We start from the raw sequence: 57,671 nt of genomic DNA, 5'->3' as shown, positions 1-57,671 counted from the left end.
GCTTTGGAGGGGTAGGCATTCTCCTCGGGACAGCGCAATAGGTTTTGTTCTGTGAGGACAGAAGGGGGAGCGTATCGGGCTCTCCCTTCTTCTACGTTCAGGGGCTATGGGTCAGTGATCAGGCACCGGGGGTATTTACAATCAAATAATTTTGATTATAGTAAGGGAACAAGGAGGAATGCGCATGAGGATTCTACAAACGATGTCTCTCAAGAAAAAATTAGTGCTGCTTATGGCATTTCTGTATATCCCCTTGCCTGTGATCGGGTGGATCTGGTACGAGAAAACCAATCATGCCATAGAGGCCAATGCCATCGATTCCAGCATTCAGGCGATGAATCAGGTCAATGCCCATCTGGACACGTATTTCTCGGAAGTTCAGCGAATGATGCTGCCGCTGCTGGCGAGCGACCTGACGGCGTTATTTTTGAATAGGGAAGATGATGACGCTTCCAGCCGCTATGAGCTGTCCCGTCGGATTGAGAAGGAGTTATTCTCCAGTATGCTGGTCAACCGCAAGGACATCTATGGTATTTCCCTGGTCTCCGAGAGTGTGCAGGCGATCTCCAGCTCCAGCTTCACGCTGGCCGAGCAGCGATACCCCGCTTACTTGAACCGGATTAAGTCTTCCGGCCGCTTTACCATCATGGGTGTCGAGAATATGCCCGACTCCCAAGTGGTGGGGATGGCCCTGACCTTCGTGTCACCGCAGAACGGACTGAAGCGGGGGATGCTGATTGTGGATCAAAAGAGGGACGAAATCGTCCGCATCATGCAAACGGTGCAGCTGGGGAAAAGCGGTTTCGTGTGGATGGCAGATTCCGCCAATCAGGTGATCTATCATCCATCCATGAAAAGCGCGAATGCTACGGTTCCCGAAGCTTACTTGAATGAAATGGGAGCGCATTCAAGCGGTACCTTTACAGTGAATACCGACCAAGGGAAGAAGCTGGTCGTATATATCCGCTCGGACCGGACCGACTTGACTTTATTTTCGGAGGTGCTGCTGTCCGAACTCAATCAGTCGATTACGGCGATAAGCCGTATTTCCATGGTGATCCTGGCGGTGCTATTCTTTCTGTCCATGCTGTCGGCCAGCTGGATTGTCTACTCTCTGACTCATCCGCTGCTCACTCTGCAAAGACTCATGAAACATGCGGAGATGGGGGATATTAGGGTGCGAGCTCCCTTTCACCGCGGTCAAGAAATCGGAAGTCTATTCCGTGGCTTCAACAAAATGCTGGAGGAGATCGAACGGCTGATCGAAATCGTCCATGTCTCGGATCTCCGTAAGAAGGAGCTGGAGGTCAAGCAGAAGGATTCGCTGCTGCACGCCATGCAAGCCCAGATCAATCCGCATTTCTTGTACAACACGCTGGAGTTTATTAATTCCAATGCGATTATTGAAGGGAATGAAAGAATCAGCAATATGATCGGATATCTCGGCGATATGTTCCGCTACAATGTCCAAAATCCGAACTCCCGCGTGTTCTTGATCGATGAGATCCGGCATATCGAAGCTTATCTGGCGATTCAATCTGAGCGGTATCCTACGTTATCCTATCGGATCGAAGTGGACAGGGCGGTGATTGCCTCGATTCCGGCGGTCCGGTCTACTTTGCAGCCTATCGTGGAGAATAGCTTCAAGCACGGCTATGACCGGCATAAGCTGCGCCCCGGTTGCATCTCTATCCGAGGGGAGCTCCAGCAGGACCGGGTCTATGTCCTGGACGTCTCGGACTCCGGCAGAGGCATGCCGCCGGACACGATGGAACGGTACAACACTGCCTTCGGGCAACCGGAGAATGACTTCAGCGACCCGCAATCGGAAGCGGGGCATCACAGTATAGGTCTGATTAATGTCCACGCCCGCTTGAGGTTGCTTTTCGGAGAGCCCTACGGCTTGTTCATCGTTTCTTCCGATGAGACCGGTACAACGATCAGATTGACATTCCCCGTTCATCCGGGGCACGAGGAGGATTACGATGGCCTATAAGATATTGCTTGTGGACGATGAGCAGATGATCAAGCTCAGCCTGAGACAAATATTGACCCAGATGCACCCGGATTTTGTCATCGTCGGAGAAGCGCAGGACGGCCAGGAGGCGCTGGCGATCATAGAGGCGGAGCAGCCTCACGTGATTATCACGGATATCAGCATGCCGGTGATGGACGGACTCGAGCTGATTCATACGATCCATGAACGCGGCTGGAAGCCGACGATGATTATTTTGAGCGGCTATGGAGAGTTCGAATACGCGCGTGAGGCGATGCGTTACGGAGTAGCCGATTATATCTTGAAGCCGATGAGGCCCGCTGCTGTTAGAGAGCTGATGCTCGGACTTTACGGAAAGCACATGGCGCAGCAGGAAGACGCCCTGAGAAAAAGTGAAGTCATCAGCCAGTGCATCCCCTATGCCGATGAGTTGTTTGAGCATATCTGGATGATCCATGAGGCTGGAGTCAAGGAGACGACGGAATCCGTGCTGCATCTGATAAACATCTGCGCTCTACCGGATGAGCTGAAGAAAGGCGTGCTGCTGGACTTCGCAGCCGTGATCCGCCATAAGGCGGAGAATCGGGGAAGCAGGCTGTCCATCGAGCTGTCCTGGAAGCCTCAGCTGGACGACATGACCGAACAGTTTCGCAGAATCTTTCTTGACACGATGGAACAAGTCAAAGCCAGCCGGAATTGGGGCAAGCAATCGGTCACGCAGAAGGCTATCGAGGTGATTCATACCCGGTTCGCCGACCCGGAATTTAAGCTGGAGGAGCTGCTCGCGCAGCTGAATTTGTCCGTGACCCACTTCTACAACTTGTTCAAACAGGAGACGGGCAAAACATTCATGACGTATCTCATCGATTGCCGGATGACGGAAGCCAAGAAGCTTCTAGGCGATCCGACCTTAAAGACATACGAAGTGGGGGAAAGAGTGGGCTACCCGGATTATCCTCATTTCACCAAGCTGTTCAAAAAGGTTATCGGCCTGTCACCCGGTGAGTATCGGAAGAACATGGGGATTCATTAAACCGGTTTATGAGAACGCTAACATTAGTGATGAAAATGACAACCGTGTAATGAAATTTACATTTAGAAGGATAGCGCTTTCCCCTACAATGAGACATGTAAGCAAGGGCAAGCTAAACAACAAAGGGGGATGAAATAGCATGAAGCAAGTCAAACGCGTGTCCATGGTTCTGACATCACTACTCCTGAGCACTGGCGTTTTGTCCGCCTGCTCCAAGCCGGGCAACGAAACGACGAGTGGAAACCCAGGACCCAGCCACGAGCAGGCCGGTAAAGCGAACGAGTTCGGATGGGTGATCCCCGAGAAGACGATATCCATCGATTATTATCAGGCGGAGAAAGGAAACCCCGATAAAGTTAACAAGAAGCAGCAGGCGATCCATCAATACTTGCTTGACAAGTTCAATGTGGATGTCAAGAAGACGCAGTATGACGTCGATCCGAAGGAAAAGCTCAACCTGATGCTCGCATCCTCCGACTATCCGGGCGTCATTGCGGCTATGGATAGCGATACCATAGACAAATGGAGAGTGCAGAACAAGCTGATTGACCTCGCTCCGCTGGTGGATAAGTACGGTCCCAACATCAAGAAGGAGCTAGGCGACCGATACAAATCTTATCTCGATAAAGACGGGAAGCTCTGGGGCCTGCCGCGCGGCTGGGGGCTGCTGCCAATCCCGGATTTCAGCGCACATATCCGCTGGGATTGGTATACGGCGATGGGATCTCCGAAGATTGAAACGCCGGATGATTACTACAATGTGCTGAAGAAGATGGTTCAGGACCACCCGACGAATCCCAAGGGAGAGAAGACCTACGCCATCTCCTGGATCGATAATATCAACCTGAACAGTGTGATGGGCATCTGGGGCATTAACGAAGGGTTCAAGGAAGACGCCAATCATAATCTGACTCACTGGCTGAATACGCCGGAAGGTTTGCAAGCGGTGCAGTACTTCAACCGCTTCTACCGGGAGGGGCTTATGGACCCGGATAGCTTCCTTAACAAGTTCGACGATTGGAAGCTGAAGTTTTCCAACGAGCGGGTGATCGGACATATCGGTTCCTGGTGGCAGTCTTGGAACGCCGGACATGAAGTATGGAAAACGACGGTTCCGAACTTCAACGACAATATGCGCTATGTGCAGATCGGTCTTAAAGCTCCAGGCGCTGAAAAGGCTTACTTATCCACGAAGGATACGAGCGGCTGGAACTACACGGTGCTGACCGACAAGGTGAAAAATCCGGAAGACATTATCAAATTCCTCGATTTCGAGATGACGCCGATGGGCACACGCCTGCTGGGCTGGGGAATCCCGAACCTGCCGGATTCTCTGTGGAACTACGAAGGAAACGGCAAATGGACGTTTAACGAAAGCCAGAAGCAGCTGATGCTGTCGGGTAAGTTCGAGTACGATAAGGCCGATGAAGTGACGGGCAATAACCAGATCTGGCTGACTCACCCGCAAGGGCTGCTGAGCGACGATCACAAGAGCACCGCCTGGTTCGATCAGAACTTCAATCAGGAAGACAAATGGAAATCGCTGATGATGTCCAATCTGAAGGATACGATCTTTGACAATACGGCAAGAAAAGTGGTATTCAGCACGACGAATCCGCTGACCATCAAAAATCAGCAAATTGATGAGCTGGTGAAAAAAGGCTTCGCCAAAGCGGTCATGAGCAAGACGGAGGAAGAGGCCGTCAATAACTTTAATGATATGCGGGATAAAGCCAATAAGATTGGACTGAAAGAAATCGAAGCTTTCCGTACGCAGGAATACAAGAAAAATCTTCAAGTTATGAAATAAACCCAAGGGGGGAATGGTCGAGAATCCCATTCCCCTTTGTGTTTCCATCTTAGGTAAGCGGGGAGTGTCAGTTGTATGACGGGTTTATGGAGACGTGTGAGCAGAGAGAGGCAGCTCTGGCTTCTGTCTGTACCTATGATCATCTGGGTGTTGACATTTGCCTATTACCCCATGTACGGGTTAATCATCGCGTTTGAGAATTACGTGCCAGGCCAGCCGATCTTGGGCAATTGGGTAGGGCTGGACAATTTTATCCGCTTCTTCATGGAGCCTGATTTCGGCCTTATTATGCGTAATACACTAGGCATCAGCTTATTGAACTTACTCGTCGGCTTTCCGGCGCCGATCGTGCTCGCTCTGCTGCTGAATGAAGCAAGGAACCGGATGTTCAAGAAGACGATTCAATCCTTATCCTATATTCCATACTTTATATCCTGGGTCGTGGTTGCCAATATTCTGTTCACCTTGCTCGGCAGTGACGGGATTGTGAACGAGCTGCTGCTGAAGCTGGGCCTGATCGACCAGCCCACGCAGTTTCTGGCGGAGGGGAAATATTTCTGGACGATTCTGGTATCCAGCAACGTCTGGAAGGACGTTGGATTCAACTCGATTATTTATTTGTCGGCCATGGCCGGTATCGACAAGGAGCTTTACGAAGCGGGCAAGGTCGATGGGCTGGGACGTTTCGGTCTCATCCGCCACATTACGCTGCCGGGCATCCGCTCGACGGCTGTGCTGTTGTTCATCTTGTCCATCGGCAGTATCCTGAATGCCGGATTTGAGCAGCAATTGCTGATCGGCAGTCCGGTTACGAGGGATTATTACGAGGTCATCGATACGTACGTGTACCGCTTCGGCGTGCAGCTTGGCAACTACTCGTATGGAGCGGCTGTCGGACTTATGAAGAGCCTCATCGGCGTGTGCCTGGTTGTTATCGCCAACCGGCTATCGAAGCGCTATCTAGAATCATCCATTTTCTAAATAGGAGGGATCTCCGTGCAACGTTCTATTCGAACTCCGCTTCCGCAGTTAGCGGTAGATGCCTTCATTGTCATCGTTCTGGTTATTTTCGGATTCGTGGTGATCTATCCATTCATCAATCTATTGGCGCTTTCCTTGAACGATGGAAGCGACGCGGCGCGCGGAGGCATTTATTTCTTCCCGCGAAAGTTCTCGCTTGCCGCTTATGAGATGCTGTTCCAGAACGATAAGCTGTTCAAGGGACTGGCCTGGTCGGCCTTGAGGGTGGCCGTGGGCACGGTAACATGCCTATTCGTGACCGGCTTACTCGCTTATATTATTAGCATCCGCAGCTTTTCGGGGCGTAAGATGATGCGAATTCTTTTCTTCGTGACGATGTACTTCAACGGTGGCTTGATTCCGACATATCTGCTGATGGTCAAGCTGCAATTGGTGAATTCCTTCCATGTGTACTGGATTCCCAGCCTTATTAATGCTTACTTCATGCTGCTGATGGCTTCGTATATCTCCGATCTGCCGGAAGCGCTGTTCGAATCGGCCAGGATCGATGGAGCGAGCGAATTCAAGATTTATCGGAGCATCGTCATCCCGGTGGCAATGCCGGTGTTTGCCGCGGTCTCCATCTATTCCGCCGTGTCGCACTGGAATTCATGGTTCGATGTTATGTTGTATAATTCCAACGGGAAGTTCGATACGCTTCAAGTGTATCTCAGGCGACTTCTGCTGGAGGTGGAGGCGACCGAGCAAATCCGTGACCAGCAGCTGGTGCTTCGCAAGTTCCAGAGCTTGTCGCCTCTGACGCTCCGGGCGGCTACAACCATTGTGGTGACAGCTCCGATTCTGCTGATCTATCCGTTCCTGCAAAAATACTTCATAGGCGGCATTACGCTAGGTTCTGTCAAGGGGTAAGTGAATGTTCCGCTTAGAAAGGGTGTTAACATCTTGTCCATCCCAAGCCAATTTGTCCTTCGCTCGTCTTCACCCGTGCTTCAGGCTGCTGCCGAATGGGCCAAGGAGCAAGCGCTGGCCTATGCTTCCGCCAGTGACCCCGTCGGTCTGTGGTACGAGGCGGCGCTTCCAGGCCGCGAAGCCTTCTGCATGCGCGATGTTGCACATATGAGTACGGGCGCAGCCGCGCTCGGCCTCGGGGCATATACGAAAAACATGTTGTTCCAGTTCGCCAGGTACATCTCGGAATCCAAAGATTGGTGCACGTACTGGGAGATTACCAAGGATGGATTGCCTTGTCCCGATGACTATACGAATGACGATGACTTCTGGTACAATCTGCCCGCTAATTTCGATGTGATCGATTGCTGCTGGAGGCAGTACCTGTGGTCAGGAGATCCTGACTACTTGACGGATGAGCGTTTGTTAAACTTCTATGAGAAAAGCCTGACGGCCTATATCAGCCGTTGGGACCGCGATGGAGATGGCATTCCCGAGCAGCAGCCGGGAGAAGGAAGACGGGGGATTGCTTCATATATGGAAGATTCCCTGGGACCGAAAATCGCAGGCGATCTGGTTGCGGCCCAATACGCGGCTTATACCGGTTACAGCCGGATCGCCGAGCTGCGCGGCTGGACGGCCAAGGCGTCTGAATACCGGACCAAGGCGGAGAACCTGCAGAGTCTCTATGACAGCTCCTGGTGGGATGCGTCCCGTCAGCGCTATTATGGGGCCATGCTGCAGAATGGCAGTTTCCATCCGGACTATTACAACTCCGGCAGCTTTCTTCCGCTGTACTATGGGCTGATCGACTCGGAGGAGAGAAGAGAGCACGCGCTGCGGGATGTCAAGGGAAACCAAGTGGCCAACGTCGAGGAAATGTCCTACCTCCCGGATATTTTGTATGCGATGGGCGAGAAGGAAGCCGCGTATCGGATCATTCTGGAGCTCTGCGATCCGCTCACCCCGCGCAGGGAATATCCGGAAGTCTCGTATACGGCGATTGGCAATCTGGTCACCGGACTGTTAGGCGTGAAGCCGCTGGCCGAGCAGTATCTGATCCAGGTGAATCCTCAGCTTCCCGAAGAGCTTGAGTGGGTAGAGGCACAAGGGATAGCCGTATTCAACCATCTTATCGGTCTGCGCGTAGATAACGAATCGGTGACGATAACCAATGAGCAAGGAGCTGCTGTTCAGGTCAGCTATGCGGGCCAAGTCGCAGAGCTTCAGCCGGGACAACAGTTGAAATTCGTGAGAAACGGCTGATGCCGCACAACCAAAAATCCTTCCGGCAGACAGGCAGACCGGGAGGATTTTTTTCCTTATCCGATGATGCCGCTATATGTCTACTGAGGTGAAGAAGGGATGATTTCTTATAAGCAAAGGAATAGCCGATCGCAAGATAGCGCATACTGAATATCTGCCAAATGTTCTGACCAATGAATGGAAGAACATAGAACGATGCTATAAGCTTGCAGAAGGAGCGGCGCGATGGAACTTTTTTTACTCGTACTCATCATGCTGGGGTTGATCGGCGTATCCAATGTAGTCAACCGCTTTGTGCCCTTTATCCCGATTCCGTTGATCCAGATCGCGCTGGGTGTGATTATCGCGCTGACTCCGGCCGCAGAGCAGGTGGAGCTGAATCCTGAGCTCTTTTTTGTGCTTTTCATAGCGCCGCTGCTGTTCAATGACGGGAAGCGGACACCGCGGGAAGAGCTGTGGAAGCTGCGTGCTCCGATTCTGCTGCTGGCGCTTGGGCTTGTGCTGGCCACGGTCTTTACAGTCGGACCGTTTATCCACTGGCTCATCCCGGATATCCCGCTGGCTGCAGCTTTTGCGCTGGCCGCGATTTTGTCGCCTACGGACGCGGTTGCCGTCGGATCGCTGGCAGGGAGAATTCGCTTGCCGGGCCGTATTATGCGTCTGCTGGAAGGCGAAGCGCTGATGAATGACGCGTCCGGTCTCGTCGCATTTAAATTTGCTATTGGGGCTGCCGTAACGGGCCTGTTTTCTGTGTCTGAGGCGGCTGTCAGCTTTGTCCTAATCGCTGTTGGCGGCTTGTTGATGGGAGCGCTCACCGCATTCCTGCTGATCTGGCTGCGCGTGTACATCCGGCGGCTGGGGATGGAGGATGTCACGGTACATATGCTGGTTCTGATTATGACTCCCTTTATCATTTATCTGATCGCTGAAGAGGTCGGGGTCTCCGGCATCTTGGCTGTTGTAGCCGGAGGTATCGTGAGTGCGATAGAACGCGACCGCAGTGAGTCGGCATCCGCTGAGCTGCGGATCGTGTCTGAGAATACTTGGTCGGTCATCCTGTTTATATTAAACGGCCTTGTTTTTATTATACTGGGTCTGGAAATTCCGAGTGTCGCATCCGTTATCATCCAAGACCAGGCCTACGAGAACGGGCGGGTCGTCGGATATATTTTCCTCATCACAGTCGTCTTGCTGGCACTCCGATTTGTCTGGGTGTATCTGTTCGCCTCGGGCCGCAATCTGCATACTTCGTTATTAACCGCACTCTCCGGAGTTCGCGGAGCGGTTACGCTGGCAGGTGCCTTCTCGATTCCTCTAATCATCACGGGAGGGGGGCCGTTTCCGCAACGTGATCTGATCATTTTTCTGTCTGCCGGGGTTATTCTCCTGACACTCGTAGTGGCGAGCGGTCTGCTGCCGCTGCTGTCCAAGCAGCCCAAGGAGGATTCGGCATCGGGTCAGGCCGCCTCGGAAAGCTCCGTCCAGATCCAGGTGCTGGAGGCTGGCCTTAAAACCTTGCGTGAGCATATCACGGATGACAACAGGCCCGCGGCCTTGTCGATCATTACCCAATATCACCAGCAGCTCCAGTGGCTCCGAAACAAGCAGCATGGAGGGATCTTCGATATTCGAAAGAAGATGGTGGAGCTGCGGCTGCAGGCGCTGCGTACGGAAGAAAAAACAGTCCGCCGCTGGCTGGAGGAAGGCCGGATCTCCGGAGAACTGGCCCAGCCTTTTCAATATGCCTTGAAGCAGACGGAACTGATCCTATCCAATCGTCTCAAATTTCTCGTTGTCATGGTCATACTGAGCATCAGCCGCCTGTTCAAGCGCCAGTCCGCAGCTAGCCGGATAGGCCACTGGTCCGAACAGGATTGGAGACAGGTGAAGGAAATGAAAATCCAGTGCATCAACGAGGCCGTGGATATGGTCAAGTGCGGCATCAATGATAAGAACCGCGATGCTTCGTTGTCTGTTATCGCGCATTACCGGGAATTCGAAGAGATGCTTCGAGCAGGGAAGCGGCTTTCCTCCATGAGCGGGGAGATTAAGAACCAGAAGAAGGATCTCCAGATCAAAGCCTTGCAAACCGAGCGAAATGTCATCCAGAAGTTATATGAGAAAGGTGAAATCGACCATTCCATGGCAAGCAAGCTGCGGTCATTTCTGAATTATCGGGAGGCCAGTGTGTTTGAGCAGGATCATATGTAGAGCTAGAAGGGGTGACGGATAAAGCTTCGTCCAAGCTTATCGTTTCGTGTCAGGTGTCATGATCCGATCCTGCTCTACCTACATCATCCGCTATGGAGGCCCTCTCTCGGATGTCACGATTTCTAGCGTAGGCTTCTAAGCAAATACGGTGCCGTCATTGTCGCTTCATCGACGATGGCGGTTTTTCTTGTGAGGCACCATCGCAATGCTTATTCATTGAAGTACAGAGAACGAGATTGGAACTTAGGCTAAAAATCGGAGGAATCGATGTTGTACACTATATATGGCACAAGCCAACCTTGCCTTGCTATCGCGGACCACAGCAGTAGCAAGCATCCGAAACGATGAGCGGAAACATAATCAAATGTTCCACAGAATTTATCGAGACTTTACGGGGCAGACGCTTGTGACGCCTACAAACGTGGAATTCGTCCGACCCAGGTCGTATATGGATGGAATCCAGAGAGCTATATTTGGAGAACTCGCTGCGGTAGAAAGATATCGTGACATACGTGCGGGCATGCCTACCCGATATTATAGGGATGGATATGGTATTTGAGATATTAACCGATGAGCTGAAGCATGCCAGCAAGTACAACTATTTGTTGCATCAAACACAGCACGAAAGCTGGTGAGTTATAGTACATCATGAAGCTTATATAGAATATGCCGTTCGCCAGGGTATCGACTGCTGCGATCCGGCATATTCTATTGTTTATCTATAAAGCGTGCTGTTGATCTGGGGACTTGGTGCTGCGGGAGATGTGGGATGGATCGGAGGTTCGTTTGACCATCGTGATAACGGCATGCCAGAGGTTCGCGGCAAGGAGTCCCACGAGCAGGAACGATAAGCCTCCAAGTTTAAGATTTATCCAGATGCTTACGCATGCCGCAACCGTCGCAAACAACACTTGTTCCCATGGCTTGCTAGGGGAAGTGGGAGGATCGGTGAGCATAAAGAACGAAAAAAACAGCAATGAATTGATGAAGGGAACGCGAAACATATCGCTGACATCGGCCGCCCCTAGCAAAGCAATCAGCAGATAGGCCGAAAAGCAAAGACCGAGAAAAGTAAAGACCAGCAGAAATTTACGAACCCGGAATATCGTCCAGTAGCCGCCTGCCAGGAGCAGAGGAAGCCACCAGACCGATAGATCGGGAAGTCCCCCCCACCAGTCTTCCCCAGTGGAAAAAAGCCAAAGCACGGCAAGCAGTCCGCAAGCCGCAGGATTGAAGATCGGTCGTTTGCCTAATGTAAGCAGATGCTTGAGTACGATGGCGATTACCGCAGCCAGGCACACAATCATCGAAGAGGCAGAGGGGCTGGCTACCAGTCCAATAATGATACCAGTGAGCAGGGCTCCTGTCGGAACAAGCTGCTTTCTTCGCTGTATACGCAAGACGGCATAATCAAGTAATGCAGCAGCAGCGGCTGCTACACTTATATTGAACAAGCCTTGGTAGGTGGAGGTTACGCAGGAGGCCGTCACCGCCATTACGGCCAGTACAATTGTGAGTACGCCTTTCGGCGTTCTGAGAAACACCGTTTTTTTTCTTCGACGATTCGAATGATCCTTTGGCGGAAGCTGATCTTTTCTATCCATGCTATTCATAGAGAAACCTCCTCATTTGAGTAGTCGTGGCTATGTCCTGCGCTGAGGAAATCACAAGTCCCTCTATGTTCATAGTTTCGAGCAGCTGCAGTCCGCGCTTCTGACCCAATAAAAATACAGCTGTTGAGAGTCCGTCCGCGAGCATGGCATAGGGTGCGACGACCGTACAACTGAGCAGCTCCTGGCTGGAAGCTTCTGTATACGGATCAAGCAGATGGTGGGTTGAATCGTCCGACGGGCTTCTTCGCTCATAAGAACCCGAAGTACACACGGCCATGTCCGAAATCTGCAGGGTACGGATCTGTTGGCCGGGTTGGTGCGGATGGCGTATGCCGATACGCCAGGGATTCCCCAGCTCATTGTAACCGTGGGCCAGTAAGTCTCCTCCGGCATTAATGAGATAACCCTCATGTCCTTCTAACTCTTTGTTGGCCCAATCGACAGCCAGCCCCTTGGCCACCGCACCCAGATCGAGCAGCAGGGGCTTCCACAGAGTAACGGTTCGGTCCTGCTCATCCAGTGTAAAATCTCGGTATGAAACGGGCGTCGATGGAAATGGCAAGGGAGGAGGTGTGCATCCGGTCAAATAATGACGGGCAAAGCCCTTACGCTCAAGCAGCTCGCCCACGGTCGGATCAAAGACCCCTTCCGTCGTCTCGGCCAGCTGTCTGGCAAAACGCAGCGCTTCGAACAGCACCGCACTGACCGGCTGGGCGACTCCTGGCTTTAGGGAAAGCCGTCGAAGCTCACTGTTCTCGTCAAATCGGCTGCAGGCAGTCTCTACCGACCGGAAAGCGGTGAAAGCACGTTCGATGCCCGCAACTATCGTTTCTCTCGAATGAGAAGAGACGCATTGAACGGTAATGACCGTATCCATGCAAATGGAAGAGCGTGTGACGGAGTGCATGGTTGCCATCACGTCTGCTCCGCTTGGCGAAGCGCTGCCAGCACGGCGTTAATGAAGTCCTCCGAGCTGCGCGTTGCTCCGCTTACCGTGTCGATTTGAGCGCTTTGCCGGGCGATAACTTCTCCGGGCAAGGCATCAATGTACCGCTCAGGGTATCGCGTTGCGCTCCGTGTGATTTCTACCGCGGTTATTTTGCCATGCGTAATAGTCACGTCAACATCGACTGTTCCAAAGCGATTGGTGCCGGATCCTGCAAAGGTACCATCCTTGTATTTCGACTTGGCCACGCTTTGCTCGGCTACCTTATCGTTTCCTTGGATGGCTGTTTTTTCTGCGGCGTGGAGGGTTGCCATAGGCTGAGTAACCGAATACCCGGCGGTATAAATGATGCCTATGGCGGTGGAGCACAGTAGAATAAGAGCTTTGCCGTTAGCGGCCATACGATCATCTCCTATGGGATAGCTGATAGGTAATCGGGCGATGCCTTATCATCATAAAATTCGGCGTATGAAAAAATCATGAAATTCCGGATAATAGAAAAAAGAACATCGGATGAGCTTTCATTATTTTTTCATGAAATTTCTCTTACAATATTCCAATCACGAGCAAAGAAGGGTTATACATGCGCATTCTATTGGTAGAAGACGACACCAAGCTTGGCTTCCTAATTCATTACAAACTAGGTTACGAAGGACATCAGGTAGACTGGGCTCAAAATGCGGAGGAAGCAGAAGCGTTTATTGGCGCAGGGGAATATGATGTCTATCTGTTGGATTGGATGCTCCCTGGAAAAAGCGGTCTTGCTCTATGCAAGGAGTGGAGGGAACGGCAGGATAAGACAGCTGTCCTGATGCTGACCGCACGCGATGCGATTCAGGATAGGGTCAATGGCCTCACACAGGGGGCGGATGATTATTTGGTAAAGCCCTTTGCTTTCGAGGAGTTGTTTGCCCGTCTTTTCGCGCTGGACCGGCGCAAACAGACAAGTAGCTATGAAGAAGCTTACTCGCTTAACGGACTGAGCTTGAATCCGGTGACGCAAGAGGTAGCGAGAGATGGAATCCCGGTCTATTTGACGAAGCGGGAGCTGAATCTGCTTGCTTTTATGATGAGACATCCGGGTGAAGTACTCTCCAGAGAGCGGATCTTGAACTATGTATGGGGCAGCGGGAGCGAAGTCACCCTGAATGCGGTTGATGCCACCATCAAGCTACTGCGGAAGAAGATCGACGAGCCTTTCGGGTTTAAGATGGTTCAAAGCGTCCACGGCAGAGGCTACCGTCTGGTCGAAGCCGATCAAGGGCTAGACGCCGATGATTAGACAAACGCGCCGCAGGCTGCTGCTCACCTACAGCAGTATACTTGCTCTAATCCTTGTGGTCATGGCGGTTTCTTTTTATTTGATTCTATCGGGAGTTGTCACTAGGGACGAGCATAGTCGACTGGAGAAGGCTGGAAAGAAAACGGTGCAGGAATGGCTTCATCATACGACTGGCGCCAGTTCGAAAGAGAGCGTAGATCATCCTAGGGCAGAAGGTATGGAATGGAAGTTTTTTCAAAGTGATCAGTTTGCTGTCGTCTACGATGACCAGGGCCGAATCATCTCCACCTCGGGCGACCGTAACCCTCTCATGGCGGCAGACTTGAGCCGGCAGCTCTTGCAAGCCGGAGAGAGTTCTCCTTATCTTCGCATGGAGCATCAAGCCTTGGAAGGCCACAATGTGTATGCGGTCTATCGGGCGGACCCCCATGACGGGAGAGGAAGCGTCATTTTCATCGCCGAGGACGTCACGAGACATGTCAGCCTTCTTCGTGAGATGAAATGGCTGATTTTCGGCCTAACGATCTTACTACTTCTTCTGGCATCCGTCATCGGGCATATATTTGCGGGCCGGGCGATGGTTCCGATCATTCGTTCCCTCCAAAGACAGCAGGAATTTACCGCGGACGCCTCGCATGAGCTGCGAACGCCGCTAAGTGTGCTGCGATCTTCCGTAGAAATTCTGGAGGAGCAGAGAGAGCAGCTTCCGGGTCTACATCAAACCGTTCTGGCTCAGATGAAAGATGAGATTATTCGGATGATTCGTCTAACTGAGCAACTGCTTCTGCTTGCCCGAGGCGATTCGGGTATGCTGCAGCTTAGACAAGAATCCTTCGATTTGCATCAAGCCGTATATGCCGTCACAGAACGGATGAAGACGCTTGCCAGTGAAAAGAAGATAGACGTCCGTCTAGAGGATAGTCTGCCGGAAGGAGAGTTTTTATTCCAGGGCGATCCCGATCAACTCAGTCAGCTGCTTTATATTTTGTTGGACAATGCCATCAAATATTCGTCAGTGGGTGGGGTTGTAACCGTGTTAGCAAGCAAGAACGGAGATTCGGAAGTGGAACTATCTATACAAGACAAGGGGTGCGGGATTCCTACGGAAAATCTGTCCCATCTATTCGAACGTTTCTACCGCATTGACAAAGCAAGGTCGCGTCAGTGGGGAGGCACAGGCTTGGGGCTAGCCATCGCGGCGCAGATTGTCCGTCATCATGGGGGACAAATTCAAGTAACAAGTCAAATCAATCAAGGCTCGACGTTTACGGTTACCTTGCCGCTTTACAAAACCATTCACGGGCAAAGGGGAAATAACCATGCTCTCTGAGATTCTTACCCATTCGCATGCCATTCTAGTCCATTTTCCGATTGCGGTCATCGTTATCGGTCTATGCTATGACGTCTTTCACGGATGGAGGAGCCGGGCTGTGCCGCCGAAGCAGGGGATGTGGCTATGGGTTATCGCAGCGCTGAGTGCCTGGTTGTCGGTCGCCACCGGACCTGAAGAGGAAGCCAGAGGAAACACTGCTTATCTGAGTGCTCACTCAACGCTTGCCAACATCACAGCTTGGGCCGTTACATTGCTCGTCGTATGGCGGATTTGGCGAGCTTGGAGAGGGAATCGCCCCTTCGCGGGATTCTTGCTGGCTGGCTATCTGCTCCTGTCCATCGCCTCATGCGCACTCGTTCTAGGGGCAGGTTACTATGGCGGGAAAATGGTGTATTCCGATGGAATCGGTGTGCAAGTAAATGGAACCGCTATTAATCCACCGAAGGCTAGGCCACATAGGTAAATCGCTAGGTCTTCTGTGGATAAAACTTCAGGGAGAACCACTGACGGTTGCGGAATATTCTATGACGGGGGCTGGCAGCAACCTTAGTTTTTTCATTGAACAAGACTGACTCCAATTATGTTACAATAGTTGGAAGTGGTTAGATTGATATGTTGAGCACCGATCTCCAAGGCACATGTGCTTGTTGTTCAAAAGTGCGAATGTGAAGCTCCCATGAAACCCCCGGGTCCTTCGCACCTCGAAATTTGTCGAATTCATGGTGAAATGATGCGACTCACTAAAAGTCAAGCTGTGATCTATATGTATTTGGCATAAGTAGTTTGAAATCAGCTTCATTTATGATCGAATATGGATGATTAATGTGTATTTTTGCTGTCGCACTCCGTATGGAGTGCATTATATTGCCGGACTTCTTCCAGGAAGAAACCGCTGTATCCTATGAAAAGATCGCCCCTACCGTGACGGTAGCCTGGGCGGCGACCCGGATGTGATCCAGACGCTGCGAACGATGGGCGATATGAATAAAAAGCAGGAAGCGGATCTCTGGATTGCCAAGTTCGAACAAAAGCTTCAACGTGTCCGGGACAAGCTTGCTATTCAGATTAAGCCGGGTACGACAGGGCTCAGTTTTATTATTTACAAGGGGGAGGCCTTAGTAGGAGGCGAGACCGGCACATTGGGCGAGTTGATCTACAAAGATTTCGGATTTCAGATGCCGAAATGGTAAGTCGATGGCCAATGGGGGTGGCGTCGTTTCGCTGGAGAATATGGTCGCCCATCCTGCGGACTATTACTTTAATGACGGAAGAAGAGCTGCCTAAGATGATGGAGCTGTTCCAATCTCCTCTGTACAAGACGATTCCCGCCGTCAAAAATAACCGCATCTACAATGTGTCGAGAGAAAAATGGAACTCGGGTCCGTACCTCGTGGAGGAGGGCGTTGACCAGTTGATGGGTCAATTGAGCAAACAATAAGCAAAAAGAAAGCTCACAACTCGATTTTCCTGGTAGGGATAATCGAGTTGTGAGCTTTCTTCATTTTAGGTAGTCCATATTTAGATCAAGTTACCTCGCTGCCGCTCGCTGCGCGTGGGCTTATTTACCGCTTTCGGTACGAGCCAGCTCTTTGCGCACGATGGGCGCTACCTTGGTGCCGAGCAGCTCGATCGAACGCAGAACATCACGGTGCGGGAGCGACTCGCTGTCAACGTGCAGGAAGAAACGCGTGACGCCCAGATTGCGGCGCAGCAGCACGATTTTCTCCGCGACGTATTCTGGATCACCTACATAAAGGCACCCGCGGAGGCCGCATTCTTCATCGAATGTCGCACGGTTATATTGTCCGGCCCAGCCCCGTTCGCGGCCGATCTTGTTCATGACATGGAGCCTGCCTGGGTAGAACAGATCCATGGCCTTCTGGCTCGTATCGGCGACGATGCCGTGCGAATGCGTGGCAATCTGCAGCTTGCTTGCATCATGCCCCGCTTGTGCGGCAGCTCGCTTGTACAGATCGACGAGCGGCGCGAACCGTTCCGGCATACCGCCGATGATCGCGTAGGCGATCGGCAAGCCGAGCATGCCGGAGCGTATGGATGACTGTGCGTTGCCGCCGGTCGCGATCCACACGGGTAGCGGCTGCTGGACGGCTCGTGGATAAACACCCAGATTGTCGATGGCCGGCCGATGCCGGCTGGCGGGCCAGGATACCTTCTCGGACTCGCGGATAGCGAGCAGCAGCTGGAGCTTCTCGTCGTATAATTCGTCGTAGTCGTCCAGGCTGTATCCGAAGAGCGGGAAGGACTCGATGAATGAACCACGGCCCGCCATAATCTCGGAGCGACCGTTCGAGAGGGCATCCAGTGTCGCGAACTGCTGATAAACGCGAACCGGATCGTCCGAGGACAAAACCGTAACAGCACTGGTCAGCCGGATATGCTTCGTTTGCGTCGCTGCTGCGGCTAGTATAACCGGGGGAGCGGAAGCCGCGAAATCCGTCCGGTGATGCTCGCCGATGCCATAGACGTCAAGGCCGACCTGATCGGCCAGAACAATCTCTTCCACGGCTCGACGCAGACGTTCCGCATGACTGACGCTCTCGCCATTCACCGGCTTCGCCGAAGCCTCCAGAAACGTGCTGATCCCGATCTCCATCTGTATACCCGATTGATCGGACATGAGGTTGTCCTCCTTTCAAATCAAGTTTTATTTAGAATTGTTTGGCCACGGTTCTTGCTCGAGCAATGGCATTTTCTTTAATCGTCTGTGCTTGGTCAGGCTTCGCGGCCATACCCTCGACAAAAATACCTTCCAATGAAGGGATACCGAGGAATTGTGCGATCTTCTGCAAATAACTATGTCCGCTTTCGAAGCTGGCAGCAGGTCCTTCGGAGTAGACTCCGCCACTAGCTTGAATATGGACGGCTTTTTTGTCGGTGAGAAGTCCTACGGGACCATTTTCGGTATATTTAAAGGTTTTGCCCGCAATACATACGGCATCGATGTAGGCTTTCAGAACAGGAGGGAATGAAAAGTTCCACATCGGAGACACAAATACATATTTATCGGCTGCAATAAATTGCTCCACCAGCTCATTCAAACGACCTACCTTGGCCTTCTCGGCTTCTGAAAGCTGGTCGAAAGCGGAACCGGAACGAAGCTTGCCCCAGCCGCTGAAAACATCTGCATCGATATGCGGAATATTCAATTGGTACAAGTCCAAATGAATGACTTCATCGTTTGGATGCGCCTCTCGATAAGCGTCAATAAATTCTTTACCGACTGCAACGCTGTAGGAGGCTTGGTGATCGTTTGGATGTGCTTGGATATACAATACGGTTGTCATAGGTTTGTTCGTCCCTTCATGTTGTCGTCAGATGAGTCTTGCTAATTATTTGGCTGCTCGCTTTCCAATGAAAACGACCACGCTCAGGATAAGAAGAATGAAGGCAGGCAGAGCAGCTCCTATACCTTGACCCGCATTTAAATGTGAGAACACAGCGCCAGCCATCAGTAAGGCGAGACCCCCGGAAGCGAGTAACCCAATTCTGGACTTCCAGAATCCGACTACAAGTCCAATAGCCCCAATTACTTCGCATAAACCTACAAAGTACATCAATTCCAATGAATAACCAAAGCTAGTGAAGGTTTGAACCTGCATGGCATCGCCGGTCAGCTTCATCAGACCAAATGCGATAAAACCAAGCACAAGCAAACCTTGTAGAATACGAATAACCCATTTCATAGCCTGTACAGCTCTCCCTAATTTTATAAATGTTGTGCACCCAGTCCGATTTTCTTCAATAAATCAATTAATTGTTCTTTTTCTTCGTTGCTGATAAAGGATACATTTTGCGAGATTGTTGCCGTGTGCTTTGGGAAAATTTCATTAAACAAAGCCGTTCCTTGATCGGTCAACACAACGATAAAGCCCCTGCGGTCGGTCGGGCTGGCTTCTCTTTTCACTAAGCCCTTCTTCTCCAGCTTATCAACCACGTAGGTGATGCTTCCGCTTGGAATCTTCAACCTTTCGCTGATTTTCTGCACAGGATGGGGGCCTTTGCTATAGAGCAACTCTAAAATCATGAAGTTTTCCGGTGTAAGATTGTGATTGTCAATGTCCTTGCGAATGTTCTCAAATACGGACATGGAGGCATTTCGCCACACGCGAAATAATCTTAAATCCAACTCGTTTTGTTCCTGCTGGTTCATGCCATTCACCTCAACGTTTATATGGCACCGTTATTGCCCTTTTTCGGCTTATCGATACAAGGGATAACTGCTCGGTTTTCATGTTCGCGATGTTTGCTTAGTTTTCACATCCTTTCTTACAAATATAGAAACTAATTATCCTAACAATAGATATCCTAAAGTTAGTATATTTATATCCTACAACTAGGATTTATGGTTGTCAACTGTTTTTATGCTAGAGCAACAAAAGAAAGCGCCCCGAAGGACGCTTCTCATTACAGCAGCTCTACATTCCGGATGAAGACTCCCATTGCGCCTGAGCTTCCATGCGCCACTTGGCCAGCTGTTCTCGAGAGGGCTGCAGCGCGGTCCCTGTGGACGATACCAGGACGAGCCGCGATTCGGAATCCCAGTCGACGCGGCCGTTGAGCGCCTCTATAATGGCACGGGCAGGGATGAAGACGCTGTTATGGATCAATTGAGGAGGTACCTCCAGGTTAGCCGGCCGGCCGTTCCACACAGCCTCGGTACTGTCCAAGGTGAGTTCGATTCGGGAAGTACCCCTGGATGCTACGGTCTTCCTAGTCTCCGGTAGCCACTCCACGGTGGCCCCAAGCGCCTCGAGCAGCGCACGAATCGGGACTAGTGTACTGCCATCCCGGATGACGGGAAGCGGCCCGGTCTTCAGCAGCTGCCCGTCAAGCACGATGGCCGCTTCGTACCGGATGCGCTCTGGAGAGGCCAGCACCTCATCCACCCAGGTAGTCTTCGAGGGAAGAGGCTCACTCAGGGGCTCTCCGATAAAATTCAGCCACTTGCCGGTTCGGGCGTCTAGGACAGGGGGCTGCCCGGTGTAGAACAGCGGTACCTCGGGTCTAACAACCAGCTGGTACTGGAGCTCCGCCTGCGAGGATTTTTTCCATTGATATTGAAGCTCCACATCATACAGCTTAAGCAATGCGTGCTTCGCCTTCTCCTCCGCGGCCAGCGCGTCTTCATTCGCGGGGATATGCTCTTGAGACATATACAGGCCGCTGATCATAGAGATGATCTGACCACTGTCAGCCTGGACCTCTACGGTGACGGTCTCCCGATCCACCATCATCCCGTTAGCGAGCCGGTTGAATGTAAACTGATAGAGCGGGCGATAGCTCTGATTGAACCATACCCCGCTTTCTGCTAGCTGGTGTACCAGGGCGGGCATGGCTTTTTTCAGAAAATCTGTCGCCTTTTCACGTGCTTCCTGCTCAGAAATCAGAGGCCCTGCTGTCTGAAGATCGATACCTTCTTCGTTCCACCTGCCGTACCCGATGATCTGACCGGTGTTGTTCGGGTCGAAATTGACGAGATGCTGCTCGCTTCCGTGATCCTTGGCGCTTGTCGTCAGCCGGTATACCTTCTCCTCCGGAGTCACGACCTCCACGGGCTTAGTGGGACCCAACAGCTTCTCCGCACGCTCCAGCATCTGGGCATAGCTAAGGTCCGCTGCAGTCGTCCAAGGCTCCAATGGAGCTTTCCCGATAGGCTTCAGATCGCGGATTCCGTGATTATAATTTCGATCGGAAGAAAAGTTGCCCGTCATTGCATCCATATTTTTCTGCCATAGCGTATAGACCGGCTCGAGTCGATTGTTCGTATTCAAGTAATACAAGCTTGGCCGGGTCTGATCGAGGAAAATGGCCTTGGCCTCGGCTTCCTTCATAACGGAGGACGGGTCAGGAAACTCCATGGCGCTCCAGTCCAAATCATAGCCCACCGGTTCACCGGCCTGGTTTACCCAGACGGTGCATCGGTTCTGATCGTAGCGGATGCCGTTCACGATCTGATCGAAACGAACCTTGTACAGCGACTTGTCATCGCTGCGCGTGCTGTAGGCGGATTCGGGATAGGGGTTTATTGCCCATTTCGTATCGACGCCCCAAGTCTTCGCTTGTACAAAAGCCTGGGCGATCGCGGCAGCTTGGGTACCATCAATCGTTTTCTCAGCGTTCTTATTCTCCTGCTGGGAATGCTCCCGCGCAGATAGAAGGATAAGGCTCCCATTCTCTGCGGAGATGTCGACGGAATAAGAGCTTTGCCAGTTGCCGTTGGCGTCTTTATCCGGCGTATGAAGCTGTACCATCCAAACCGCACCGTCAAGCAAATTGGCCAGGTGAACCTCTCCGACAGCTGCGTTGCCCGGGATGACCGGGAGGCTGCGAGCGATCGCGACGGCTTGGTCTTCCGTGATCAGGGGCTGCTTAGCTTCCGTTTCGGCGCTATACGCAGTGGGGAGGCTTGCCAAGGTTGGACCGCATACCAGCAAGGCCGTCAACATGAAGGCCGGTATCAGAAAGGACCGCGGACTTTGAACCTTCGGGCTAACCCGGTTACGAGGCTTGAACTTCATCAATGCTTCTCACACTCCATCATCAGAATGGCTCAATGAATTAACGTGTGAAAAAGTGAGAAGTTGCTTATATTTGTAAAAAAACAGAAAAATTACATTCCGCACCTTTATAACTCTGAACATGGCGAATGTTGGTGTATGCTAGAGTCAAGACTCAAGAGTCGGGAAGGGAACGATAGTAAAATCGATGGTATAATAGGTTGCAAAGGTCTACAGGACCGGTGCGCATATTTTGTAGCCATGGAGGGCTTTGGTGATGAACAATTTGGTCTCGGAGTGGGCAGAATCTCACTTTCCGTTATATACAGCCGTCGGCATTCATTCGCTTTATACCACTTCGAATCTGCCCATATTCAAAATCCAAGAGAGTCACACCGTGCTGCTGATCATAGCCGGCGGCAAGGGGATTCTGCGGATCAATGATCAGACCTGGGAGCTCAGCGAGGGAAATGTTGTGCTGCTTCCGGCACATGGCCAAGCGGCATTAATCACAAATCCCCTTCATCCGCTCCACGCCTACAAGCTGACGATCGGCATCCGGGAGCCTATGCAGCCTGCGCAGGCGGGTGTCATCGTGCGTAGCAGTGAGGTGGTCTTCAGTGCAAGCTTCCAGCTATTGGCGAACGAACCTTCGATGGTGTCGCAGGTGGAGGAGTTGTACCTGCATCGGTCACCGGCGGATGAGGCCCGTCATGTGGAGAATCAGATTCTGTTTCACCAAATCCTGCTGCAGCTGCTGAAGAAGCGGGATGCTAAGTATGCGGCCAGTGAGCAGCCCTCCATGGAGCGCAGCATAACTTATCTGGAGAACCACTTTGTTCACAAAATAACGCGTGAGCAGTTAGCCGAGATGGCCGGCATCACTCCGTCGCACTACTCGATCCTATTCAAGCAGCTTAAGGGCTTCTCCCCCAAGGAATATTTATCGCGGCTGCGCGTCCATCGGGCCATAGAGTTGATGATTGGCGGCTCATTGACGCTAAGGGAAATTGCACTTCAGGTAGGGTACAAGGATGAATTTTATCTCAGCCGCCGCTTTAAGCAGCAGACCGGGGCAGCGCCATCCGCGTACAATCGTCTTTCCCCGCAGCGCGTAGCCGTGCTGCTTACTCCCTATGCCAGTCACCTGCTGCTGCTGGGCGTAGAGCCAGCGGTTACGATCTCGGATAACAGTGAGTACGTGAATATCCCCGATATTCAGCTGCCGTCTACGATGAAGTTTGTCAATACGGACAGTTCGGCTCAACAGGTGAAGTCGGTCTTGCTGGAGAATCGGATCGAGCTGATTCTTGCAGCCAAGCAGCATTTGCATCAATATGGGCTGAACCACATGCAGCTCAGAGCAGTCGCCCCTGTGATCGAGATCGAATGGATGGAGATGGGGTGGAAGGAGCATCTGCGGCTGATCGCGCGGGCCGTTCAGCAAAGCGAGAGGGCAGAGCGGTGGCTGGCTGATTTCGAACAGGAGGAGCGGTCCGCACGCTTACAGTTACAGCAAAGCTCTGGCGAAGCCGCTAAGGAGGTTGTGACCATCCTGGTGCTCCGGCCCGAGGAACTGCTCGTATATGGCGCGCGGAACGTCGGGTATGTGATCTATCAGTCGCTGGGTCTGCGGCCACCGCCCAAGATCGAGCGTGAGATGCAGGAGAAGAAGGACCAGTTTCATTCGATTCCGATCGGGCTGCCGGAGCTCGCCGATTATGCAGGAGACCGATTGCTGGTCATTGTGTTTCCCGATGAGAAGGGCTCCACCGCGCATGCGGAATCGATCTTTCAATCCGCTGAATGGAACAAGCTCTCCGCTGTACGAAACAATCGCGTGCACCATCTTGAGGAGGAAGCATGGATCCCGTACAATCCGGTTTCGATTCGTTTGCAGCTGCAGCGTGCGGTAGGGCTATGGACTGACCATCAATAGTCCAAGCTTCTTTCCCAACAAAAAGGCATGGCTAAGCACAAAAACGGCTCCTATAATAAGGTATGTCATTGAGAATCATATTCACGGAATGTCGCAGCAAGGCATTGGATTTGGTCCATATCCTTTCTGCTCATTTTTTTGGCTTTCACTGAAAATGATTATCATTATCTTTAAAAAAGGGAGAGAAATACATTATATGAGAAAGCTTTTCATTCCAGTCGTCGCTTGCATGCTCGTCATTCTAAGCGCTTGCGGCGGCAGTCAGACCCCTCAGGACGTTAAAGGAAACGGCGAGACCTCTGCTGCTGCTCCGGCGTCTAACGACAAGAAATCCGGCACCGTGACTTACCAATCCGAGAGCGGACCGGTTGAGGTTCCCGCTAATCCGCAGCGCGTTGTCGTGCTGACCCGGTTCCTGACGGGTAATGTCATGGCGCTTGGTGTGCCTCTAGTAGGGGTAGATCAAATGTCCAAGACCAACCCTAGATTCGAAGAGAAGCTGAAAAACGTGACCACGGTTTCCGACGAGAGTCTGGAGAAAATTATGGAGCTGCAGCCGGATCTGATTATCGGACTCTCGGGCATTAAGAATATCGATCAATTCAAGAAAATCGCTCCAACGGTCACTTATACCTATGGCAAAGTCGACTACTTGACACAGCAGCTGGAGATCGGCAAGCTGCTGGGCAAAGAGAAGGAAGCGAAGGCGTGGGCGGACGACTTCAAAGCAAGAGCCCAAAAGGCTGGCGAAGCCATCCGGGCCAAGGTCGGGAATAATGCGACGGTATCGGTCATCGAGACATTCAACAAGCAGTTGTACGTATATGGGTACAACTTTGGCCGCGGCACGGAGATTCTCTATGGGGAGTTCAAGCTGGGCATGCCTGAGAAGGTTCAATCCGCGACGAACAAAGAAGGCTTCTTCGCCGTATCGACGGAAGTCTTGAAGGACTACATGGGCGATTATGTCATCTTCAGCAAGAATGCAGATGAGGATAATTCTTTCCAGAGCACGAATGTGTACAAGAGTCTTCCGGCTGTCAAGGACAACCATGTTTTCGAGGCGGATGCGAAGGCGTTCTACTTTAACGACCCGCTGAGCCTGGAGTACCAATTAGAATTTTTCAAGAAAAGCTTTCTTGTCCAATAAAAAGCTTGCTCAACATCCGGCAGATCCCGTGTACAGATGAAAACAGTTAAGCGGCCTTGGTCCTGAATTCCATGGGACTGAGGCCGTTTACTATTACCGTTCATATTTCAAGGTCCCCAGAAAGATTCCCTCATTTTTTCTGTCCTACTTCATGCAGCCGATCCAATCTACGGAATTTCATCCTTTCATTACGTGAGATAGATTCATTGTCCACGATGAGCAGCCCTGTGGGCTCTACTGCGCTTGGTTCACCGGCGGTTCAATCATATCAACCCCTCGCTGTATTCTTGTCTATTTTATCAAAGATAGTGGATACGACTAAGACAATACATCAAGCTAGACATATATTGATATGGAGTATAGCAAAGGAGGGATCAAATGAGGAAGGTTCGAAAAGCCGTAATCCCTGCGGCTGGCTTGGGGACGCGTTTTTTACCGATTACGAAGGCAATTCCCAAAGAACTATTGCCGGTTATTAATAAACCTGCCATTCATTACATCGTCGAAGAAGCTATTGCATCCGGCATCGAGGAGGTCATCATCGTAACCGGTCGTAATAAAAGTGCCATTGAAGACTATTTTGATCATCATCCGGAGATCGAGCAAGTGTTGAAGAAAAAGGGTGACATTCAGGTCCTCCAATGGATGGATGATATCACGAATATGGCCGATTTTCATTACATCAGACAAAAACAACCGCTTGGACTCGGCCATGCTGTTTGGAGCGCCCGCAAAGCGGTAGGCCAAGAGACCTTCGCTGTGATGTTGGGAGACATGATATTTCATAGTCAAACCCCTTGTCTGCAGCAATTGATAGAGAGTTATCACGGGCAGCCTGCGACTGTTATCGGCGTTCAACCGGTAGCTCCCCGGGATATTGAAAAGTTCGGAATTCTGGATGGAGAGAAAGTGAACGACAGGCTGTACCGGATTAAGGGATTGGTAGAAAAACCTAAGGTGAATCCGCCTTCCAATCTGGCGATTATAGGCAGGTATATCCTCGAGCCGCAAATTATCGATGAGCTGGCAGTTTTGCCGCCGGGGGTTGGGGGAGAAATACAGCTAACGGACGCTTTGCGGAACTTATCGGAGAAGACAACATGTTACGCCTTGGAATGTGAGGGCATCACCTATGACATAGGCGATCAATTGGGACTGATCAAGGCCAATGTGGAGTACGCTCTGCGACATGACCTGCTCAAAAAAGATATTCAAAGCTACCTACAAGGAATCCTTAATCCCCTAAAAGAAGGTGACGAAACGTGAGATCCATCCTTATAACCGGGGCAGCTGGATTTTTGGGCAGTCATCTGGCCAAAGACCTGGTCTCGGAAGGACAGCGGGTTATTGGTGTAGACAATCTATCTACAGGCAAAAAGTCCAATATCGAAGACTTGTTGAACCATGACAATTTTGTTTTTATACAGGCAGATGCTTCTTCGCCAGAATGGTTACGTCTGGACTCGCTATCCGATGTGGGGGAGATTTATCACTTGGCTTCGCCTGCCTCACCTAAATTTTATCAAGCCGCTCCTTTGGAGACCATTGCCATCAATACTATAGGTACTAAGCATGTGCTTGAACTGGCGAGACGGACTGGAGCCAAAGTGTTGTATACAAGCACAAGTGAAGCATACGGAGACCCGGACGTGCATCCTCAGCCGGAGCATTATAGGGGGAATGTGAATACCTGGGGGCCACGGGCTTGCTATGATGAGGCCAAGCGTCTCGGCGAAGTGTACTGCTACGAGTACTTCCACAGGTTCCAAGTGGATGTAAAGGTAGCCCGTCTCTTCAACACCTATTCAGCGGGTCTGAGAAGCGACGATGGCAGGGTCATTTCTAACCTTGTTGAGCAGGCAATTACGGGCAAAGATCTAACGGTGTATGGGGATGGCATGCAAACCCGTTCTTTTTGTTATGCAGACGATACTATCAGGGGTTTGAAATTAATGATGGAAAAAGATGCGGCTAGCGGTGAGATTATCAATATAGGTAATCCTTCCGAGTACACGATTTTGGAATTAGCCGAGTGTATCAATCAGATTGTAGGAGGGAACTGCAGGATTACGTTCCATCCCTTGCCGGTCGATGATCCCAAGCAGCGCCGTCCAATTATTGAGAAAGCCAAAAACCTTCTCGGCTGGGAACCGGTTATTGATCTTCAAGAAGGTTTGCGGCGGATGATCCAGGTATATCGTCAATGAACAGGGGGGAGGAACGATCATGAAGGTTGTGTGCGTGGGTTCTGGGTACGTGGGATCTGTAACGGCAGCGGCTTTTGCATTTTTGGGCCATGATACGACAGTAATAGATATAGATCCCAATAAAATCAAGATGATTCAGTCGGGAAAAAGTCCCATCTACGAGCCGGAATTAGATCAGCTTATTTCTTTGACGATTGGAAAAACTCTTCACGCGGAGACCGGATATGACAGTGTGATCCATGCAGATGTCATTTTTATCTGTGTGGGCACACCTTCCAAAGCGGATGGAACCGTGGATTTGACTTATGTGACACAGGTTGCCGAGCAAATTGCCTCTCGTCTGAATCCGGAATCATTTTCGGTTATTGTTAACAAATCGACAGTACCTGTAGGGACGGCCGACAGAGTTGCAGGCATCATAAAGCAGATATCAGGACTGCAGGCGGGAATACATTTCTCCGTTATCAGCAATCCCGAATTTCTGAGAGAAGGATGCGCCTTGGAAGATGTGTTCTTTCCCAATCGTATCATCATCGGCTCGGAGAGCGAAAAAGCAAAAATCATCATGCGGGAGCTATACGACCGTCTTCTGAAACGTCACGAATATGAACAGTGGAGTGAGACTTTTTCGTTCCTTAACCAACAGGGCAAACCGCCGGCGGTGTACTTTGAGACGGATTCGAAGAGCGCAGAGATGATCAAATATGCCTCCAACGCTTTTTTAGCTGTAAAAATCAGTTACATCAACGAAGTTGCCCGGCTTTGCGATGCTTTGGGAGCTCACGTTCAGCAGGTTGCAACAGGCATGGGACTAGATGATCGGATCGGCGACAAATTTCTTCAGGTTTCCAGCGGCTGGGGGGGCAGTTGCTTTCCAAAGGATACCATGGAGCTGCTGTCAACCAGCCAAAAATACGGCCGAGAGCTCACTGTCGTCAAAGCTGCAATCGATTCGAATCTCACTATGCACGAGTATTGCGTAGATAAGATCAGAGATCGTCTTAAATCCCTGAACGGCAAAACGGTAGGGATTCTGGGGCTCACGTTTAAGCCAAACACAGATGATGTCAGAAGAAGCCAGGCTGAGGTCATTATCGCCAAGCTCCTCGAGCTGGGGGCTCATGTAAAGGTCCATGATCCGAAAGGGATGGAGTTGTTCCGGACCATTCATTCACAGTTCCAGATTATGTATTGCGAGAAGCCTGAGGAGACGGCTCAATATGCCGACGCCATGGTTCTCTTGACTCATTGGGATCAGTATCTACAGTTGGACTGGAGGGAATTGTACAGCCGAATGAGCAATCCGTATATACTAGACACTAGGAATGTACTTCCTCACCCTGAATTAATCCAACTTGGATTTCAAGTGGAAGGCCTTGGCACCTCCTGAACGGTATAAAGGAAAACCTCGTGTACGGTTTGATGAGAGGAGGGGCAGGGAACCCTGCCCTTTACTCCCGATGATCCTTATAGTTGAATTTGGGACAGAACCTGATTTAATTGACCTATATCTACAATCAGATCCTCTTCACCTTCCCATCTCATCCCAGGCCAGGTTACGCCCTCACCTACCAGGCTATGATAATCCAAGTTACAATGGCTGCTGATTCTCCAATAGCAATCCTTGATCCAGTTAGGTGTGAAGATTTCCACAATGGATGTCCCTGGTCTACAGAAGGTGATATTCGCCAGTCCCGCGCCGTGGGGCCCAACAATGACTCTGGCATTGTTAAACAGACGGATTTGTTCGTCCATACTCATTTCTTCCAAGGTATAGATTTTGAATCCACGAGCTGTCAACAGATCAATAACATCTTGCTCATTTAAGATTCTGCGTCGGTTCGCTTTCAATCGGCTGATATAAACGTATTCACTTCCTGGACCATTGACGTCCAGACCACGATCAAACAAAAAGACCTTCCTTAAAAAATCTGACGCCCATTTCGGATAGCCGTGCCGCTCGGTGTGTGACATGACAACGACATGACCGGCCTTCAAATGGAAATTCTCATTGGTTTCAATAATCTGGTCCGGCCCAATGCCCAGCATCCGTAAAGACTGTTCCTGAAACGGCCTTGGTCCATCAGGGTCGCCGGAATCCCAGAAAATTCTGCTTCTCCGGTTAATCACGTATTTATCCACTTTAATACCGCTTTGCTGAAGTAAATTCAGCCTGCCCAAAACATCATACAACCAGTGGAAATAATTTTGGCTGTCCGAAAATCCCAGGGAGACAACCGTTTCCGGTGTATAAGACAACGGATGAGGAGCCCACCTGCTGAAAGCCGGGTGAATCCCGAAGTTCATGCCTATGGAGAATTCCAAAGACACATCTTCAAGCAGAACATTGTCAGGCGTAATCACGGATCCGTTGATGCCCCAGATTCTTCCCGATGGAATAGCGGCAACAAAGCAACCCTGTGAGGTCACTTGGGCTGCATGAAATCGGGTATTGCCGTAATTATCTCGGGCCTCGGGATAAAAATCGGTATGGCCGGTATACAGCACTTTGTATACGGGAGCAGTCAGCTTTCCCGCTTGGATGGATTGGGCCGCCCAAGCTGGGGTACTTTCATAGCGAATGGGGGCCATTGTGCCGTCGGCTTCCTCGCCGCCCCAATGAGACAGAGTTAATTGAATATCATCAGGCGCTTTATGATCTGTTCCATGATTAACAGGAGGGGCTGGATGATTCACGCTTTTTTGCCTTACTCTTATTTTCCGTCTGTTTCGCAGTTTTTTCCTTAGTCGCAGCTTTCGTTTCAGTCTAGGCTTTCTCGATAGCAGTCTTCGCTTCAATCGCAGCTTTCGTTTCAGTCTAAGCTTCCTTCGGGACAGAAGTTTCTTTATTGACTTTGGTTTTCGCCTTTTAACGCTTATAGGCCGGGTTCTTTTTTTGGCAATGGCAGCGCTTTTCCGTTTCAATCGGGTCTTCATCGACGTTCCTCCTTAATTGGATACATTCATAGACGAGAAACTCCCGCCAGGTTGAGCAGTTGTTTCAAGCGATCAACAGAGACCAGGATGTTCAGTTCAAATAAATGCTGCTGATTCGGTTCGTGATATCCATTTTCCACCATACTGTAGTAGTCCAGCCGCAGATAATTGCTCATTTCCCAGTAACATACCGGCGTGTAGTCCCGTGCGAAGATTTCTATAATCTTGGTTCCCGGAGAGCAGAAGGCCAGATTGGCCAGCCCTGAACCGTGTGGCGCGACGATCACGGAAGCGGAGGAGAAGGTCTCAATCTGCTGTGCAACCGACAGTTCCTCCAGCGCTACTGTGCTGAATCCGTATTCATCCAGCAGGCTGGTGACTTGATCCTCATTCAAAATTTTCCGTTTGTCGGATTTGAAACGGCTAATATAAATTCTGTCGCAGCCTGTATGCCTGATATTCTGCTTCTCGTACAATTCCTGTCTTATGAATTGAAAGGGCCAACTCGCGTATTCCAGAAAAGAGTGCATGGAAATCGATGCGACAACCAACTGCTGTGCCTTCAGATTCATAGTTGGATGGGTGAACAGAACCTTATCGGATGGAATGCCGAGCATGGCAAGGGTCTCATCCTGAAATTGGGAAGGAATATTTCGATTAATAACATATTTGTCCACTACAATTCCGCTTAAGCGCAACAGATGGATACGGGCAAGGACGTCGTATAGCCAGTGGAAATAGGTTTGACTGCTGAAAAAGCTGAGGACTGCGACCGTCTCGGCGGTTTCAATCAGAGGTCGCGTAGGTGTTGTTGTGAATGCGGGATGCTGGTCTTCAGGAACCATCCTCAAAGAGACATCCCATAAAAGACGATTATCGGGTGTAATGACGGACCCTTCTTCTCCGAGCACCCGTCCTTCTCGGATCACAGCAACAAAGGCTGGCGGCAAAGATTTCACCTGATCCGGGAACAAGGGGGACTCAAGACCGTTCGACTCTGTGAAATGAAAGGTCTCGTTCGTGTGGAATTCCATGAATACAGGATCTTCTCCACGAAGGCGGCTATGCTGGGCCCACTCCGCCGTTGTTCTATATAGCCCTTTCGGTCGGTCATCGTGCAAATGGACGGTCTGTACCTCCATGTGCTTCATGGGAGCAGGGCGGGGCTTTGGGCGCCAAATCTTTTTTTTGCGGATTGCACGTCGAAGGCTTTTGCTTTTCAAACTTCTTTTTTTACGTCGTTGGCGTATCAACTTTCGGTATCTACGAACCGTTCTTTTCTTTCGCGCTTGACGTTTTTTAACTGAAGAAGCTTTACGGTCTAGATGGATTTGCAGGCGTTGTCTCTTCAACTGTACACCTCCCTCTAATTCCATAGCCATCATATGCACAGACAAGGGAGTAGCGTAGACAAACACCTACTCTTTGAAATAATTGGCGTTTGACCATGCCGAATGGCTGGAACAGGACAGGTTCTTCATGTGTATTCTGTGTTCAAACGTGAATAAAGGCAGGGTGTTCCAATGAGTACGCAGTTGGTGATGGAAAGAAACCATCTCTTGAATTTAAGTCATGTTGAGCTCCCCTCAGGTTTTACGCTGCAAAACTATCAACCGGGCTATGAGAAAGATTGGGAGGAAATCATTGAACAGTCGTTTGGACAATTTTTCGATTTTTCCATGATGGAGGAAGATCCTTCCTTTCACCCAAGCCGTATCTTTTTTGTGATCTCGCCTGAGGGGAATCCAGTTTCGACTGCGTCCGCATTCTGGCAGGAGGCTTGGGGGCCTTTCACCGGATATCTTCATATGGTAGCGACTTATCCTGATTATAGGGGAATGGGGCTTGGTTACGCTGTATCACTGGCTGCTATGCAGCAAATGGTTGCAGACAACAGGGCAAGAGCGGTGCTGCAGACGGATGATCATCGCTTATCGGCTATTAAAATGTACTTGAAGCTCGGATATAAGCCCAAAATAACGAAATGGGGGCATGTGTATCGCTGGCATCGCGTGCTGCGTCAGTTGGGCTTCCATGATCGTTGATGCTACAAACGAATAACAGCCTTGGTCCGGTAGGATACCGGAGCAGGGCTGTTATTCGTTATGTTATGCGCGAAGTATTTGGCGTGCCGATTCGATGACACGGTCAATATCCGCATCCGTTAATTTGGGGGACAGTGGGAGGCTAACGGTTTGTTGTCCGATGAGCTCTGCATGCGGGTAATCTTCCGGTCTCCAGCCATAAGCATTTTGATAAAAAGGATGTTCAGGCAAACTGAGGTAATGAACGCCCATGCCGATTCCATGAGCATGCATGTGCTCCAGAAATTCATCCCGCTCAAGACCGCACTGGGTTTTATCGATCAGCACGGTATACAAATGATACGCATGACGGGTATCGGGAGCTGTTGGGGCAGGGAGGATGACTGGAAGGTCACTCAATTCCTGGTTATACCTGTTCCAGATGTGCCGGCGTTTCAGCCAGCTTTCTTCCACTCGAGCCAGTTGATGGATGCCTAAGGCCGCTTGAAGGTCTATCATATTGTATTTATATCCTGGGGCAAGAACGGAGTAATGCTGGAACCCTGAATCCGAGAAGCGTTTCCACGCATCCTTGGATAGACCGTGAAGTCCCAGAATTTGAATATTGCGGATATTTTCTTCGGATTTGGCGAGAACCATACCGCCTTCTCCCGTGGTGATATTTTTGGTGACATAAAAGCTGAAACAGCCGAAGTCGCCAATGGTCCCTGCCTTTTGTCCGTGATATTCGGTCTCTAGCGCGTGTGCACAGTCCTCAATGACCTGTAGGCCATGTTGTCGTGAAATGGCTGTAATTTCATCCATCTCACAAGGTCTTCCAGCAAAATGTACCGGCAAGATTGCTTTGGTACGCTTTGTTATTTTCTCTTTGATCTGCTCCGGATCAATATTCATGGTAACCGGATCGATATCGGCCAGAACGGGGGTAGCTCCGCAATGAATGATCGTGTTAATCGTAGCACAAAAGGTCATGGGTGTTGTTATGACTTCGTCTCCCGGTCCAATCCCCGCTGTGAGAAGGGAAAGGTGGAGCGCTGCCGTACAGGAATTCAAAGCAGCGGCATGCTGCACACCTTTATAGGTTTTAAAATCATCCACAAAAGTGGCCACCCTGCCGCCAGTACCGATCCAGCCAGACTCGAGACACCGCATAACTTCCAGCATTTCCTCTTCCCGAATTTCAGGAGCATTGAACGTGAGAAATGACTTATCCCCCCTAGACATAGGTGTCCCCGCCTCCCCAAAATGATCCGTTTGTGTATAAGATTCTGAAATAGGAAAGGGGGACACCGCTATTTACACCAGAAAAAAAGTCTGTTTTTCAAGCATGAATACGATACCAAGTTAGAGATAGTGAATATTCAGATCAAATTTTCACAGTGCTATTAAGATTAGGTGAAGTGCTTATTTCATTCTGTAGGGGTCATCATATATTACATATAAAAGAAATTATATCCTTCAAAGGAAGGGAGAGAAACTCATGCTTATTACTACCATAGCGACATGGAATGAATTTGGGGAAGCTCTGTTGATGGCGAAGTCGGTTAAAGAGCACCATCCCAATGCTTCAGTGATTGTATGTTTGGCAGAGAATTCTCTACCTGAATCTAAAAACTATCCGTGGGTCCAACGTTTCGTATTGGCAAGAGATTTAGGGATCCCCGATTTTGATGCTTATATGTCTCGCTTTCAGCGCTCTCAGTATGCGTCTGCGCTTAAGGGATATCTATTCGATTTTTTGCAGGCTGCGTATAGGAGAGAACATGAATTTATTTATCTGGATGCGCGGATGCTGGTGGTCAGTCCTTTAATAGAATTCAGGTCGATGATGTCTTCTTCTACGATTGTCCTCACTCCGCACTTGGTGTGGCCCTCTCCCCGAACCGATTGCTCAGGGGAAATTCAGGCGCTGGCGGACGGTACTTTCCATTCGGGTATGATTGGCATGACAAGAACAAAGGAGCTTGATCGGCTGTTAAGCTGGTGGATTCGGGTGATCCGGGAGTTCGGTGGACAAGATGGATGGGGTGGCAGTCAGTACGGTCAGAAGTGTTTGAATCTGGTTCCATCCTTGTTCCAGACTGCCATTCTCAGACATCCTGGCTATAATGTTGGGTTCTGGAACATTCATGAACAGAAGCGATTTATTTCCTTGAAAAAAAGCCGATATACGGCAGGATCAGAGTGGCTTCGCTGCTTCAATTTCAATAACGATAACTTCAGCTTAATGAATAAGATAGGGGCTCTCTTTTCTCGTGAGGCTTCCATCCATCAACTATGGGCAAAGTACTCGAATGCCTTGCAGCAAATAAAGTCCGGTTGATAGCTTGGATTGGGAAGGAAGGAAAGCAGGATGATTATCTCGACAGTAACGGCAGCCAACTATCTCCATGGGGCTAAGGTCATGGCCCGTTCGGTCAAGCGGCATATGCCGGACGCTAAAGTTGTAGTATGTCTATTAGAGAAAAGGATGGTTCAGGAAGCGACGAATGTGCCGTGGTTTGATGAGGTTGTTTTAGCGAAAAATCTAGGCATCCCCAATTTTCCGCAGCTTATGCTCAAATACAATGTACTCGAAGCCATTTGCGCGGTTGTCACTCTTTTTTACTCCTACTTGTTGAATCGCTTTCCTTCGGAAAAATATTTCGTCCATCTGGATTCTGACGTGCAGGTCATGAATCGCTTCGATGACTTGATCCGGGTTTTGGATAAGAAGCCGATTGTACTTACTCCTCATCTTCTAGCGAGTGATGGCTTCAATTTCACCACTACGCCTTACGGTGTATATAACGCCGGATTCTCGGCCATTCGACGTTCGGATGAAGCACTGCGATTTGTTCAGTGGTGGGGGGAACGAAGCTATGATCTGGGTTTTGTAGATCACTTCCATTTTGCCAATCAAAAGTGGTTGGATCTTGCTCCCGGTTTCTTTGAGGTCTGTTCTTTTCGGCATCCTGGTTATAACATGGCCTTTTGGAATGTCCATGAGCGCAACCTTTATCTTCAGGATGGCGTGTACTTTACTAATGGGAAGCCCCTTTGCTTTTTCCATTATTCCAAATCATGGCTTAACGATTATTTCCAGACCAACCCGGACAAGGGATCTCCACTCTATCAAATGGTTTCCGGCTATCTGCACGAATCGGTTGAACTGGGCCAGCATGCGTTAAGCCAAATACCCTGGAGCTACAATTATTTTGATCATGGAGAAGAGGTTGAATCGCTCAGGCGCCAGGTGCGGTCAAACCCAGGGCTTGCCTTCAGACAACCGAATCCTTTCAAGGGATCGGATCACAGCCTGCTTTCGGATGATGTCGTCGCCCTGAAGGCGATGGTCAACCAACGATGGGTCGCCGCGGAGGACCAAGGTAATCTTCCATTATGTGCGAACCGGTATCATGCGGGTCCGTGGGAGAAATTCAGACTCATCCATCTGGATGGGAATAAGGTTGCTTTTCAGTCTCTAGCCAATCATAAATATGTCACTGCAGAACATGGGGGAGAGGGCGAGTTAATCGCGAATCGCAATCACATCGGTCCTTGGGAAACCTTCCAGCTCTTGGATTGTGGTGAAGGCCGCTCTGCCTTTAAATCCATGGCTAATGATAAATTTGTAACGGTTAACCTGGAGGGACCGTGCACACTTCTGCCAAGTGCAGCAGGTGTAGGGTGGAATCAATTATTTGATATCTCCAAATTGTAGGCAAGATATACTTCTGGCCGCAGGCCCCCAAAAAAGACGCCGACTCCAATGGATATCCTTAGGAGTCGGCGTTTCGTTTACTTCAAAATTTCTTCGATACGGGTCAGCACGTCTTCGCTCAGCTCGATGCCCGAGGCTTTGGCATTCTCGGTCACCTGCTCCGGACGGCTGGCGCCGACCAGGGCGCTCGCCACGTTTTTCTTGCTCAGAATCCAAGCCAGAGCCAGATTGCCTACGGAGACGTCCAACTCGGAGGCGATGCCTTCGAGCTGCTTCACCTTGGCGATTTTCTCCTCGGTGATGCCTTTGCGCATCCACTCCAGCTTGGCCGCACGGCTGTCCTGCGGGATGTCGGAGGCCGACGTGTACTTGCCGGTCAGCAAGCCTTGGGCCAGCGGGGAGAAGACGACTTGTCCGATGCCGGAACGTTCGCTGAGCGGGATGATTTCCTTCTCGATATAGCGCTCGAACATATTGTAGATCGGCTGGTTGACGACGATGCGGTCCAGCAGATAACGGTCCGCGACGCCAAGCGCTTCGGCGATTTGAGAAGCCTGCCATTCGCTGACACCGGCATACAGCACCTTGCCTTGGCGGATCAGGTCGTCGATGGCACGCAGCGTTTCATGAAGCGGGGTTTCCGGATCATGACGGTGGCAGTAGAAAATATCCACATAATCATGGCCGAGACGCTTCAAGCTTGCGTTAGCTTGTTCCGTGATGTGCTTGCGAGACAACCCGCGGTCATTCGGTCCTTCGCCCATCGGCCAGAATGCCTTCGTAGCCAGCACGTAGGACTCACGCGGATAGGCCTTCAACGCCTTGCCCACCAGCTCTTCGGCAGCGCCCTTCTCGTATACGTTCGCCGTATCGAAAAAGTTAATACCCAGATCATACGCCGTTTTAATCGAGTTCACCGCATTTTCACGTTCCACATAACCGCCATATGTAAGCCAGCTTCCCAAGCTGATCTCGCTGACTTTAAGTCCGCTTCCGCCTAATCTCCGATATTTCATTCGATAGAACCTCCTCAGGTTTTTTCGTTACGCTTTTTATTCTATAAGAGTTTCTAAACAATTTGAAGAAGTGAAATGTTATTCATTTGGTTACATCCAGGTTAAATACTATACATTTGTATAGTAGGGGCAGGTAGAAAGAGTCACTATTTACTCAGTTCACATCTATTTTTTGTCAGGGCTGTGGTGTAGAATAGGATAAAGTAAGGGGATAGGACATGCGTATGGCGGAACGAAGAATGCGCTTTCACGTGTGCTCGGCACCGTATGGCTTGATGGAGGATCGGCCAGATCAATGAATGAAACGGAGAGCTGAAGAGATGTCAACAACAAAGGGAACCAAGGAAAATCCGTGGAAGTTGAAGACGCCGCCACAAACCTCGGAGTATGAAATGTATAAGGATGAAAAAGACGGCAAAGAGATTCTGGTCTGTACGGTAGGGAAAACTGTCCTGCATTACGACTACCGCTGCGTGGAGGATCTGCATGCAATGCTCCAGCAGCATGGCGACTGGATGGAGCTGGGCAGTGCGGACGAGCAGAAAGAGGCCAAGGAAGGAACCGTTGAAGCCTGGGGCCGGTCTTCCGACAATCCCGTTAACGGCTGGTATGGGTTGAAGAAGGGGCTTCGGGGGCGATTCGGCATGTATATTCCGCCGTTGATGGAGGAGCTGGGCCTGGCCGAAGTTGAGCATAACCCGAGAAATAACCGGATGAGAGCCATTTAACGTCCGGATTTTCGTAAATCTACTCAATCCCGAATAATTTTTGGGAATGTATCCGTTTTTCTTATCCAAAAGCCGAACTATCGCTTGATTTATTTAATATTCTTATGTATGATGAATACTAGATTTTAACTTCGCTTTATCTTACGCCAGAAGGTGATCTCATGCCCCTGACCGACTCCACCGAGAACAGGAAGAAGCTAAGTCACATCTACAACGAGATCGCAAAAGAGTTGTTCGGGTTTGGTACAACGATGCTGAAGGTGTCCATCGATTATCCTATCATTACGGTTCATGCGAAGCACCGCCGGTCGCCGCGTTCCGCCGCGCTGGAGGGTGAGGCTCCTTACTTGAAGCATGAGGTGGATTACTACATGTCCTCCATCTACAAGAAGAAGATTCGCGAGAGGCTGGAGCAGGAACTGGGCTTGTCGATTGAAGCGGTATTAAGGGATTATGACCCTCCCACCCAATGGGCTATCACGAATGTGATTCTTCAAGAAACCGAATAATGAATCGGAGTCTCTCTTTTGATTTATCTTAAGAGGAAGCCGAATACGTGAGGCAGATGTCTCTTTACGTTGTTTACAACGAAAAGTGCTCTTGTTTAGAAGATTTTTTTCTATACAAGCGTACTTTTCTTTTTTTATTGGAATTCCTTGGGCTAAATGTATAGTTTAGGAGCTGGGAAGAATACTACCTGGTAAAAATCGTTAAGGGATTCCGGATTCACCACTACAGAGTATGACCATTAAGGGGAGGGCAACATGATGAAAAAAAGATGGGTACAAGGTTTGGCTGCATTATCAATCGTAGGACTGGTGGCTGCAGGCTGTAGCAGTCAGCCGAAGGAGCAGGCTCCAGCTCCAGGGGCATCCACTCCGGCGCCGGCTGCGAAGGGCGATCCAACGAAGCTTGTAATTTCGACTTGGGGCTTCTCCGCTGACTTCTTCAAGAAGGAATTGTACGAGCCGTTCGAGAAAGAGCACAACGTACAGATCGTTGTCGAAGCAGGCAACAATGCTGAGCGTCTGAACAAAGTAAAGACGGGCGGATCTTCCGTCGACCTGATCTACCTCTCAGACTATTACGCGCAGCAAGGGATTGAGGCTAACTTGTTCGAGAAGATCGACCGCAGCCGCATCCCGAACCTGAAGGACATCTACGATATCGCGAAGGCGCCGCTCGGTGAAGACTATGGTCCTGCCTACACGGTCGGACAGCTGGGCATCGCCTATAACCCTAAGGCTACCGGCGGTAAAGAAATCAAGTCGTGGAGCGACCTGTGGAGCCCAGAGCTGGCCAAGAAGCTGACCATTCCGAACATTACGTCGACAACCGGTCCGATGATTTTGGATGCTGCTTCCCGTGTAGCAGGCAACACAGCCTTCAATGAAGACCAAGCACTGGCGAAGCTGAAGGCGCTGAACCCTGGCGTCGTGAAGTATTACAGCCAAACATCTGAATTCGTCAACATGTTCTCCCAAGGCGAGATCGCCGCTGGACCGATCATGGAGATGTACGTGAAGGATCTGAAGGCAGCTGTGCCGGATACGAAGTTCGTTTCCCCGTCAGAAGGCGGCTATGCGATCATGAATACGGTGAACGTCGTCAAGGGCAGCAAGAACAAGCAACTGGCGGAAGACTTCATCAACTGGCATCTGAGCAAAGAAGTTCAAGAGAAGTCCGCCAAGGCTAAAATCGATTCCCCGGTCAACACGACGCTGAAGCTGTCGACGGAAGAAGCGGCAGGCATCACGTACGGCGCAGACACGATCGCCAAGCTGAACAAGCTGGACATGAAAGTCGTCAACGCCAACCTGAAGAAATGGATCGATCGCTTTAACCGTGAAGTAACGCAATAAGACGGAACGATACGAGAACAAGGGTATATGTTGCGCATGTACCCTTGTTTTTTTCCGGCATAGGGGGATGAAACGGATGAAGAAGGTCATTCTGGATGTAGATACGGGGGTCGATGACGCGCTCGGCATCCTGCTGGCTGTGCGCAGCGGGGAGCTGGACATTCTCGGCATTACGACAGTGAACGGCAACGTTTCTCTGGATCAGGCAACAGTCAATACGTGCAAGATCCTGCAGCTGGCTGGCGCGGAGCAGATCCCTGTCGTCCGGGGAGCGGATAAACCGCTGCTGCGTACCACGTATTTCGAGCATCGGATTCACGGGAAGGACGGACTCGGTGGAGCGCTCAAGGACATGCCGGTTAACAAGCAGGCAGAGGACGGACACGCGGTCGATTTCATCATCGAGCAGGTGCGCCGGCATCCCGGGGAAGTGACGCTGGTCATGACCGCGCCGCTGACGAACCTGGCTCTAGCGATTATGAAGGAACCGGCGCTCGTGCAGCAGGTGAAGGAGGTCGTCGTGATGGGCGGTGTTGTGCAAAGCTTCGGCAACGTGACGCCGAGCGCGGAATACAACATCTATGTCGATCCGGAAGCGGCTAAGCTGGTGTTCAAGGCTGGATTCGCCTCGCTGACGCTCGTCGGCCTGGATGTGACCCGCAAGGCTCTGCTCACCGAGGAGCATATCGCCTCGCTCGGCGATTCTGCGCTGGCCCGTTATGTGAAGGAAAGCACCGCCGAGTACATGCAGCGCTACTACGAGCGCAATGGGGTTAGGGCTTGTGCGATGCATGATCCACTGGCGGTAGGCGTTGCGTTGAACCGCGGCCTGGTCACCACGAAGTCCTATTATGTCGATGTCGAGACGCGAAGCGAGCTTTGCGACGGACAGACCGTGTGTGATTTCCAGAACCGACTATCGCAAGAGGCGAACGTTCAGGTATGTCTGGATGTTAACGCAGATGAATTTCTCCAGTTGTTGACCCGCGCGCTGCGCGATTAGCGAACTCAAGGAACAGGAGAGCAGTGACATGAAGAAAACGTATTTGGCTGTATTGCTTCTGCCGGGACTGCTGTTCCTGGCTGCTTTCATGGTGATTCCGATTCTCCTGACGGTAGGCTCGACCTTTTATCATGAGGGCCGTTTCACAGTGGAAGGGTATTTGTACTTTTTCAAGGACCCGTACTTTCTGAAAATCGTATGGACCACCTTACGCGTCAGCTTGGTTACGACCGTACTGTGTATGGCGCTTGGATTCCCGGTAGCTTACTACATCTCGCGGCAAAATGCGAGGAAGAAGGGGCTACTGCTGGCGCTTGCCATCTTCCCGCTCCTGACCAGCTCGGTCGTACGCTCGTTTAGCTGGACAATTATTCTTGGGAAAAAGGGATTGCTGAATAACACGCTGATGTCCATCGGCCTCATTCAGGAGCCGTTGAACATTCTGTACACGCCGACGGCGATGATGATCGGCCTGATTCATCTGTTCCTGCCGCTCATTATCATTACCTTGGTCGGCGTTATGGAGAATATCGATACCGACCTGGTGAAGGCGGCGGAAAGCCTTGGAGCGAGCCGGTTTGTCGCTTTCTGCAAGGTGATCATTCCGCTTAGCGTACCGGGGCTGATTATTGGGGGTATCCTCGTATTTGTCGGGAGCCTCACGGCTTATACGACACCGGCCTTGCTCGGTGGCAAGCAGAGGGTCATCTCGACGTTCCTGTATCAGAACGCGATTACGCTCAATGATTGGTATCTCGCATCGGTCGTCGCTACGATCATGATGGTGATTACCTTCATCATCATCGCGCTGATGAACAAGCTGGCCAATAAATTAAATCCGAAGGGGTAGAAGGCATGCAGGAGAAGAACCGTGGGCTCGGCCTGTTTACACTTCTTATATATGTGTTTTTGCTTGGACCGCTGGTGATTATCGCCTTCGCCTCGTTTGAGCCGGGAAGTGCATTGAAATTCCCTCCGCAGGGCTTTTCACTCAAGTGGTATCAACATATCTTTGAAGTGTCGATGTTCAAAACATCCTTCGTCACTTCCATTCTCGTATCGCTGGCGGGCAATTTGCTCGCGCTGCTGCTCGGTATGCCGGCTGCTTATGCGTTAAGCCGGTTTCAATTCCGCGGGAAGGATACGCTTAATGCGATCTTCATCTCGCCGGTGTTGATCCCGGGTATCGTGCTCGGGTTTACCATGCTGAAGTATGTCATCATCACTTACCATCTGCCGATTTATACGGCACTGCTGCTCGGGCATACCGTCATCATGCTGCCGTTTATTATCCGGGTCATCGCATCGAGTCTGGCCAACTTCGACTTTGCCGTCGAAGAGGCTTCGCTCAGCCTGGGTGCGGGCAGACTGCACACGTTCTTTACGGTTGTACTGCCGAACATCAAGTCGGGGATTATAGCCGCCGTCCTGATCGCGTTCCTGGAGTCCTTCAACAACGTCGACATCTCGGTGTTCATGACCGGTCCGGGGATCAGCACCTTCCCGATTCAGATGCTGCTTTACGTCGAGAACAACTTCGACCCGACGATCGCCGCGATCTCCGTATTACTGATGCTGTTTACAGCGGTATTGATGTTCATTATTGAGCGTCTGATGGGGTTGTCTTACTTTACCAAACGATAATGGAGGCTTGCATCCATGGCCATGCTCACCTTGGAAAATATAGCTGTCGCCTATGATCAGCAATATATATTGAAGGACTTCAATCTGTCCGTTGAAAAAGGCAGCCTGATCTCGCTGCTCGGCCCGAGCGGCTGCGGCAAGACGACGACGCTGCGCCTGATCGCCGGCTTCCTGGAGGCGAAGGAAGGCCGCTTTGCGCTGAACGGTAAGGATTACACCCGCGTGCCGGTCAATAAGCGCAACTTCGGCTTCGTGTTCCAGAGCTATGCGCTGTTCCCGCACTTGTCGGTCTATGACAACGTGGCGTTCGGCCTGCGCTTGCGCAAGGTGAACGGCTCGGATATTGACCGCCGCGTCCGCCGGATGCTGGATATCGTCAATCTGTCTGGCTTCGAGAAGAGATATCCGAAGGAGCTGTCCGGGGGCCAAAGACAGCGTGTCGCGATCGCGCGTGCGCTGGTTATCGAGCCGGATCTACTGCTGTTCGACGAGCCGCTCAGTAATCTGGACGCCAATCTCCGCGTGAATATGCGGGTGGAAATCCGCCGCATCCAGCAGGAGCTCGGCATTACCACCGTGTACGTATCCCATGACCAGGAGGAGTGCTTCTCGATCTCCGACCAGGTTGCCGTTATGAACAAGGGGATTATCGAGCAGCTCGACCAGCCGTCAACGATCTTCAAGTATCCGAAGACGGAATTCGTAGCCCGGTTCATCGGCTTTAACAACTTCATTTCCTTCGATCAGCGGCAGGAGAACGGGCGTGATATTGAGCTTCAGGCAGGCAGCCATGCCTTCCGTGCGATCCAAGGAGAGGGACGCGGGGCGCAGAAGGGCCTGAAGGGTGCGATCCGTCCCGATGATGTGAAGCTGGGGACTCCCGATGAGCTGGAGGCAGGCTTCAATGTGCTGCCGGGGCGCGTGAAGGTCAGCACCTTCCTCGGTCGGAGCTACCAATATGTCATCGAAACGACGCTTGGAGATTTTACCGTCAATAAAGAAATGGAACAACCTTATGTCAGCGGCCAAGAGGTACGCGTTCTCTTTCCCGTGGAGAAATTGATTTTGGTGGAGTAGCTTACTTGGAGGTGCAGACAGCATGCGCGTGGATCTACTGATCGAGAACGTCCGGATTTATAACAGCTATTTCAAGCGGTTTGAGCAAGGAAATGCGGCTGTGCTGGACGGCAAGTTTTTCTATATCGGCAAGCGGGCGAACGAGAGCTTCGAGGCGGACGAGGTCATGGACGGGCAGGGACGGTACATGATCCCCGGTCTGATCGATATTCATCTGCATATCGAAAGCTCGATGATTACGCCAGAGGCGTTCTCCCATGCGCTAATCCGTAACGGTGTGACCACGATTGTGCCGGAGCCTCATGAGATGGCCAATGTATTCGGACTCGAGGGTGTCAAGGAAATGATCAAGGCGAGCCGGGATTGTGTAGCGGATATGTTCTACGCGATCCCGAGCTCGGTGCCTGCGACGTCCATGGAGACGACGGGAGGATCGATCGAGATCGAGGACATGGATGAGCTGCTGCGGACGGAGCGCATCATCTGTCTCGGGGAGATCATGAACTATGTGGATGTGATCACCGACCCGGACTGCAAGACCAATCAGATATTGAGACATATCCGGGCGAACTATCCGCAGCTTATCATCGAGGGGCATGTTCCTAAGCTGCTGGATCTGGATCTGCACCAGATGATCTTCAGCGGCGTTGACTCCGATCATACGCATCAGACCATCGAAGGGATGGAGGCGCGGATCGGGGCGGGCATGTTCATCGAGCTTCAGGAGAAATCGATGACTCCGGAAGTGATCGACTACCTGATCCGGCATGATGTGTCCGAGCACTTCTGCTTCGTCACCGACGATGTGATGCCGGACTCGTTCCAGCGCCGGGGTCATCTCAACCATATCGTACGGAAAGCGATCCAGATGGGGATGGAGCCGGAGAAGGCGATCTATGCGAGTACGTTCACGCCGGCCCGCAGAATGCGGATGTATGACCGGGGAGCGATCGCTCCAGGCAAGATCGCAGACTTTGTCCTGTTGTCGGATTTGCAAGAATTGACCGTAGGTCAAGTTTATAAGGACGGACGCAAGGTATATGACGCAGCTGAGGCGTATGTGCCTAAGACCCCTGAGCGCGCATTCCCGCCGCATTTCTATGAGAGCGTCAAGCTGGAGCCGCTGACGGAGAATGATTTCCAGGTATCGGCAGAAGCTGACGGCCGGTATACCGCGCGGGTGATGATGGTGAAGGACGGCTCGACGTTTGTCGAGGAGCACCTGACCGAGGCGGAGGTGCGCGGCGGCCAGCTTCAGTGGCAGGAGAGCGGCTATGGCCTGATCGCGACGTTCGAGCGCTACGGCAAGGGCGGCAGCCGCGCCTACGGTCTGATCGGCGGAGATACAATCCGGCGCGGCGCGGTGGCAACGACGTACTCCCATGATAATCACAACCTGCTGGTCGTCGGCCATAACCCGGCGGACATGATGATGGCGGCTAACGAGGTCATCGCGGGCCAGGGCGGCTTCTGTGTGGTCGAGGACGGCCAAGTGCTGGCGAGCCTTCGGCTGCCGGTCGGCGGCATCCTGACGGAGGAGCCGCTCGAGCAAACGGCCGCTGAGGTTGACCGGCTGCTGGGCGCTATGAAAGCATTGGGCTACCGCCATTATAATCCGATTATGTCGATCAGCACCCATTCCCTGGCGGTTAGCCCGGCACTCAAGATTACGGATCATGGCTTGATTGATGTCAACAAAGGCAAGGTTATTCCTTTACTGATAGAAGCTTAGTCATGAAGTAGAGTGTTTTCAAATAAAAGTTATCGCCATCTCTGGCTGAGAGTCCCCTTATCGTAGACGGAACCAAGCAACCCGGTTCCCCTATGGTAAGGGGATTTTGTTATGCATGAAAATGAACATACGATCCATTTGGTGGAATTATGCATTAAATAGAATTTTCAGTAAATTGATTGAAATTATCAATTAGACGAAGCAGGGAGTCAATGGTAGAGTTATTGCAAACATAAAACCAATAAAAAATATAGGAATTATGAGATTTAAATGAATTTCTTACTAAGGAAGGAGTGTTGTCTTTTCGTGCGGACCTATATGAGCAAGCGGGTGTTGTTCGCCATTCCTACGTTGTTTGGGGCAACACTGTTAATCTTCTTTATATTCGCGCTGACCCCGGGAGATTTTGTGGATAGCGATCTCAGCCTAAGCGCGGAGAGAGCAGCCGAGCTCAGGTCGGTTTACGGGCTGGACAAGCCTGTGCTTCAGCGGTACGTCACCTGGATCAGCAACGCGCTTCACGGCAACCTGGGCTATTCTCTGAAATACCAGCAGCCGGTCGCCGACGTGCTCAAGACGTATATCGCCAATTCCTTCATCTTGTCGAGTATATCGCTGCTGCTGACCTGGGTATTCGCTGTATCTGCCGGCGTGTTTTCCGCCGTTCGCCGCTACTCGTGGTTTGACGGTGTACTGACGCTGATCGTTTTTGCGACGATGTCGTTTCCGACCTTTTTCCTGGCGCTGCTGCTGATCAAGTTTTTCGCCGTCGACTGGGCCATGTTTCCGGTCAGCGGGATGCAGACCACCAACAGCGGGGAGACGGGGCTGGCACATCTGTGGGATGTGGCGAGGCATGCGGTTCTGCCGGTCGCTGTGCTGACGATCGCCAGTGTCGGCTCCGTGACGCGTGTGATCCGCTCCGACGTGATCAACGTGATCAAGCAGGATTTTATCCGCACGGCGCGGGCCAAGGGGCTGAAGGAGAAGACGGTCGTCTACAAGCATGCGCTGCGCAATGCGATTTTGCCTGCCATTACGCTACTGGGGCTTGAAATTCCGTTCCTGTTCTCCGGGGCTATCATTACGGAGCAGCTGTTCGCTTGGCCGGGTGTAGGATTTATCCATATGGAGGCGATTTCCTCCCGCGATTACCCGGTTTTGATGGGCTTTACGTTGTTTCTGACGGTCATCACCATTCTAGGCAACCTGTTCGCTGAATGGTTGTACGCCGTCGCAGATCCCAGGATCCGATTAAAGTAAAGGAGGACGCCGATGTCTGTTAATGTGGATAAAATCAAGCTGCTCCCTCTGACGAAACGGAAATTAGTAGCTTCCTCCTCTCCCTGGAGACAGACCTTTCGAAGCCTCAGGAAGAACCGTGCGGCTCTTGCGGGGCTGATCGTTCTCGTGTTCGTGATCTTGCTGTGCGTCATCGGTCCGTTATTTACGAGCACAACCGGGCATCGGGTTGTCGCCTCGCTGATCAACAAGCCGCCGTCCGCTTCGCATTGGCTCGGTACGGATAATGTCGGTCGCGATGTGCTCGCCCGGCTGCTGCAGGGCGGAAGAATTTCGATCATGGTCGGCGTTCTGTCCATGCTGTCCGCCGTTATCGTCGGTACGGTGATTGGGATTTTGGCCGGCTATTACGGCGGATGGGTCGATCATTTGGTTACCCGATTAGCTGACATCTTTCTGGCACTGCCGGGCATCCCGATTCTGATCATATTCGGGGCTATCCTGTCCGACTTGAAGGTGCCTGCCGACTACCGGATTTATTTGGTGATTATCTTGATCAGTCTGATTTCCTGGCCGACGCTGGCGCTGCTGATCCGCGGGCAGATTTTATCCTTCAAGGAGCGGGCGTTCATGCTGGCTGCCGAAACGCTCGGCTTATCCAGCCGCCGGAAGATGTATCACCTGTTTCTCAATGTGACGCCGACGATTGTCGTTATTGCCACGCTGACGGTAGCCAAGGCGATTTTGAGTGAGACGGTGCTGAGCTTTCTCGGTCTGGGCGTCATTCCGCCTACGCCCTCCTGGGGCAATATGCTGACATCGGCCAATTCGCTGATCGATTTCCGGATGCGGCCATGGCTGTGGATTCCGCCGGGCGTGGCCATCTTTATCACGGTGGTATCCATCAATGTAGTCGGCGAAGGATTGCGCGATGCGCTTGATCCCCGTTTGAAAGGAAGGTGAACGTGATGTCGGATGTATTGGCTGAAATTAACGAGCTGCATACGTATTTTTACACCGAGGAAGGCGTGGTCAAGTCGGTGAACGGTGTAAGCTTTCGCGTTCACGAAGGGCAGACGGTAGCGATCGTAGGCGAATCAGGCTGCGGAAAAAGCGTGACGGCACTCTCGCTGATGGGGCTGGTGGAGGAACCGAGCGGGCGACTGGCCGGAGGCGAGATCTGGTTCGATGGCCGTGACTTGGCCAAAGCATCGCGCAAGGAATTGGAGCGTCTGCGGGGCAACGAGCTGTCGATGATTTTTCAGGAGCCGATGTCGGCGCTCAACCCGGTGCTGACGATCGGCGAGCAGCTGACGGAGCCACTGATCGAGCATTTGCACTTGTCCAAGAAGGAGGCGCTGAAGCGGGCGGAGGAGCTGGTGACGCGGGTAGGCATCCCGCGGGCCAAGGAAATCCTGAAGTCGTACCCGCACGAGCTGAGCGGAGGGATGCTGCAGCGCGTCATGATCGCCATGGCGGTAAGCTGCAGTCCCAAGCTGCTGATCGCCGATGAGCCGACGACGGCGCTGGACGTGACGATTCAGGCGCAAATTTTGGATCTGCTGCTGACGATGAAGGCGGAAACCGGCATGGCAATATTGCTCATCACCCACGATCTTGGTGTCGTGGCCGAAACGGCCGATTACGTCGTCGTGATGTACGCCGGCAAGGTGGTGGAGCAGGGTACCGCGCTTTCTTTATTCCAAAATCCCAAGCATCCGTATACGAAAGGTCTGCTAAACTCACGCCCTGTGCTTGGCCATCGTAAAAAACGGCTGTACTCCATTCCAGGCCAGGTGCCTAATCCGCTTCAGCTTGGTCAAGGCTGCCATTTCAGTGACCGCTGCGAGCAGTGTCTGGATATTTGCCGGGAAAAGCAGCCCGAGCTGAAAGCCTATGACGGCGAACATTTGGCGGCCTGCTGGCTGTATGAGGAGGAAGAGGAACTTGTCCCAAACGCTCGTATCGGTTAAGCAGCTTAAGAAATATTTCCCGGTAGGCAAAAGTTTATTTGGAGGGAATAAGGGGAATGTCCAGGCCGTTGACGGCGTGGATCTGACGATCCGGCGTGGCGAAACCTTCGGGCTGGTCGGAGAGTCCGGCAGCGGGAAGAGCACGATCGGGCGCACGCTGCTCCGACTTGGCGAGAAGAGTGGCGGTGAAGTGCACTTCGATGGTGTGGATATTTACTCGCTGTCCAAAGAAGAGCTGCGCCGTCTGCGGCCACGCATGCAAATGGTGTTTCAGGATCCGTATTCTTCATTGAATCCGCGTATTCGCGTTGGCGATGCGATCGCCGAAGCGCTGCTGGAGCATAGGTTGGCCGACAAGAAGGAGAGCCGGGAATTGGTCCACGAGGTACTGGAATTATGCGGGCTGGGAGCGCATCATGCCGACCGGTTCCCGCATGAGTTTTCCGGAGGACAGCGACAGCGAATCGGCATCGCCCGAGCGATTGTGCTTAATCCGGATTTCATTGTAGCCGACGAGCCGGTATCGGCGCTCGACGTGTCCATTCAGGCGCAAATTATTAATTTGCTGAATGACCTGCAGGAGCAGAGACGGCTGACTTACTTGTTCATCTCCCATGATTTGAGCGTCGTGGAGCATCTGTGCTCGACGGTCGGCGTGTTGTATCTCGGCTCGTTGGTCGAGGTGGCGGGACGGGATGAGCTGTTCGCCCATCCGCTGCACCCGTATACGCGTGCGCTGCTCTCCGCCGTTCCGATCGCCGATCCGACTGTCAGGCGGGAGAAAATGATTCTACAAGGCGACTTGCCGAGTCCCTTGAATCCCCCGCAGGGCTGCAAGTTCCATACCCGCTGTCCGCTTGCTCAAGAGGCGTGCCGCCAAGAGCGTCCGGTGTTAAGGGACGTGGGAAGCGGGCATTTGGTAGCTTGCCATCTCGTATAGACGGAAGCTGAAGTGAACAAGAGGAACGCAGGGTGATCGACACCCAGGATTAAGGTTCAGAATAAAGAGGAGGGTATGATCTTAATGAGCTTCAGAACTGGCTTCAAGTGGACGAAATGGGCGGCAACAGCCGCCATCGTCAGCATGCTGGCAACCGCATGCTCCAGCGGTCCAGGGGAATCGCCTGCAGAAACAGGAGCTGCCGGGGGCGCTCAGAACACGCCTGCGGCCTCCAATGCCGTGAAGGTCGGCATTGAACCGGCCGCCGATAAGTCGAAAAATCCGAAGTCGGCGCTGAGCCGCAAGGATACGCTGGTCGTGGGTCTTGTATCCGCTCCCGACGGCAAATACAACCCGCTGCTCGGCGCATTCTGGAATACGAACGTCAACGAGTACGTATTCGCCTCGCTGGTTACGATTGACGACAAAGGTCAGCCGGTGCCTGCTATTGCGGACAAATGGGAAATTTCCCCCGATGGTCTGAAATATACATATCATTTGAATCCGAATGTCAAGTTCAGCGACGGCTCTCCGTTGACGGCTGAGGACGCCGCATTCTCCTTGACGGTACTGCATGACCCGGCCTATGACGGGCCAACCGATATTTCGCTCGCTTACGTGAAGGGCGCAGAGGAATACAAGAAAGGCTCTGCGACGACCCTCGAGGGCATCAAGGTTATCGATCCGCAAACGCTGCAGGTAGAGACGACGAAACCCAGCGCTCTTGCGCTCAAGCTGCTGGGCGGGTATGTCATTTCGAAGGCGTATTATGGACCGTCGTACAAGAAGGGCGATTTGAACGCGTTCAAAGAACTGAACGGCAAGCCGCTTGGCTCCGGTCCGTATACGTTCGTACAGGAGATCAAGGGCCAGGAGATTCGTCTGAAGGCGAACCCGCTGTATTACAAGGGCAAGCCCAAGATCGAGAACATCGTGTACAAGCTGGTGAGCGACCCGACAAGCCTGCAGTCGTTGGCCGCCGGGGAAACCGATTATCAGGCATTCACCACGTCGAGCAAAGATATTTACGATCAGTTGAAGCAGCTGGGCTTCGTAGACGTCAATACGTATGCCACGACCCAGTTTGCGTACCTGGATTTCAATACCCAAAGCACCGTCCTAAAGGACAAGCTCGTACGTCAGGCGCTGATTTACGGATTGGACAGACAAAAATTTGTGGATATCTTGTACCAAGGCTACGGCAGCGTGGCTGACCACTTGGTTACGCCGGAAGCCTGGTCTTATCCTAAGGATATCAAGGTGCCAACCTACGACAAGAAAAAGGCATCGGAGCTGCTTGACCAGGCCGGGTGGAAGGCAGGAGCGGGCGGAATACGCGAGAAGGACGGCAAGAAGCTGACGCTGCGCTACCTGAGCCGTGACAGCAGCCTGGATAAGGTGCTCATTCCGATCATCAAGGAAAATTATAATGATCTGGGCATCGACGTCCAGTTTGAAACGCTCGAATACAACGCGGTTACCGCGAAGCGCAACAAAGGCGAATATGAGCTGGCTTACTTCTTCTACAGTGCCAACGACCCTTATGATCAGTTGAGGACGTATTACAGCAAAAGCCCGGCCAATGCCATTCGAGTGGCGCAGTATCGAAACGACAAGGTGGATAAGCTGATTGAGGATAGCACGGCGCTTGTCGATCAGAGCAAGCGGATTCCGATTCTGCACGAGGTGTACCAGGAGCTGGTGAATGATCCGCCATCCTTGTTCCTGGCCAACTACAAGGTACTGTCAGGCACCAATTCCCGGATTAAAGGAATCGCTCCGAACGGGTATTATAACATTGTGAACCAGCTTGCCGTTTTGAATTATTCGATCGAACCATAATCAAAGGGGAGGGCAAGGAGCATGAGCGGTCAACGGCAGATGATCTTGAATTTTTTTCTGAACAATACGGGAGTTCATGAGCATGGCTGGAAGCATCCGAAGGCGCAGCCTGAACGGCTGACGGATCTGTCGCATTACAAGAGGCTCGTTCAAGTCGCAGAGGCTGCCAAGTTTCATGCTGTGTTTCTAGCGGACAATTTATCACTCGGCCCGTTCGCTTCCCGTCAGGGACTGGGCCTTCCCTTGGAGCCGGTTACGCTGCTGTCTGCGCTCGCAGCCGTCACCGAGCGCATCGGGCTCATTGCCACGGTGTCTGCCACGTATACCGAGCCGTACAATACGGCCCGTGTGTTCGCCTCGCTCGATCATCTGAGCGGAGGCCGGGCCGCCTGGAACATTGTGACGTCTTCCCAGAGCCTTCGCTCGCAGCTGAATTTTACCGCCAAGGAAAAGATCGAGCCCGGGAAGTATTATGAGGCTGCGGACGAGTTTGTTAAGGTAACCAAGAAAATCTGGGACAGCTGGGAAGATGATGCGCTTGTGTTGGACAAGAAGCAGGGCATCTTTGCCGATGAGGGTAAAATTCACGATGTGAATCATCACGGCGACTATCACTTCGTTCAGGGGCCCTTGAATATTCCGCGTCCGCCTCAGGGCTATCCGGTGCTGGTGCAAGCCGGGGCTTCCGAGGCCGGAAGAGAATTTGCAGCGCGGACCGCCGAGGTCGTCTATACGATGCAGCCGACATGGAAGTATGCCCAGGCCTTCTATGCGGATCTGAAGGCCAGAGCGGTGAAGCATGGCAGGCATCCCGATGAGCTCAAGATCATTCCGGGCTTCTGCCCGATCGTCGGAGAGACGGAAGCCGAGGCGAAGGAGAAGGAAGCGGAAATCCAATCCCTAGTCGACATTCATGTTGGGGTGCGCCGCATTTCCGAGATGGTCGGGTTTGATCTTAGTGCTTATCCGGTTGACGGCCCCGTGCCTTCGCTGGATGAGAGAAGCTTAAAGACGACATGGGCCAAGCTGGTCGAAAATATTGCGCTGGAGGAGAAGCTGACGATCCGTCAATTGGTTCACCGCGTATCAGGCGGCAACGGACATTTGACTTTTGCCGGCACACCGACACAAATCGCCGATCAACTGGAGCACTGGTTTCTGCAAAACGCCGCCGACGGCTTCGCGATCAGACCGCAGCATTTGCCCGGAGGGCTGGAGGATTTCGCCCGGCTGGTCGTTCCCGAGCTTCAGCGCCGGGGGATCTTTCACAAGGAATACGCAGGCAGGACACTGCGCGAAAACCTGGGACTCAAGCGCCCGGCCAATCAGTTTGCCGCTGCGCGGGTTTAAGCGGACGGGGCGCAGCATTGTCGCTTGCCATAACGGCCACTTGTTTTCCTGTACAAGGAAAACGAGTGGTTTTTTTAAACTTCGTTGTTGATCTTTACGCACTTACGTTATTCGTCCAGCTTTGAAACCATTTACAAAGCAGTAAGAATGCATTAGTATATTTTGTGGAAAATAAAACCAAAACACAAGGAGTGATATGCTTCATGTTTGATTGTGAACTTATTTCAAGAGATGCCAGTCATTTTGCTGGATTTAGCTTCTCAGGACCTTTTCCACATTCATTTCCTTCTGAAGCTGTGAAAGTTCAGCAAAAACTTGGAAGCAGAAAGTCTGAATTTACTCCGAATATAAACACAGACGTTGTTTTTAGTCCGTATTATGTGTGTGACAATCTGGCTACCTATTTTGCTTGTTATGAAGTGCCTGAAGGGAATGCGATTCCAGAAGGCATGGTGAGCTTTAAACTTCCTGGTCATACCTATGCTAAGGTGACTTGTACCAATCAAACAATCCGTGATGGGTACGGTCATGTATTGGATTGGATTCAAAAGAAAGGGCATAAACAGCTAAATGGAGCTTGCTCTATTGAAATTTTTTACATAGAAGAGGCAGACGAAGAGAAAGTTGAGCTATTCATACCCGTCGAATAACAATCCAAAGTCAATGTAATCGAGAAGATGAGAAGTTTGAATTTATTTGACGATTTCAGATATAAGATTGAACTAATGAAGGGTTGCTAAACATGGTGGAAAAACTAATAATGTCTGAAGACTTAGAAATGCTAGACGAGTCTAATAGGATATTACCTTCGCCTCCGCGACCGTGGGTCAGATTTTGGGCAAGAACATTGGACTATTATACATTTGTTTTTGTCTTAGGGTTGATTTGGGAATTCATGTTTCCTGGCTTTTTAGAACAAATAAGGTCAATTTTATTATCACTACTTTATGCTTTGGTATGGTTAATAGTTGAGGGTTTATTTCTGACCCTATTTGGAACTACACTGGGCAAGTGGATCTTTGGTATTTCTATCTTTAATGAAAACGGCGAGCGCTTAACACCGGTTCAAAGTTTTAGGCGAAGTCTCCTGGTCTGGTGGCGAGGAACAGGCATAGGAATAGGCTTGCCAAAACTGATTGCGGCGATTTTAGGACACTCTAGATTGGTTAGGGAAGGTATAACAACCTGGGACAGGGATATGGAGCTTGTCGTTGTGCATGGGAAAATTGTCTTGCTAAGATGGCTTGTAGCTGGGATTTTAATTGTTATTCCATTTGGTTTAATGCTAATCGGATATTTTGTGGAACGATACTGAACTCACATATAGATGTCATATGTCTGACGAAGAATTTCAACCTTGGGGGACTTGAAATGAATATACCTGAACAATTTATAAAGCCTTTCCCGGGATACGAAGAGGTGTTTTATGAGGATATCGAAGGTCATAAAAAACACTTTTTGCCTATATGTTCAATTAATTTGCAATGCATCTTCCCAGACCAAGATGAGTGGTTACATATCGTATCCGCAAAAGAAATACATGAAGGATGCGTGGGAGCAGATACGACGGAATATCATACCCATTATTCTAAAGAAGATATGATTGGCTTCAATGTTATTGATGGCAAATACAAGTTTGAAGCAGAATGGAAATACTTTGCCATTGAGCAGAAGGACGATACTGAAGATTCTTATGAAGTTGACAGTTTGGAAGATGCGTATCAACAAAATGAAAAGGATTATCAAAGCCGAAAGCAGTTTTATTTCAATCATGGCATGATTTATCCATACTCTAGTTTCGGCGAAGCTTTTACTTCCGCAGAAACACTGAAACAAGATTATGAGGACAAAAAAGCTGCAGGCTGGGGGCTTGGCTTTCCTGAAGTGAACGGAATCATAGATGATATTGCTTTTATGTCAGATGAGGCTAGGGAGTATATTGAAACATACAATGAATCTTTAGATGAATTGCTTAAATTTGAAAGTACTAATCTGATAAACATTCCAAAGAAGCTGAATGGGGATGTATTTACATATATCGGGTCCTTGACAGGATATTACTTTCAAGCATTTGGGGCAGATTGTGTATATTTATTTTATGATCAAGATCTAAAAAAGGCTGTTATTTGCTTCGAGTATTCTTAAGACCTTATGTATATGTAAGAATCAAAAAGGCTTAAGGGATTCTGTCTGTATTGATGCTTCATGTTCATCCATAACAAGTTTCGTCCGCTCTCCCCATTGTTCGCCCCTTTTACGCATTTGTTGGAGCATGGGGATGTAGTCCCATCCCTTGTCCGTTAACGAATACTAGACGGTTACAGGTACAGTAGGAAACACTTGGCGATTGATGACTTTATATTGTTCTAAATGGCGCAGTACATCCATCAATGATTTAATGCTGATGTTATCTATAACTCTTCGTATTTCATTAAATCTCTGCGGCCCTAGACTAAGCAAGGAGAGTACTAAAAAAGACCACTTCCCGCGAACAACTTCCAATGCATCACCAATCGAGATGAGGCAGAATTCATCCCCTATGGGCACTTTCAACGAAATCACCACTTTCTAAAATATAGTTAGTTTAATTTGTGAAATAATATAACTAAAATGTTTCTACTTTAAATTATATATTAAATAAATTAAAATACCAACAGGAACGGTATTTATTCTAAGCAAATATAATCAGATCAAGCTTTCGGAGGAGAACAGGTCATGAATGAAAGAAAGATATTGGTTTTAGGATCAACCGGACAACAAGGAGGTGCGGCAGTCAGGCATTAAATTGCCGATGGTTGGAAGGTCCGTGCCTTTACTCGCGATTTATCAAGCGATAAGGCCTTGAAACTGTCTCAATTAGGAGTCGAGCTTGTAGGGGGTGACATGAATGATCTTTCTTCTCTCGAAGCAGCGATGCAGGGGATTTATGGCGTTTTCAGTGTCCTGCTCCCGGACTGGAGCCCTTCTTTCGAATCCAACGCCAAAGAAAAGCGTATCGGGAAGGCAGTAGCGGACGCGGCTCACAAGGCGAATATTCAGCACTTCGTTTATTCCTCTGTTGGAGATGCAGAGGCGCAATCTTCATTTCGCGATGCTAAATGGGAGATTGAGCAGCATATTCAATCACTCGGTATACCGGCCACTATATTGCGTCCCGCTACTTTCATGGAGAACTTTTCGACCCATTGTCTGCTGGTATACAGAACGGAATACTCGCACAAGCCTTCAAGCGGGATGGCGTGATCCCGCTCGTAGCTGTGGACGATACTGGCGCTTTTGCAGCGTTATCCTTTCGATATCCCGACGTCTATTTGGGCAGAACCCTGGAAATTGCCGGAGACGAGTTAACACCTTTGCAAATTTCCGAAGCATTAGGCAAAATAACCGGCCCTACGATTCCTTACGTCGAAATTCCGATGGAAACGTTCCGTCATCATAACAAAATCTTGGCCAGCGTTTTTCAATGGATAAGCGATGGAGGGCATAAGGTCGATATTTTAGACGTGCGCAAGAGCTACCCTCCATTAATGGACTTTGATGCATGGATAAATAAGCAAGGAAAAGCGAAGTTTGAGGCCTTATTCTAAACAGAACGTACATAAGCTTGTTCATGCATTGAGTGCGCGGAAATCCAAGGGATTACGTTGAGCAGCCATGCATTTACTTACAGGACGTATCCATTAGATTTCCGCCTCACCTTCAGATCGTAAGTACAGCTTTGCCCGTAAAGCGGCGATCAATGAATTGACGCGCCACGGCGTCGATATGCTCCCAGGATTCTTGCACCTCAATAACCGGCCGCAATTTCCCTGCTTTAACCAACCGAGCGAGCATGGCAAGATCTTGCGCAGGCGCATGGCGGTTCATTTCTTCGCCGAGAAAAAAGCTATACAGCGTCCTTCCGCCTAAACCGAGCATGTGCAAAGCAGAGGTATCTGAAGAAGAATGTCCCAGGGAAACGCAGACGCCTTGCGGGATTAACTGCGGGAAAAGAGAGGCAAGCGTAACTCCGCCAACTGAATCAATGATAAAATCATAGGGACCATTCGCAGCGATGGCTTTCGTCACGTCATCCCCGACAAAAACTTCATCTGCGCCATAAGCCATAGCTTGTTTTACCTTGGATTCGGAACGGGCAACGCCGATTGAATAAGCGCCAGATAAGGCGGCCAACTGATGAGCGAATGCACCGACACCTCCGGTTGAACCTGTAATCAACACTCGCTTTCCTAGCAAGAGCCCTCCTTTACGCAAAGCGTATAGAGCCGAGAGGCCGGCAACCGGCAAGGTCGCTGCTTGTTCGAAGGTGACCTCGTCAGGAATTTCAGCCAATGTGAGGGCAGGTGCAACGATTTGCTCCGCCCAAGCTCCCGTAAGCAAAAAACCGACCACACGACTTCCTTTCTTTGGGCCAACGCCGTTTAAGGCCTCTTGTCGTACAATACCGGAAAAATCCCAGCCGGGCCTGCTCATTTCCTTACGCTGGATTGCGTCGACGACTTCGCCGCGATTAATCGAAAAAGCTTTAACTTCCACGATTGTCTCCCAAGGTTGCGCTTGCGGTGCCTCAACTTCCTGAATAGTGAATGGCTCTCTGATGTGCGGGTCGACAACAATCGCACGTATCATGATGATTTCCCCCTTTTCAATACATGGCGAGTTGATATATTGCGAGTTGGTATATTTTGCAGTATATCCGCGGCCACTTCATTTCTCAAGTGCAAAACTACACCTGTTTTTTTGAAAGGGGCGTACACATGACGACATCGAATTTAAATAAAGGCGCCGCCGAACTAATACGTGTACTGGACACGATTGAACGACTTCGGATACAGCGGCAGCAGACCACGGACAGGAATTCTTCCCGGATTCAGAACAAGAAACGTTTTACTCAACAGGAATTGAATGATGAGGTTTGCGGCACATACAAAAATTTGCTAACGGGACGATCTCGGCGCATGCCCGACCGTCAGACCCTGATGGAAATTGCTGATTATTTGGAATGCACAAGCGGAGAACGCAACGATCTGCTTCTATCCGCAGGTTATGTGCCGATCCCCTTGCCTTTATCTGACCGAAAATACGGCCAAGTACTGGAACAAGCCAGATCCATGATGCAACAGTTGCCTTATCCGGCGATGATCGTAACCGATGTGCTGGATATAGTCGGGTATAATGAAGCTTTCTGTGACTTGTTTGGACTGTCCGATTTTTCTTTTACGGCTAACCAGACTAATTTGTTTGATCTTCATTTCAACGAGGAGCTGCCGATCCGTGCGGGTTCTTCCTTTGACGAGAAGTCGCAGTCCCGCTGGGAATCCCATGGGATTGTCGGCATTCAATC

General features: G+C 50.9%; 55 protein-coding genes (2 of these 55 cut by a window edge). 41 read left to right on the top strand and 14 right to left on the bottom strand.

Translation table 11 applies throughout. The features are described 5' to 3' along the window. The 8 genes from WMW72_RS04380 to WMW72_RS04345 all read left to right on the top strand — a co-directional run. Positions 1-15, top strand: partial view of an aspartate/glutamate racemase family protein gene (locus tag WMW72_RS04380; protein ID WP_341414202.1) — the end only. 678 nt of this gene lie to the left of the window's left edge; 15 of the gene's 693 nt are visible here — the last part of the coding sequence; the start codon falls outside the window, past its left edge; its stop codon occupies positions 13-15. Positions 16-184: 169 nt separating this feature from the next. Next, positions 185-1,996, top strand: coding sequence for a sensor histidine kinase (locus WMW72_RS04375; RefSeq protein WP_341414201.1), 1,812 nt, complete (start codon positions 185-187; stop codon positions 1,994-1,996). Further along, positions 1,986-3,029, top strand: coding sequence for a response regulator (locus tag WMW72_RS04370; RefSeq protein WP_341414200.1), 1,044 nt, complete (start codon positions 1,986-1,988; stop codon positions 3,027-3,029). The genes WMW72_RS04375 and WMW72_RS04370 overlap by 11 nt, the downstream gene beginning before the upstream one ends. Before the next feature lie 139 nt (positions 3,030-3,168). Further along, the gene (locus tag WMW72_RS04365) at positions 3,169-4,839 is read left to right on the top strand and encodes a type 2 periplasmic-binding domain-containing protein (protein ID WP_341414199.1); all 1,671 of its coding nucleotides are present in this window, start codon (positions 3,169-3,171) and stop codon (positions 4,837-4,839) included. Positions 4,840-4,914: 75 nt separating this feature from the next. Further along, complete coding sequence (locus WMW72_RS04360; protein ID WP_341414198.1) at positions 4,915-5,820, top strand: ABC transporter permease; 906 nt, start codon at positions 4,915-4,917, stop codon at positions 5,818-5,820. Between the two features lie 15 nt (positions 5,821-5,835). Further along, complete coding sequence (locus WMW72_RS04355) at positions 5,836-6,729, top strand: carbohydrate ABC transporter permease (RefSeq protein ID WP_341414197.1); 894 nt, start codon at positions 5,836-5,838, stop codon at positions 6,727-6,729. A gap of 33 nt (positions 6,730-6,762) precedes the next feature. After that, complete coding sequence (locus WMW72_RS04350) at positions 6,763-8,034, top strand: MGH1-like glycoside hydrolase domain-containing protein (RefSeq protein WP_341414196.1); 1,272 nt, start codon at positions 6,763-6,765, stop codon at positions 8,032-8,034. Between the two features lie 225 nt (positions 8,035-8,259). Next, on the top strand, positions 8,260-10,245 hold the full coding sequence (locus WMW72_RS04345; protein WP_341414195.1) for a Na+/H+ antiporter: 1,986 nt from the start codon (positions 8,260-8,262) through the stop codon (positions 10,243-10,245). A gap of 719 nt (positions 10,246-10,964) precedes the next feature. Here the strand turns inward: WMW72_RS04345 and WMW72_RS04340 are convergent. Genes WMW72_RS04340 through WMW72_RS04330 form a run of 3 tightly spaced genes read right to left on the bottom strand, consistent with a single transcriptional unit; the run spans position 10,965 to position 13,205 of the window. Next, positions 10,965-11,858 carry an RnfABCDGE type electron transport complex subunit D gene (locus tag WMW72_RS04340; protein WP_341414194.1) on the bottom strand — a complete coding sequence of 298 codons (894 nt, stop codon included), beginning with the start codon at positions 11,856-11,858 and terminating at the stop codon, positions 10,965-10,967. Continuing rightward, positions 11,851-12,774, bottom strand: a complete 924-nt coding sequence (locus tag WMW72_RS04335) for an FAD:protein FMN transferase (RefSeq protein ID WP_341414193.1) — start codon at positions 12,772-12,774, stop codon at positions 11,851-11,853. Before WMW72_RS04335 ends, WMW72_RS04340 begins: the two co-directional genes overlap by 8 nt. Then, positions 12,774-13,205, bottom strand: coding sequence for an FMN-binding protein (locus tag WMW72_RS04330; protein ID WP_341414192.1), 432 nt, complete (start codon positions 13,203-13,205; stop codon positions 12,774-12,776). The genes WMW72_RS04335 and WMW72_RS04330 overlap by 1 nt, the downstream gene beginning before the upstream one ends. A 182-nt stretch (positions 13,206-13,387) precedes the next feature. Between WMW72_RS04330 and WMW72_RS04325 the strand changes: the two genes are divergently transcribed. From WMW72_RS04325 to WMW72_RS04305, 5 genes are all read left to right on the top strand, one after another. Further along, positions 13,388-14,086 (top strand): response regulator transcription factor, encoded by a 699-nt coding sequence (locus tag WMW72_RS04325; RefSeq protein ID WP_341414191.1) that lies wholly within the window; start codon positions 13,388-13,390, stop codon positions 14,084-14,086. Then, the gene (locus WMW72_RS04320; protein WP_341414190.1) at positions 14,079-15,416 is read left to right on the top strand and encodes a sensor histidine kinase; all 1,338 of its coding nucleotides are present in this window, start codon (positions 14,079-14,081) and stop codon (positions 15,414-15,416) included. Before WMW72_RS04325 ends, WMW72_RS04320 begins: the two co-directional genes overlap by 8 nt. Next, positions 15,406-15,882, top strand: coding sequence for a DUF2231 domain-containing protein (locus WMW72_RS04315; RefSeq protein ID WP_341414189.1), 477 nt, complete (start codon positions 15,406-15,408; stop codon positions 15,880-15,882). The genes WMW72_RS04320 and WMW72_RS04315 overlap by 11 nt, the downstream gene beginning before the upstream one ends. Positions 15,883-16,399: 517 nt before the next feature. Further along, positions 16,400-16,609 (top strand): TroA family protein, encoded by a 210-nt coding sequence (locus tag WMW72_RS04310; RefSeq protein ID WP_341414188.1) that lies wholly within the window; start codon positions 16,400-16,402, stop codon positions 16,607-16,609. Between the two features lie 71 nt (positions 16,610-16,680). Further along, on the top strand, positions 16,681-16,857 hold the full coding sequence (locus WMW72_RS04305) for a hypothetical protein (RefSeq protein ID WP_341414187.1): 177 nt from the start codon (positions 16,681-16,683) through the stop codon (positions 16,855-16,857). Between the two features lie 120 nt (positions 16,858-16,977). Here WMW72_RS04305 and WMW72_RS04300 read toward each other — a convergent pair whose 3' ends face one another. The 5 genes from WMW72_RS04300 to WMW72_RS04280 all read right to left on the bottom strand — a co-directional run bounded on the left by WMW72_RS04300 (position 16,978) and on the right by WMW72_RS04280 (position 21,958). Then, positions 16,978-18,057, bottom strand: coding sequence for an LLM class flavin-dependent oxidoreductase (locus tag WMW72_RS04300; protein ID WP_341414186.1), 1,080 nt, complete (start codon positions 18,055-18,057; stop codon positions 16,978-16,980). A 31-nt stretch (positions 18,058-18,088) separates the two neighbouring features. Beyond that, the gene (locus tag WMW72_RS04295) at positions 18,089-18,724 is read right to left on the bottom strand and encodes an FMN-dependent NADH-azoreductase (protein WP_341414185.1); all 636 of its coding nucleotides are present in this window, start codon (positions 18,722-18,724) and stop codon (positions 18,089-18,091) included. A gap of 45 nt (positions 18,725-18,769) precedes the next feature. Next, positions 18,770-19,123 carry a DoxX family protein gene (locus WMW72_RS04290; protein WP_341414184.1) on the bottom strand — a complete coding sequence of 118 codons (354 nt, stop codon included), beginning with the start codon at positions 19,121-19,123 and terminating at the stop codon, positions 18,770-18,772. A gap of 23 nt (positions 19,124-19,146) precedes the next feature. After that, positions 19,147-19,590, bottom strand: coding sequence for a MarR family winged helix-turn-helix transcriptional regulator (locus tag WMW72_RS04285; RefSeq protein ID WP_341414183.1), 444 nt, complete (start codon positions 19,588-19,590; stop codon positions 19,147-19,149). A gap of 265 nt (positions 19,591-19,855) precedes the next feature. Beyond that, positions 19,856-21,958, bottom strand: a complete 2,103-nt coding sequence (locus WMW72_RS04280; protein ID WP_341414182.1) for a stalk domain-containing protein — start codon at positions 21,956-21,958, stop codon at positions 19,856-19,858. Between the two features lie 256 nt (positions 21,959-22,214). Here WMW72_RS04280 and WMW72_RS04275 point away from each other — a divergent pair, with 256 nt between their 5' ends. From WMW72_RS04275 to WMW72_RS04255, 5 genes are all read left to right on the top strand, one after another. After that, entirely contained in the window at positions 22,215-23,876 is a 1,662-nt protein-coding gene (locus WMW72_RS04275) for a helix-turn-helix domain-containing protein (protein WP_341414181.1), read from the top strand. Positions 23,877-24,072: 196 nt separating this feature from the next. After that, the gene (locus WMW72_RS04270) at positions 24,073-25,026 is read left to right on the top strand and encodes an iron-hydroxamate ABC transporter substrate-binding protein (protein WP_341414180.1); all 954 of its coding nucleotides are present in this window, start codon (positions 24,073-24,075) and stop codon (positions 25,024-25,026) included. Between the two features lie 378 nt (positions 25,027-25,404). Next, positions 25,405-26,292, top strand: coding sequence for a UTP--glucose-1-phosphate uridylyltransferase GalU (galU, locus tag WMW72_RS04265; protein ID WP_341414179.1), 888 nt, complete (start codon positions 25,405-25,407; stop codon positions 26,290-26,292). Next, on the top strand, positions 26,289-27,233 hold the full coding sequence (locus WMW72_RS04260; RefSeq protein WP_341414178.1) for an NAD-dependent epimerase/dehydratase family protein: 945 nt from the start codon (positions 26,289-26,291) through the stop codon (positions 27,231-27,233). The genes galU and WMW72_RS04260 overlap by 4 nt, the downstream gene beginning before the upstream one ends. 19 nt (positions 27,234-27,252) lie before the next feature. After that, complete coding sequence (locus tag WMW72_RS04255) at positions 27,253-28,623, top strand: UDP-glucose dehydrogenase family protein (RefSeq protein WP_341414177.1); 1,371 nt, start codon at positions 27,253-27,255, stop codon at positions 28,621-28,623. A gap of 77 nt (positions 28,624-28,700) precedes the next feature. Here WMW72_RS04255 and WMW72_RS04250 read toward each other — a convergent pair whose 3' ends face one another. Further along, complete coding sequence (locus tag WMW72_RS04250; protein WP_341414176.1) at positions 28,701-29,930, bottom strand: glycosyltransferase family 61 protein; 1,230 nt, start codon at positions 29,928-29,930, stop codon at positions 28,701-28,703. 266 nt (positions 29,931-30,196) lie between these two features. Beyond that, the gene (locus WMW72_RS04245; protein ID WP_341414175.1) at positions 30,197-31,321 is read right to left on the bottom strand and encodes a glycosyltransferase family 61 protein; all 1,125 of its coding nucleotides are present in this window, start codon (positions 31,319-31,321) and stop codon (positions 30,197-30,199) included. A gap of 372 nt (positions 31,322-31,693) precedes the next feature. On the opposite strand from WMW72_RS04245, the gene WMW72_RS04240 reads away from it, so the two are divergent. Further along, positions 31,694-32,215, top strand: a complete 522-nt coding sequence (locus tag WMW72_RS04240; protein ID WP_341414174.1) for a GNAT family N-acetyltransferase — start codon at positions 31,694-31,696, stop codon at positions 32,213-32,215. A 63-nt stretch (positions 32,216-32,278) separates the two neighbouring features. Here the strand turns inward: WMW72_RS04240 and WMW72_RS04235 are convergent, their stop codons facing one another. Further along, on the bottom strand, positions 32,279-33,439 hold the full coding sequence (locus WMW72_RS04235) for a DegT/DnrJ/EryC1/StrS family aminotransferase (RefSeq protein WP_341414173.1): 1,161 nt from the start codon (positions 33,437-33,439) through the stop codon (positions 32,279-32,281). 256 nt (positions 33,440-33,695) lie between these two features. Between WMW72_RS04235 and WMW72_RS04230 the strand changes: the two genes are divergently transcribed. Both WMW72_RS04230 and WMW72_RS04225 read left to right on the top strand, forming a co-directional pair. After that, on the top strand, positions 33,696-34,538 hold the full coding sequence (locus WMW72_RS04230; RefSeq protein WP_341414172.1) for a hypothetical protein: 843 nt from the start codon (positions 33,696-33,698) through the stop codon (positions 34,536-34,538). A gap of 30 nt (positions 34,539-34,568) precedes the next feature. Next, positions 34,569-35,918: a fascin domain-containing protein gene (locus WMW72_RS04225; RefSeq protein ID WP_341414171.1), complete on the top strand. Its 1,350-nt coding sequence runs from the start codon at positions 34,569-34,571 to the stop codon at positions 35,916-35,918. A 77-nt stretch (positions 35,919-35,995) separates the two neighbouring features. On the opposite strand, the gene WMW72_RS04220 is transcribed toward WMW72_RS04225, so the two are convergent. Then, a complete protein-coding gene (locus WMW72_RS04220) occupies positions 35,996-36,934 on the bottom strand; it encodes an aldo/keto reductase family protein (protein WP_341414170.1) in 939 nt (312 codons plus the stop codon). A 320-nt stretch (positions 36,935-37,254) separates the two neighbouring features. Here WMW72_RS04220 and WMW72_RS04215 point away from each other — a divergent pair, with 320 nt between their 5' ends. The 17 genes from WMW72_RS04215 to WMW72_RS04135 all read left to right on the top strand — a co-directional run bounded on the left by WMW72_RS04215 (position 37,255) and on the right by WMW72_RS04135 (position 54,472). Beyond that, positions 37,255-37,662: a DUF6855 family protein gene (locus tag WMW72_RS04215; protein WP_341414169.1), complete on the top strand. Its 408-nt coding sequence runs from the start codon at positions 37,255-37,257 to the stop codon at positions 37,660-37,662. Positions 37,663-37,823: 161 nt separating this feature from the next. Beyond that, positions 37,824-38,171: a DUF2294 domain-containing protein gene (locus WMW72_RS04210; protein ID WP_341414168.1), complete on the top strand. Its 348-nt coding sequence runs from the start codon at positions 37,824-37,826 to the stop codon at positions 38,169-38,171. 255 nt (positions 38,172-38,426) lie between these two features. Continuing rightward, complete coding sequence (locus tag WMW72_RS04205; protein ID WP_341414167.1) at positions 38,427-39,524, top strand: ABC transporter substrate-binding protein; 1,098 nt, start codon at positions 38,427-38,429, stop codon at positions 39,522-39,524. A gap of 76 nt (positions 39,525-39,600) precedes the next feature. Further along, positions 39,601-40,527: a nucleoside hydrolase gene (locus WMW72_RS04200; RefSeq protein WP_341414166.1), complete on the top strand. Its 927-nt coding sequence runs from the start codon at positions 39,601-39,603 to the stop codon at positions 40,525-40,527. A gap of 28 nt (positions 40,528-40,555) precedes the next feature. Next, positions 40,556-41,377, top strand: a complete 822-nt coding sequence (locus WMW72_RS04195) for an ABC transporter permease (RefSeq protein ID WP_341414165.1) — start codon at positions 40,556-40,558, stop codon at positions 41,375-41,377. Positions 41,378-41,382: 5 nt separating this feature from the next. Continuing rightward, positions 41,383-42,171 (top strand): ABC transporter permease, encoded by a 789-nt coding sequence (locus tag WMW72_RS04190; protein WP_341414164.1) that lies wholly within the window; start codon positions 41,383-41,385, stop codon positions 42,169-42,171. Between the two features lie 15 nt (positions 42,172-42,186). Next, entirely contained in the window at positions 42,187-43,248 is a 1,062-nt protein-coding gene (locus tag WMW72_RS04185; protein WP_341414163.1) for an ABC transporter ATP-binding protein, read from the top strand. A 22-nt stretch (positions 43,249-43,270) separates the two neighbouring features. Further along, entirely contained in the window at positions 43,271-44,980 is a 1,710-nt protein-coding gene (locus WMW72_RS04180) for an adenine deaminase (RefSeq protein WP_341414162.1), read from the top strand. A 306-nt stretch (positions 44,981-45,286) separates the two neighbouring features. Beyond that, entirely contained in the window at positions 45,287-46,243 is a 957-nt protein-coding gene (locus WMW72_RS04175; RefSeq protein WP_341414161.1) for an ABC transporter permease, read from the top strand. A 12-nt stretch (positions 46,244-46,255) separates the two neighbouring features. Next, complete coding sequence (locus WMW72_RS04170) at positions 46,256-47,185, top strand: ABC transporter permease (RefSeq protein WP_341414160.1); 930 nt, start codon at positions 46,256-46,258, stop codon at positions 47,183-47,185. Between the two features lie 5 nt (positions 47,186-47,190). After that, positions 47,191-48,195 (top strand): ABC transporter ATP-binding protein, encoded by a 1,005-nt coding sequence (locus tag WMW72_RS04165; RefSeq protein ID WP_341414159.1) that lies wholly within the window; start codon positions 47,191-47,193, stop codon positions 48,193-48,195. Next, entirely contained in the window at positions 48,170-49,135 is a 966-nt protein-coding gene (locus tag WMW72_RS04160; protein WP_341414158.1) for an ABC transporter ATP-binding protein, read from the top strand. The genes WMW72_RS04165 and WMW72_RS04160 overlap by 26 nt, the downstream gene beginning before the upstream one ends. 84 nt (positions 49,136-49,219) lie before the next feature. Further along, the gene (locus tag WMW72_RS04155) at positions 49,220-50,977 is read left to right on the top strand and encodes an ABC transporter substrate-binding protein (RefSeq protein WP_341414157.1); all 1,758 of its coding nucleotides are present in this window, start codon (positions 49,220-49,222) and stop codon (positions 50,975-50,977) included. 21 nt (positions 50,978-50,998) lie between these two features. After that, positions 50,999-52,327, top strand: coding sequence for an LLM class flavin-dependent oxidoreductase (locus tag WMW72_RS04150; RefSeq protein ID WP_341414156.1), 1,329 nt, complete (start codon positions 50,999-51,001; stop codon positions 52,325-52,327). 203 nt (positions 52,328-52,530) lie between these two features. Next, entirely contained in the window at positions 52,531-52,977 is a 447-nt protein-coding gene (locus tag WMW72_RS04145) for a GyrI-like domain-containing protein (RefSeq protein ID WP_341414155.1), read from the top strand. Between the two features lie 92 nt (positions 52,978-53,069). Continuing rightward, the gene (locus WMW72_RS04140) at positions 53,070-53,642 is read left to right on the top strand and encodes an RDD family protein (RefSeq protein ID WP_341414154.1); all 573 of its coding nucleotides are present in this window, start codon (positions 53,070-53,072) and stop codon (positions 53,640-53,642) included. A gap of 56 nt (positions 53,643-53,698) precedes the next feature. Continuing rightward, positions 53,699-54,472, top strand: a complete 774-nt coding sequence (locus WMW72_RS04135) for a siderophore biosynthesis protein (RefSeq protein WP_341414153.1) — start codon at positions 53,699-53,701, stop codon at positions 54,470-54,472. Between the two features lie 165 nt (positions 54,473-54,637). Here WMW72_RS04135 and WMW72_RS04130 read toward each other — a convergent pair whose 3' ends face one another. Beyond that, on the bottom strand, positions 54,638-54,874 hold the full coding sequence (locus tag WMW72_RS04130) for a winged helix-turn-helix transcriptional regulator (RefSeq protein WP_341414579.1): 237 nt from the start codon (positions 54,872-54,874) through the stop codon (positions 54,638-54,640). A gap of 294 nt (positions 54,875-55,168) precedes the next feature. On the opposite strand from WMW72_RS04130, the gene WMW72_RS04125 reads away from it, so the two are divergent. Together WMW72_RS04125 and WMW72_RS04120 are read left to right on the top strand one after the other, a co-directional pair. Next, on the top strand, positions 55,169-55,570 hold the full coding sequence (locus tag WMW72_RS04125; protein ID WP_423227512.1) for an NmrA family NAD(P)-binding protein: 402 nt from the start codon (positions 55,169-55,171) through the stop codon (positions 55,568-55,570). Then, positions 55,567-55,914, top strand: a complete 348-nt coding sequence (locus WMW72_RS04120; protein ID WP_341414152.1) for an NmrA family NAD(P)-binding protein — start codon at positions 55,567-55,569, stop codon at positions 55,912-55,914. Before WMW72_RS04125 ends, WMW72_RS04120 begins: the two co-directional genes overlap by 4 nt. 112 nt (positions 55,915-56,026) lie before the next feature. Here WMW72_RS04120 and WMW72_RS04115 read toward each other — a convergent pair whose 3' ends face one another. Next, a complete protein-coding gene (locus tag WMW72_RS04115) occupies positions 56,027-56,956 on the bottom strand; it encodes a zinc-binding dehydrogenase (protein ID WP_341414151.1) in 930 nt (309 codons plus the stop codon). 128 nt (positions 56,957-57,084) lie between these two features. Here WMW72_RS04115 and WMW72_RS04110 point away from each other — a divergent pair, with 128 nt between their 5' ends. After that, on the top strand, positions 57,085-57,671 hold the 5' portion of the coding sequence (locus WMW72_RS04110) for an MmyB family transcriptional regulator (protein WP_341414150.1). The gene runs 328 nt beyond the window's last position; 587 of the gene's 915 nt are visible here — the first part of the coding sequence; it begins with the start codon at positions 57,085-57,087; its stop codon lies off the right edge, out of view.

Origin of the sequence: Paenibacillus filicis (genome assembly GCF_038070315.1) — a bacterium.
GTDB lineage: Bacteria > Bacillota > Bacilli > Paenibacillales > NBRC-103111 > Paenibacillus_G > Paenibacillus_G filicis.
This window is presented reverse-complemented; position numbering and strand designations above follow the sequence as displayed.

Excerpts from the sequence above, each read along its gene's own strand:
- WMW72_RS04375 (WP_341414201.1), top strand. The coding sequence starts at position 185 with ATGAGGATTCTACAAACGATGTCTCTCAAGAAAAAATTAGTGCTGCTT.
- WMW72_RS04155 (WP_341414157.1), top strand. The coding sequence starts at position 49,220 with ATGAGCTTCAGAACTGGCTTCAAGTGGACGAAATGGGCGGCAACAGCC.
- WMW72_RS04210 (WP_341414168.1), top strand. The coding sequence starts at position 37,824 with ATGCCCCTGACCGACTCCACCGAGAACAGGAAGAAGCTAAGTCACATC.
- WMW72_RS04245 (WP_341414175.1), bottom strand. The coding sequence starts at position 31,321 with ATGAAGCACATGGAGGTACAGACCGTCCATTTGCACGATGACCGACCG.
- WMW72_RS04170 (WP_341414160.1), top strand. The coding sequence starts at position 46,256 with ATGTCTGTTAATGTGGATAAAATCAAGCTGCTCCCTCTGACGAAACGG.
- WMW72_RS04360 (WP_341414198.1), top strand. The coding sequence starts at position 4,915 with ATGACGGGTTTATGGAGACGTGTGAGCAGAGAGAGGCAGCTCTGGCTT.
- WMW72_RS04190 (WP_341414164.1), top strand. The coding sequence starts at position 41,383 with ATGCAGGAGAAGAACCGTGGGCTCGGCCTGTTTACACTTCTTATATAT.
- WMW72_RS04235 (WP_341414173.1), bottom strand. The coding sequence starts at position 33,439 with ATGTCTAGGGGGGATAAGTCATTTCTCACGTTCAATGCTCCTGAAATT.
- WMW72_RS04200 (WP_341414166.1), top strand. The coding sequence starts at position 39,601 with ATGAAGAAGGTCATTCTGGATGTAGATACGGGGGTCGATGACGCGCTC.
- WMW72_RS04320 (WP_341414190.1), top strand. The coding sequence starts at position 14,079 with ATGATTAGACAAACGCGCCGCAGGCTGCTGCTCACCTACAGCAGTATA.
- WMW72_RS04280 (WP_341414182.1), bottom strand. The coding sequence starts at position 21,958 with ATGAAGTTCAAGCCTCGTAACCGGGTTAGCCCGAAGGTTCAAAGTCCG.
- WMW72_RS04135 (WP_341414153.1), top strand. The coding sequence starts at position 53,699 with ATGAATATACCTGAACAATTTATAAAGCCTTTCCCGGGATACGAAGAG.
- WMW72_RS04290 (WP_341414184.1), bottom strand. The coding sequence starts at position 19,123 with ATGAAATGGGTTATTCGTATTCTACAAGGTTTGCTTGTGCTTGGTTTT.
- WMW72_RS04285 (WP_341414183.1), bottom strand. The coding sequence starts at position 19,590 with ATGAACCAGCAGGAACAAAACGAGTTGGATTTAAGATTATTTCGCGTG.
- WMW72_RS04335 (WP_341414193.1), bottom strand. The coding sequence starts at position 12,774 with ATGGCAACCATGCACTCCGTCACACGCTCTTCCATTTGCATGGATACG.
- WMW72_RS04315 (WP_341414189.1), top strand. The coding sequence starts at position 15,406 with ATGCTCTCTGAGATTCTTACCCATTCGCATGCCATTCTAGTCCATTTT.
- WMW72_RS04140 (WP_341414154.1), top strand. The coding sequence starts at position 53,070 with ATGGTGGAAAAACTAATAATGTCTGAAGACTTAGAAATGCTAGACGAG.
- WMW72_RS04270 (WP_341414180.1), top strand. The coding sequence starts at position 24,073 with ATGAGAAAGCTTTTCATTCCAGTCGTCGCTTGCATGCTCGTCATTCTA.
- WMW72_RS04115 (WP_341414151.1), bottom strand. The coding sequence starts at position 56,956 with ATGATACGTGCGATTGTTGTCGACCCGCACATCAGAGAGCCATTCACT.
- WMW72_RS04240 (WP_341414174.1), top strand. The coding sequence starts at position 31,694 with ATGAGTACGCAGTTGGTGATGGAAAGAAACCATCTCTTGAATTTAAGT.
- WMW72_RS04365 (WP_341414199.1), top strand. The coding sequence starts at position 3,169 with ATGAAGCAAGTCAAACGCGTGTCCATGGTTCTGACATCACTACTCCTG.
- WMW72_RS04220 (WP_341414170.1), bottom strand. The coding sequence starts at position 36,934 with ATGAAATATCGGAGATTAGGCGGAAGCGGACTTAAAGTCAGCGAGATC.
- WMW72_RS04340 (WP_341414194.1), bottom strand. The coding sequence starts at position 11,858 with ATGAATAGCATGGATAGAAAAGATCAGCTTCCGCCAAAGGATCATTCG.
- WMW72_RS04305 (WP_341414187.1), top strand. The coding sequence starts at position 16,681 with ATGACGGAAGAAGAGCTGCCTAAGATGATGGAGCTGTTCCAATCTCCT.
- WMW72_RS04215 (WP_341414169.1), top strand. The coding sequence starts at position 37,255 with ATGTCAACAACAAAGGGAACCAAGGAAAATCCGTGGAAGTTGAAGACG.
- WMW72_RS04275 (WP_341414181.1), top strand. The coding sequence starts at position 22,215 with ATGAACAATTTGGTCTCGGAGTGGGCAGAATCTCACTTTCCGTTATAT.
- WMW72_RS04230 (WP_341414172.1), top strand. The coding sequence starts at position 33,696 with ATGCTTATTACTACCATAGCGACATGGAATGAATTTGGGGAAGCTCTG.
- WMW72_RS04330 (WP_341414192.1), bottom strand. The coding sequence starts at position 13,205 with ATGGCCGCTAACGGCAAAGCTCTTATTCTACTGTGCTCCACCGCCATA.
- WMW72_RS04255 (WP_341414177.1), top strand. The coding sequence starts at position 27,253 with ATGAAGGTTGTGTGCGTGGGTTCTGGGTACGTGGGATCTGTAACGGCA.
- WMW72_RS04195 (WP_341414165.1), top strand. The coding sequence starts at position 40,556 with ATGAAGAAAACGTATTTGGCTGTATTGCTTCTGCCGGGACTGCTGTTC.
- WMW72_RS04370 (WP_341414200.1), top strand. The coding sequence starts at position 1,986 with ATGGCCTATAAGATATTGCTTGTGGACGATGAGCAGATGATCAAGCTC.
- WMW72_RS04345 (WP_341414195.1), top strand. The coding sequence starts at position 8,260 with ATGGAACTTTTTTTACTCGTACTCATCATGCTGGGGTTGATCGGCGTA.
- WMW72_RS04225 (WP_341414171.1), top strand. The coding sequence starts at position 34,569 with ATGATTATCTCGACAGTAACGGCAGCCAACTATCTCCATGGGGCTAAG.
- WMW72_RS04205 (WP_341414167.1), top strand. The coding sequence starts at position 38,427 with ATGATGAAAAAAAGATGGGTACAAGGTTTGGCTGCATTATCAATCGTA.
- WMW72_RS04295 (WP_341414185.1), bottom strand. The coding sequence starts at position 18,724 with ATGACAACCGTATTGTATATCCAAGCACATCCAAACGATCACCAAGCC.
- WMW72_RS04185 (WP_341414163.1), top strand. The coding sequence starts at position 42,187 with ATGGCCATGCTCACCTTGGAAAATATAGCTGTCGCCTATGATCAGCAA.
- galU (WP_341414179.1), top strand. The coding sequence starts at position 25,405 with ATGAGGAAGGTTCGAAAAGCCGTAATCCCTGCGGCTGGCTTGGGGACG.
- WMW72_RS04180 (WP_341414162.1), top strand. The coding sequence starts at position 43,271 with ATGCGCGTGGATCTACTGATCGAGAACGTCCGGATTTATAACAGCTAT.
- WMW72_RS04150 (WP_341414156.1), top strand. The coding sequence starts at position 50,999 with ATGAGCGGTCAACGGCAGATGATCTTGAATTTTTTTCTGAACAATACG.
- WMW72_RS04310 (WP_341414188.1), top strand. The coding sequence starts at position 16,400 with ATGAATAAAAAGCAGGAAGCGGATCTCTGGATTGCCAAGTTCGAACAA.
- WMW72_RS04165 (WP_341414159.1), top strand. The coding sequence starts at position 47,191 with ATGTCGGATGTATTGGCTGAAATTAACGAGCTGCATACGTATTTTTAC.
- WMW72_RS04145 (WP_341414155.1), top strand. The coding sequence starts at position 52,531 with ATGTTTGATTGTGAACTTATTTCAAGAGATGCCAGTCATTTTGCTGGA.
- WMW72_RS04325 (WP_341414191.1), top strand. The coding sequence starts at position 13,388 with ATGCGCATTCTATTGGTAGAAGACGACACCAAGCTTGGCTTCCTAATT.
- WMW72_RS04300 (WP_341414186.1), bottom strand. The coding sequence starts at position 18,057 with ATGTCCGATCAATCGGGTATACAGATGGAGATCGGGATCAGCACGTTT.